This window comes from Paraburkholderia sediminicola (assembly GCF_046026895.1).
GTDB classification, from domain to species: Bacteria; Pseudomonadota; Gammaproteobacteria; order Burkholderiales; family Burkholderiaceae; genus Paraburkholderia; species Paraburkholderia sediminicola_C.
Genome location: NZ_JAQQEU010000053.1, coordinates 1 through 48,647 on the forward strand (window position 1 = coordinate 1; position 48,647 = coordinate 48,647).

Genomic DNA, 48,647 nt, shown 5'->3' on the forward strand with positions numbered 1-48,647 from the left:
CTTATCGCGACAAAACCACTCGACGTGCTGGTGCAGAAGCGGCGCGACAAGGCCGCGGCAAAGCGCTTCTTCCAGAAGGTGTTGCGTTCAAACCCGGTGCCGCTCAAGATCCTCACCGACCAGCTGCGCAGCTATCCGGCGGCGAAGGCTGACATTCCCGAGCTCGCTCATGTGAAGCATGTCTTCGCCAAGCGGCTGCACGTGTGAACAACCGCGCAGAGAACAGCCATCAGCCGACCCGCAGGCGCGAACGCCAGATGTGCGGCTTTCGCGATGCGCGTCGCACGCAGGCGTTTCTCTCATGCTTTGGCCCAATCCGGCAGCACTTCGCGTTGCCCAGACATCAAATGAGCGCGACATGTCATCGTGCCGTACTCAAAGAACGCTTCGCCACCTGGCATAGTTGGACTGTCACTGCCGCAGGCGATACGGCAATCTAATAAGGATAACTACGCTTAGGCGACACACAGGTACGCTACGCCCGTCAACTTGACAGAGCCGTTTCACGTCGCCATGCGGGTGCAGAATCTCGAACAGATGATCAAGGGGTTACCGGACCGCGACGAACGGCTATGTGTCGACACGCTGATCGATGGGCTGCGCAGTGCAAAGTGGCACCTCTGGCACGGCTGCCCCTATCCGGCACTGCAGCGGCTTGAAAGCCTGGGATGGGAAGTCGCCACGGATGGCAGTCCCGAGGAGACCAGGCTGCTGGCCAAACTGGAGGAGTTCATCGGTTACCTCGAGAACAACCAGCGCTTTATCGTGAACTACGGAGACCGCTACTGTCATGGCGAGCCAATCACCTCGAGCTTCGTCGAGTCGGCTGTCAACCAGGTGGTCAGCAAGCGTTTTGTGAAGCGGCAGCAGATGGCGTGGCGACTGGCTCATGCGCAAGGCCTTCTCCAGGTAAGGACGGCCGTCCTGAATGAGCAGTTGCGATCATGCTTCGAGCGATGGTATCCGACGCTCGCGAGCAACGAGCACGCTCACGATATCGCGGCATAGAGCCCCCGCTTTGGCGCGGTCTCCGATTTGGTTCTACTGAGATGGACCCGACGCCTCCCTTCGAGAGACACTGACGGACGTCAACCTGACGTGTGGAGGTTTATCATCGAAATCGACATTCTCGGTATCGATCTCGCGCAACAGGTCTTCCAGCTTCATGGGGCCGATCGCAGCGGACCTTCAATCCTGATAAAGCATCGATAAAACGAGCATACGGATCGATCTTTTCACAACTCGAACCGCCCCTGCGTGCTCACGCCACATCACCTCTCCACAACCCGATTGCGCTAGAGTGAAACCCGCAACCAGTTGAGAGGCTATCGCATGAGTTCAACTGGAATGCGCGCCCCAGCGTCTCTCATTCACGTAGTAGCAATGTGGCCAGGCCACCTGATAGCCCGGCATTGGGCTTTGCCGGCAACTTCGCGAAACCGCCAGCCTGCGCGCGCGCGGTGGCGAGCCGGGTCAACGCCTGCGCCTGACACACTCCGCTCGAGACGCCATCGACAACTGGCACCGGCAGCCGGTCCGCCACGCTGCGCGCCAATCCCGCTAGCGGCGCGCCGGCTAGAATCAGCACGTCGGCGCCATCTTCCGCCACCGCACGATGGCTCAGTTCGATCAGGTGCGCGCCATGATCTTCCTGAATCGTACCGGGATCGCGAAGCGGCCGGTCGAGATGACGGATGCCCGCCAGCCGGCCGAGCATGCCATAACGGTCCACGCATTCGCGATACCAGGCAGTGATGCGTCGCGAAATCGCGATGATGCCGATCCGCTGACCGAGTTGGGCGGCGGTCATCAGCGCCGCTTCGGTCATGCCGACAACCGGCACGTCGAGCACTTCGCGCAACTCAAGCAGGCCTGGGTCGCCGAACGCCGCGACCAGCAGCGCGTCGTATTGGCCCTTGCGCTCGCCGGCGATGTGCGCCACCGCGTGCGCGCCCAGCAGCGCCTCGAAACGGGTTTCAATGTAGGCGACGCCGCTCGCCGCCGTCGCCATCTCGATCTGTGTATCGGCTAAAGCGACACGGCGCGCTTCGGCTTCAATCAGATTGGTGACGCTCGACGAGATGTTCGGGTTGACGATCAGTAGTTTCATCACGGTTCTGGTCAGGTGCAATGGCTCAATTGCTATGTTTAAGAGCGAAGGCGATGCGCGTTCATCCGAAGATGGCGTTCAGATCGACCTCGGTGTCTTCAGGCAACGACAGATCAAGCGTCGCCTCGATATGATCGAGGTGTCCAACCGCTGCCGCGATCGCCGCCTCCAGTTCGCCCTTCTCCATCAGCCCGACGATTTCCGTGTGCTCATGGTTCGGGCAGGCCGGCACGTTCGGGGAATCGAACAGCAAGATGATGAGGCAGGTCAGCGACGCGAGTTCACGCATCAGTTTGGTGAGCGGCGGGCTTCCCACCATCTCGGCCATTAGCAGATGAAATTCACCGGAGAGGCGAATCACCGCATGCTTGTCGCCCTTCTCGCGCGCGGCGCGTTCCTTGGCGACGTGCGCATGGAGTCGCCGGAAACCTTCGGCGCTGCCACGTTCGACCAGGCTGCGGACTAGCGCCGGCTCCAGAATGCGCCGCGCCTGGAAGATATGGCGGGCGTCCTGCACCGACGGGCTAGCGATGAACGCCCCGCGATTCGGGATGGTGGTGACGATGCCTTCGTGCGTGAGCCGCGCCAGCACCTTGCGAATTCGCGTGCGGTTCACCTTGAACACGGTGGCGAGCTTTTCCTCGACGAGTTGGGTGCCCGGAATCAGCCGGTGCTCCATCACGGCGGTCAGGATGCGCTCGTAGATCGTGTCGGACTTGTCTTCCGCATCCAGGATCTGGGCGGCCGGCCGCGCCTTACGCGGGCGGAGGGATGCTTTGTCGGTTAACACGCTAGCTTTCCTCGACTGAGCAACGGTCATTTTGTGTCAATACAATTGTATATTGTGACAAAAATAAATGTAATTGTTCGAATTTGCACCATCAGCGTACACCGGCACCGCTTACGTATCCCAAAGGCACCCGAACGGTGCCAGGTTTGTGCGCGCAGCGGGAGACCGGTCTCGCCGGCCGGCCGGCGATATGGATTGCGTCGTTTTGCCTCACAGTACTCGTAACGCCGACACACGCGGCCACGCGGATTTGAGCCATGTACAAGAATATCGCTCGACGTCACTGGAGAGGGTCTGACAATCGATTGGCACGTCTATTGCTTTGTTTGTCACAAACGTAATTCATTTTGTGACAATAACGGAGATCTTCCGATGCGATTTATCCGCCCGTCTCTCGCCGCCCTGAAGCGCGCCGCCCGCGTGCTGCTCGCGCCCCTCGTCGTTGCCACCGCGCTCACGCCGACGGTCGGCCACGCCAAGGATGCCGAACCGATCAACCTCGGCTACGCCAAGTGCGCGCACTGCACGCCATTGTCGCTGACGCCGCAGTACGCCACCGGCGTCAAACTCACGGCGACCTCGTTCAACACGGGCAACGACGTGCTGACCGCGTTGCTCTCGAAGAGCATCGACGTCGCGCAGGTCACCTATCTGCACTATGCCACGGCGCTCGACAAGGGCTTCAAGGTGGTCGGCATCTCCGGCCAGATCAACGGCGGTTCGCAAGTGCTGCTCGCCAACAACTTGCCGGTGCAGCCGGGCGACTGGGACGGCCTGAAGAGACTCATCATGCAGTACAAGAAGGACGGCAAGCCGTTCCGCGTGGCGGCCTCGCGCGGCAACGCGCAGGACATTCACATGCGCGGCGCGTTCCTCACGCACGGCATCGACATCAACAAGGATGTGCAGTTCGTCAACATTCCGAATCCGGCGGACCACGTACAGGCGTTGCGCCGCGGCGAAGTCGAGCTGATCACTTCGGTCGAGCCGTTCGCCACGCAGATCCGCGAGGTCAAGGCGGCCAAGTTCTTCGCGTTTCCGTATGACCAGGCGGCCGGCAAGCTCACCAACCTGATCGTCACGCGCCCGGATGTGATCGAGAGCAATCCGCAAGGCGTGCTGGAAACCGTGCGCGCGATCGTCAAGGTGGACGACATGATGGCCGCCAACAAGCCGCTCTTCGTCGATACGATCCAGAAAGTGACGGGCCTCGACAAGACCATCGCCGACGGCGCGGCCGACAACCTCTATCCGGACTACAAGATGTATCGCGCCTCCGCTGTGTCGATTGCAAAAATGATGCGCGACCTGAAGTACGTGAATTCGGACGTCAGCGATGCCGTGCAGAAGAACCTCGACTACAGCTTCCTCGAGAAAGTGACCGGCAAACCCAAGACCGAACTCGGTTACTGATCCGGACCGCGCCATGTCAACCCTGCTTTCCTCACGCTTCTACAAGCGGATCGAGCGCGGCATCGTGCCGGTGCTGCTGCTGGCCGGCTGGGAGGCGTTCTCCCGCTCGGGCATCCTGCCGGCCGCGTTGCTGCCGGCGCCGTCGCAGGTCGCGCTCGCCTGGGCCGACTGGATTTTCAGCACCGACGGCAACACGCAGACCTACTCCGGCCACTGGCTCTTCGATATCGCGGCTAGTTCCGGCCGCGTGTTCACGGGCTTTGCGATCGCCACGGTGCTGGGCGTCGCCATTGGCATGGCGATCGGCTGGTCGCGCTCGATCGAATCGCTGCTCGAACCGACACTGCAAACGCTGCGCCCGGTGCCGCCCGTCTCGTGGATTCCGCTCGCGATCATCTGGTTCGGCATCGCCAACAAGCCGGCGATCTTTCTCGTCTTCATGGGGTCGTTCTTCCCGGTGCTGCTCAGCACGATTCACGGCGTGAAGACCTGCGACCGCAACCTGCTGCGCGCCGGCGCGATGACGGGCGGCACGTCATCGATGTTGCTGCGTCACATCGTATTTCCCGCTGCGTTGCCGAGCATCTTCTCAGGGCTGCGCATCGCGATCGGCTCCGCATGGATGCTGACGGTGACGGCCGAGATGGTCGCGGTGAAGAGCGGCGTGGGCTACGTACTGTGGGATTCGTATTACTTCCTGCGCTACGACATCGTGATCGCGTCGATGGTGAGCATCGGTCTGCTCGGTTTCCTGAGCGACTACATGATCAAGTACATCGCCGGGCGCGTTCTGCGCTGGCAACGCGGTTCTACTCTGCAAGCAAGGGAAGGTTGACAGCATGAACCTCATCACAATCGATAGCGTCTCGCGCACGTTCGAAGACACCAAGCGCAAACAGGTGGTCACCGCGCTCGACAACGTGAGCCTCAAGGTCGAGCGCAACGACTTCCTTTGTCTGCTTGGCCCGAGCGGCTGCGGCAAGTCCACGCTGCTGAACATGATCGCTGGTTTCGACCATCCTTCTTCGGGCACGGTGAACGTCGGTGGCTCGATCGTCACCGAGCCGGGCGCGGACCGCGGCGTGGTGTTCCAGCAGGCCAACCTGATGCCGTGGCTGCCGGTGTGGGAGAACGTCGCGTTTCATCTGAAAATGCGCAACGTCGCCAAACCGGAACGCCGCGAGCGCGCGCAGCGCTTCATCGAGATGGTCGGTCTCAAGGGTTTCGAAAATCACTTCCCGAGCGAGCTCTCCGGCGGTATGAACCAGCGCGTGGGCATTGCGCGTGCGCTACTGATGAACCCGGAAGTGATTCTGATGGACGAGCCGTTCGGCGCGCTCGACGAGCAGACCAAGATGGACATGCACGCCGAGCTGATCCGCATCTGGCGCGAGAGTCGCAGCACGATAGTGTTCGTCACGCACGGTATCGACGAATCGCTTGCGCTCGGCACGCATGTCGCGGTGATGTCGGCGCGTCCGGGCCGCATTCGCGAACTGTTGCCGATCGCACTCGACCGGCCTCGCGATCCGACCAGCGCCGAATTCAACGACTACAAGCGCCATATCCTCTCGCTGCTGCGGCCGGAAGCGGTGATGGAGCCGGCCTGAGATGACCACGTTCATCACGGGCAGCAGCGGTTTCGTCGGTCTCGCGCTTGTCGAGCGCCTGCTCGCCGGCGGCGAGACGGTCATCGGCTTCGACCGTAGCGCGCCGCGCGCGCAAGCGTTGCAGGCATTTGCCGCGCTGCCAGGCCGTTTCGTTGCGCTGACCGGCGACGTGCGCGATGGCGACGCGTTGCGCGAGGCAATGCGCACGCATCGGCCGTCGCGGCTCGTCACGCTCGCCGCGATCACCGCGGATGCGCAGCGCGAACGGCAAATGCCGCAGGCCATTTTCGATGTGAACGTCGGCGGGGTGCTCGCCGCCATTGCCGCGGCCGCCGATGCGGGTGTCGAACGCATTCTTCATGGCAGTTCCGGCTCGGCGTACGGACTGAGCGGTAGCGCGCCGCACCCGCTCGTCGAAGACATCACGCCGCTACTGCCCGAAGGCCTCTACGGCATCTCCAAACGCGCCGCCGAAGACGCTGCATTGCGTCTTTCCGCGTTGCACGGCGTGCCGCTCGTGATCGGACGGCTCGGCACGTGCTTCGGCCCGTGGGAAGCCGACTCGGGCGTGCGCGACACCTTGAGCGCGCCGCTGCAGGTGGTCTCGAAAGCGCGCCAGGGCGAAACCGCCGTGCTGCCACGCGCCGGCCGCCGCGACTGGCTCTACGTGCGCGATGCGGCCTCGGCGCTGCTTGCCTTGCTCGAAGCGCCGCACTGGCCTCACTCCGTCTACAACCTCGCCGCGGGTTTCGAGTGGAGCGTCGCCGACCTGTGCGAACGGCTCGCGCGGCGTTATCCCGCGTTCACGTGGCGCATTGCGCAGCACGAAGAGGCGCCGAATATCGATTACTTCGCCGATTACGACCGCGCGTCGATGGACAACACGCGGCTGGTCGCCGATACCGGCTTTGCGCCACTGTTCGATCTGGCCGAAGCGGAAGCCGACTTCCATCACTGGATAACCACGCTGGGCGCGTGAACGCCTGCGCCGCGATTGTACGAGTAACGTCATGACCCTACCCTCACCCTTCCCGGCCGCAAGCCTGAACATGGCCGGCAAGGTATGCATCGTCACTGGCGCCGCGTCGGGCATCGGCCGGGAGATTGCGCGCCAGCTCGCCGTCAGCGGCGCGACGGTCGTGATCGCCGACGTCACGACGGACGTGATCGAAGGCGGCGAGCCGACCGCCGCACTGATCGCGCGCGATGGCGGCCACGCACATTTCGTCGCGACCGACGTATCCGACACGGCACAGGTCGATGCGCTGGTGGCGCACACGGTCGAGCGCTTCGGGCGGCTCGACGCGCAGGTCAACAACGCCTGTGTTCGTCATGCACGGCCGCTGCTGGAATTCGAAGACGCACACTGGCAACGCCTTCTCGACGTCAATCTGACAGGCGTATTCCGCTGCTGCCGCGCGGCCGTCCGGCAGATGATTCAGCAAGCGCCAGAAGGCGACGTGCGCGGGCGGATCGTCAATCTGTCGTCACAGCACGGCATGATCGCCGCGCCAGGCGACCTCGGCTACGGCACGACCAAGGCCGCGATCGACTATATGACGCGCCAGATCGCCACCGATTACGCGCCGCACGGCATCGTCTGCAACGCGGTCGCGCCGGGCAAGATCCTGACCGGCGCCGGCGGCCGTGCGGTCGACCCGGCCGTGCTCGAACGCGCCAACCGGCGCACGCCCTGGCCGCGTCTCGGACGCCCGGACGACGTCGCGCGCGCGGTGCTGTTTCTGTGCAGCGACCTCTCGACTTTCACGACCGGCACCACGCTGATGGTGGACGGCGGCTGGATGGCGGCATGAGCACGCACGACGCGCCCGTCTCGAACGGCCCGCTCGATCTGCTGATCGCGGATGCGACGCTGATTTTCGCCGACGGCTCGGCCCGCGCGGCGCAACTCGGCATTCGTGGCGCGCACATCGCCTATATCGGCGACGCGCGGCCCGCGGCGACGCGCACGCTGTCGCTGCCGGGACGCGTTGTGACGCCGGGATTCGTCAACGCGCACTATCACGCGGGCCTGAACTTTGTGCGTGGCGTGGCGCCGGATTGCGGCTTCGCGCCGTCCTATACGCCGGGGTTGCCGCAAGCGTCGTGGCTCGACGCTGAAGAAGCCCTGGCGCTGTCGCGGCTCGGCGCGCTCGAAGCATTACGCGCCGGCTGCACGACACTTGCGGACAGCTTCGTGCATGCTGAGGCAACCGTCGAAGGTATCGCACAGACCGGCGTGCGGGTGTTCGCCAGCCAGCGGCTCGCGGACGTGGATTTCGCGTCGGTGCTGACTGGCGAACGGCGCTTTGACCGCGCCCGCGGCGAGCGCCAGCTGGAGCGTGCCGACGCGTTCGTCGCGCGTTGGGCCGGTCAGGCGAACGGCCGCATCCAGGCGCACCTCACCGCGCATGCGCCGGACACCTGTTCAGTCGCGCTGCTCGAAGACATCGCCACGCTAGCCCGCCATCACGATTTGCCGATCAGCACGCACCTCGCGCAAAGCATGGATGAAGTCGACTGGGTCCGTCAGCAGCATGGCCGCTCGCCGGTGGAATTGCTCGACGAAACCGGCCTGCTCGACGGCCGGCTGCTCGCAGGCCACTGCATTCATGTCGACGACGCCGACATCGCGCGTCTGGGCCGAAGCGGCACGCACGTGGTGCACATTCCGCTCGGCAACGCGATGTCCGGGCGTATCGCACCGACGCGCGGCCTGCTCGACGCCGGCGCGCCGTTGTGCCTCGCCACCGACACCATGCACGGCGACATGATCGAAGTGATGCGCTGGGCGCTCGCGATGGGCCGTCTGCAAGCCGGCGCGGTGGGCAACGACTGGCAACCGGCGGACGTGTTCGCGATGGCCACGCGCCATGGCGCCGCCGCGCTCGGCTGGGGCGCGCGTCTCGGCGCACTCGAGGTCGGCCGGCTCGCCGATCTGGCAATCTTCGATTTTCGCCAACTGCATCTCACGCCGAGCATCGATCCGCTCGGCAATCTCGTGCACAATGCCACCGGCTCGGACGTGGAAAGTGTCATCGTCGATGGCCGGCTTGTGATCGAGCAAGGCCGCGCGCTATGTGTCGACGAACACCAGATCCGCGCCGACGCTCAACGCGCCGTCGATGCCGTCTGGCGGCGCTGCCCGAATCCGCTTCGCCCTTATCCCTCCGTTTCCACTATCCGTTCATGAGCCGACGCATCCGTCTGGGCATTCTGACGCCCTCATCCAATACTTCTCTCGAACCGCTGACGCAGGCGCTGGTAGCCGGGCTGCCTGAAGTCAGCGTGCATTTCGCGCGTTTTTCCGTCACGCAGATCGCGCTCAGTCCCGACGCGCTCGGCCAGTTCCAGCGCGAACGCATTCTCGATGCCGCGCGCCTGCTCGCCGATGCGCATGTCGACATGATTGGCTGGAGCGGCACGTCCGCCGGCTGGCTTGGCTTCGATCAGGACGAAGCGCTGTGCGCTGCGATCACGGAGACGACGGGCATTCCCGCCAGCACGTCCGTGCTCGCGCTCAATCGCGCGCTGGAGGCGTTCGGCATTCGCCGGCTCGGCCTCGTCTCGCCGTATCTCGCGGACGTGCAGCAGAAGATTGTCGCGAACTACGCCGCGCTCGGCATCGATGCGAGCCACGAAAGCCATCTGGATCTGCAGGAAAACTTCGCCTTTGCGCTGGTCGACGAAACGACGCTCGACCGTCAAGTGGCCGAGGTGGTGGCCGGCGGCGCGCAGGCGGTTACGACCTTCTGCACCAATCTTTACGCCGCGCACCGCGTTGCGCACTGGGAAGCGCAACACGGGGTGCCGGTGTTCGACACCGTCACGACCGTCGTATGGGACATGCTGCGCCACTGCGGCGTCGATACACGCCGCATCGCCGGCTGGGGCCGGCTCGTTCAGGAAATTTGACATGCAAACCTTCGATACCGTCATTCGCAACGCCCGCGTGGTCACGGCCGCGGACATCTTCACCAGCGACATCGGCATTCGCGATGGCCGCATCGTCGCGCTCGGCCTGGATCTCGAAGCCGGCGCGCGCGAAATCGACGCAGCTGGACGGCACGTGACGCCCGGCGGCGTCGACAGCCACGTTCACTTCGATCAGCCCACCGGCGACGGCTCGATCATGGCCGACGACTTCCTCTCCGGCACCACGTCCGCAGCCTGCGGCGGCACCACGACCGTGATTCCGTTCGCGTGCCAGCAGAAAGGCCACACGCTGCGCGAAGCGATCGATGACTACCATCGCCGCGCGGACAGAAAACCAGTGATCGACTACGCGTTCCACCTGATCGTCACTGACCCGACGCCGGAGATTCTGCGCGACGAGTTGCCCGCGTTGATCGCCGAAGGCTACACGTCGTTCAAGATCTACATGACCTACGACGCGCTCAAGCTGAGTGATCGCGAAATGCTCGACACGCTCTCGGTCGCGCGCAGCGAGGGCGCAATGGTGATGATCCATGCGGAGAACGCAGACTGCATCGCGTGGCTGACCGAGCGGCTGCTCGCCGCCGGTCATACCGCGCCACGCTATCACGCGACGTCACGGCCCATGCTGGTGGAACGCGAGGCGACGCATCGGGCGATCGCGTTCGCCGAACTGGTGGACGTGCCGATCCTGATCGTGCACGTGTCGGGCCGTGAAGCGGTCGAGCAGATCCGCTGGGCACAAAGCCACGGTCTCAAGGTGTACGGCGAAACCTGCCCGCAGTATCTCTTTCTGACCGCAGACTCGCTCGGCTGTGACGACAGCTTCGAAGGCGCGAAGTGCATCTGCAGCCCGCCACCGCGCGACAAGGCCAACCAGCAGGTGATCTGGGACGGACTTGAAAACGGCGCGTTCGAAGTGTTCTCGTCCGATCACGCGCCGTTCCGCTACGACGGCCCGGACGGCAAGAAAGCACATGGCGAAGCTGTCTCGTTCGACCAGATCGCCAACGGCATTCCCGGCGTGGAGACTCGCATGGCTTTGCTGTGGTCCGAAGGCGTGCGCACCGGGCGCATCACACCGCAAAGCTTCGTTGCGCTGACCGCGACCAACGCGGCGAAGCTCTACGGTCTCTATCCGCGCAAGGGCAGCATCGCGATTGGCGCGGACGCCGACCTCGTCATCTGGGACGAGAGCCGCACGTTCCATCTGGAAAACGCGAAGCTGCATCACAACGTCGATTACACGCCGTACGAAGGCATGCATCTGAGCGCGTGGCCCGCGTTGACGATGTCGCGCGGCGACGTGGTGTGGGACGGCGAAAAGCCGTGCGGCGATGCCGGACGCGGCGAATTCCTGCCGTGCGCACGGCCCGATCCGGCCAAGCCGCGCCGCCGGAAGACCGAACTGCCGCTGTAGTCTCGTTGAGAGCGTGTGAGGATTCCGGTGCAAATTGAATGCGCGGGCATTACGCTCGGATTTTAACGAGCGTGGACCCGCAATGAGTCATCTGAAAGACATCGACTGGCTGTTCAATGGCCGCTTTCGCAGATCCGCAAGGATGCCCCACCGCTGCAACTGGCTGAAATAACCTATGCATGCCCTTGTCATCACGCCAAATCGTTAAAGCTCACTCGATAATGAACGGAAAAGTCATTGCGGTTCACGTTAATGCCTCACACACATTTTCCAAGCAATCCGTTTGGCAGATCATATTGCTGAAAGGGTTGGGTGTTGAAGGCGATGCTCACTGTGGCGCCACGGTTAAACACCGCTCTCGTGTCGCTCGAGATCCCTCGCAACCCAATCTACGCCAGGTGCACCTCATGCACGGTGAATTATTCGACGAGCTATCGGAAAAGGCGTTTAGCGTCCTACCTGGTGATCTCGGCGAAAACATCACGACGCGTGGCCTTGATCTTCTCTCGTTGCCCGTGGGTACAGAATTACATATCGGCGAGCATTCGGTCGTCACGCTCACTGGCCTGAGAAACCCGTGCGCGCAAATAGAACATTTCCAGGCTGGGCTCATGAAAGCCGTTCTTGGTCGCTCGCCGGAAGGAAAGCTCTTGCGAAAGGCCGGCGTGATGGGTGTTGTGACCACAGCGGGACCAGTAAGCTCGGGCGACGAAATCACCGTCAAGATGCCGCCACCGCCATACCGAGAGCTTGAAATGGTGTAGCTCGTTTCTCTTTCCATGCAACTCAGATTAGCCGCCAGACGGTGTATGCCAAGCTCGCTTCGCTCAGGATTGAGTGAGTATCAAGCAATCCGACGGCAGATGTCGGGTCGCCTGACACTTGCGTTATTGCATTGCCCCAGGCCCTGTCCGGGAAGTTGAGTCGCATGGCATAGCGCTTGCGGATGTCTCCGGGTTACCTCGAACCCGGCGCACATATTCAGGTCTGGGGCCACGGAGTGAAGAACAGATACGGTGTTCTTGAGCGATCTGAGGGAACTGCAGTTGCGTCTCCGTCAGGATGTCACGCTGCATGACAACTAGCGACCTGCCTCGTTAAATTTCGATACTCGAAATCTTTCGATCCGGAATTTGTAATGAAGGAAATTCGCGATTCGGCAACTGCGCATGGCGTCGAGTTGACGATCAAGATGGAGGCGCCTCCTCCCAAGCTTGATGAAGGGCATTACCTTGTAAAGGCCACCGAACGGATCTTGGGGTGTTGTGCATCCGTCTCTGGGCTGGGCACGGAGGCTTCGGAGTGTTCCAAGCTTGCACCCTGCCTGATTTATGGCCCCGGCCATATCTCATGTGCTCACATGCCGACAGAATATATCGAAGAAGAACAATTTTATAATTCAATCGAAACGTTTAGAAATCTCGCACTTCATCTCGTTTAATTTTCAGTGCGTCATTGACTTCCAGGCTGCTTGTCCCAGGCGCGTCTGCCGCACGGAAATGGAGAAATATCCATCCATTTCCGTCGGCAATAGTTGCTCCGTTGAGCGGCGTTGAGCGCGTTCACGGAGCGACGAATGCCGAGTATTCACGCGCGCGCAAACTCTTCATTCGCATAAGTCCGCTATTGACAAGAGAATATTGAAGAAAAATAATCCGTTAAATGTATCGAATTATTTTCGGTGTATTCAAAGCTTATCTTTATTCTTGGCGGCTTCGCGGCGCCGCATTCAAATCTGCCGCGTCGATTGGCGCGGCGCATGGGCTTTCTCCCGATGAGCTCCATCCGATTTCTCAAGACGTTTATTGCGATCGCGCAGTACGGCTCATTTGCTGCCGCGGCTGAACACGTGTCAGTCACTCAGGCCGCTGTCGGCATGCAAATGCGATCCCTCGAGCAGCAGCTCAACATCCCGCTGTTCGACCGTCAGGGGCGTACTGCCGCACTCAGCCGCAATGCGCTGGCTCTGCTGCCGCGCATCGAACAGATCGTCGCCCTTTACGATGGGCTGAGCGACGCCTGGGAGGAAGACGAGATGCTCGTCGGATCGGTGACGCTCGGTTCGGTGGTTTCGGCGATGGCATCGCTCGCCACGCAGATTACCGATTTGAAGACGGCGCACCCGCGCCTGGACCTGCGTCTGGTGACTGGCAAATCGTTGGAGTTGCGCGCGCGTCTCAATGCGCGCGAGATCAACGCGGCCGTTATCGTGCGGTTACAGGAAAGCCTGCCAAAGCCGTTCGATTGGCGCACCTTGTATGAGGAACCGCTTGTGTTGGTAGCTCACCGCGAAACACTTACAGCCCGGGCGGGCAGTGCGGCCGGGCTGTTGCGCGATCGTCCGTTCTTGTCCTTCGATCGCAGCCAGCGCACAGGCATGTTGATAGAGCTGGCGGTGCAGCGCCAGGGCATTGCCGTCAACGAGCTCGTGGAGTTGGACTCGCTCGAGACCATCATCGAACTGGTGCGCCAGGATATCGGCGTCGCCATCGTGCCACTGTTGCGCAATGCGACGTGGCAAAACGATCCCCTGCTGCGCATCATTCCGCTGCCAGTCCCGAGCACCCCGCGCGAGGTGGGCATCCTCGCGCGCACCGACGTGATGCGCCCCTATCTCATGCAGGCGCTCCGCGAGCGCCTGACCATGCCCGCGGTAAGGAGCACTGCCCTCCGCGCCGTGGATGCCTTCGACACGAAGCCGTCACGGTGCCCTCCTTAACAGGACAACGGCCCGCGCCGTGCAGGTGGCACTAGAACACCGTTCGTAATCCTATTCGCACCAAAGACTGGCTGGCGGACGTGGACGCCGTTTGCTGGTTCATGGCCGCGACCGCGGCCTTACCGCGAGAGTCAGTGCCCGATGCGTGCTGATAGACGCCGACCAGGTACACCGAAGTGCGTTTCGAGAAATAATAGGCGGCATTCGCCGCCACCTGGTTGTAGATGGCGCCCGGGTTTGAATCGATGCCGTTGCCTTTCAGGTAGTCGTACGCCATCCCAACCCTAATGGCGTGCCCCAGGTCGTATTGAACGCTGACCTCGGCATCGTTGAACACGGCTGTACCGGAATAGTGGGACGGATTCGGCCCCGAGGTAGTATCCCCAACCCCCTTGAACGCGATATTCGAATACGTGCCGGCGATTGTCGCTTTACCGAAGCGATAGCTGGCGCCCACCGCAATGTCCTGATACGTATGCGCCGACAGGAAGCCACTGAAGGCCGGCGAGGTCGCGTTTGTCGTCGCGGCGGTCAACGTGGTTTGCGAGCTCGTTCCGAAGAAGCTGATATTGGGGTTTCGGGCGTTCACGTAGCCGGCCCCGGCCGCAAACGCCCCGTACACGTAGTGCATGCCGGCCGATATAACCTGGTTGCGCGACGCGTCGCCGCTGACTCCGCCAAGCCCATACAGTGCGCCGAAACGGAAACCGCCGATTGTCGGCGTCACGTACTTGACGGCGTTATTGATCCGGTACGTGTTGTGCAGATTGTCAATGTCGCCCGAATGCGCGGATGAGCTGCCGCCACCTAGCGCGGCAAAGGCGAAGCGTCCCACCTCGTCCACCACGAGGTCGTACTGTCGCCCGAGCGTCACGGTACCCGCGGTGCGCGAGGACAGGCCAACGTACGCTTGCCGGCCGAACAGCAAGCCCCCCTGCGATGCCTTGCCGGTTGTATTGTCAAAGCCGTTTTCGAGGTCGAACACAGTCTTGAGACCATCACCGAGGTCTTCGGTACCGCGAAAGCCGAAGCGGCTGCCGCTGTTGTAACCGCTACTCATTGCGTACTGGTGCTGTCCCCCAGCGTTGGAGACATAGTTGATGCCGGTATCGATAATGCCGTACAACGTTACACTGCTTTGAGCATGTGCGAGCCCCGGTACTACCGAAGCCGCCCCCGCAGCCGAAAGGGCGGCCATCCACATCCTCTTTTTCATTACGTTTCTCCGGTTGAGATTTTCCTGTATTGCGCTTGCTAATGCCGATATACAAATAAATAGTCCTAAATTATTCGAATGGACGAGCCTACCCCTGCGCGATGTATAGGTACGTTGCGCCTGCGGATGACACAGTAGGCTCTGGCCGCTCTTGTCGAGCCCCGCCATTATTGAGGCGCTAAAGCGCTCGTCTTATGATGCTGCGCCAGCCCGGTTCGATCAGCGCTCGCCGGCGCCCCGCAGAGGGGCGCGCACCTTCTTTACCGGATGCTTTTCGGCCCGCGCGTGGCCCCATGTTTTAGCGCATGGGGAGTTACGATTTGAGGGTCATGCCACGCAGACGAATCAACCCGTCTGGATAGGCGACAAACCCTCCGACCTTGTTGCTTAAGGCGAACGGCAAAGGCGGGAAATAGAGGTATGTGATCGGCTGTTCCCTGGCGATGAGCTGGAACACCTGGTCGTATAGCGACTTGCGTTCCACCGGGCCCGAAGCGCTGCGCGCCTGCACTAGCAAGGAGTCGACCTGCGGGTCGCAGAAGTGGCCATAGTTCATGGCACCTTTGCACGACACGAACGGCAGCAGATTGCCGTCGGGGTCGATGCGTCCCGACCACGGCCGCAAGATCACCTGGAACTTGCCACCGATCGCGGCCGCTTGAGCCGCTGAAAAATCGGCGGGAATCAGTTTCAGGCGTATGTTGGCTTCGGCCGCCATCGCCTGAATTACCTGGGCAAGTTGCATGGTCGAGGTGCTATTGCCCAGTAACAACTGGATATCGACACCGTTCGGGTAGCCGGCCGCGGTCAACAGAGCGCGTGCTCGCGCGACATCGCGTTGCGGAATTGTCAGCGCCTTGTCGTAATAGGGGTTTGTCGGCGGGATAGCCTGCACAGCCGGTGCGAACATGCCGGCACCGACCACCTGGTTGATCACGCCGCGGTCCAGAGAGAGGCTGAGCGCCTCACGCACGCGGGCATCGCGCCATGGGCCGGCTGCCGACGGTCCATTATTAAGGTTGTAGGTCATGCCCATGAAGCCAAGACCGTTCGACATGACGAAGTGCAGGCTCGCATCGCGCTTCACTGAATCGACGTCGGATGTGCCGATGCGTTCGGCGATGTCGATCGAGCCCGAGCGCAGGTCGGCAAGCCGTACAGTTCCGTCCGGAACAGGCATGTAGATCACCTGCTGGATCGGATACGCCGCGGCATCCCAGTAGGTAGGCGACTTGTTGAGTACGATGCGGTAGTTCTGTACTCGCTGAGAAAACTGATAAGGGCCGACACAAATCGGGTGTCGCGAGATCTCGTCGTCGTTGGACAGGATTTTCGGCGCGAGCATCATTCCCGCCCGGTCCGACAGCATGCTTAGCAGCGCAGCATCGGGATGGTTCAGAGAGAGCTGAACCGCAGACTCGTCAATCACGCTCACGTGGTCTACCGATGCCAGTTCCAATTTGCGGGCACTGACAGGGGAGGTCAATTCGCGGTCGAAATTGGCCTTCACTGCGGCGGCGTTAAAAGGCTCTCCGTCCTGGAATGAAACATTCTTGCGCAACTTCAGCGTAACGGTTTTTCCGTCGGGACTGACCGTCCATGAAGTGGCCAGCTTAGGCGTCAACTTCAGGTCCGGCGTGATGGAGATCAGCGAATCGCACATGGATGCAAATACCATCCGGTCCACCATTTGCAGACTGCGATGCGGGTCGATCGTGCCGATATCGTCCTCGAGCCCGATGCGCAGAGTTTGCGCCATCGCTGTACCGGCTCCCAGCATTAAGATTCCTGCAACTGCTACCTTCCGCATGATCCTATCCTCTATTCGCTTTACATTGATCGGCGATCTGCCGTCCGGCCTGATACCTTGGAACCATGCACGCGTCATCGATCAGGTGGGGTACCTGATCGATCTGTCAGGATCAAAATCGCACTTCAATATCCCACGGCGCGGCCATCGCGACGACCATCGGTTGCCACTACGTACCCATGATCCGGATTGTCCGAGAGCCGCGAGATGAATTGGCCCGAGCCGAAATCCACGTGCTGGTCTCCGTGCGGCTTCAACGTGTGCCCCATCTCCTGCAGATCCCTCAGCACGCCGGGATTGACCGCACTTTCGACGTCGAGCGTGAAATCTCGATTGAGCTTCCAGCGTGGTGCGTCGCACGCAGCTTGCGGCTGCTGCCCGTAGTCGAGCATCCGTACGAGGGTTTGCACGTGGGCCTGCGGCTGCACCTCGGCACCCACCACGCCGAAGCTCATCACTGGATTGCCGTCGCGCATCAGGAAACCGGGCATGATGGTATGGAACGGCCGCTTGCCGGCCCGCACCACGTTGACCGACTTAGGGTCCATCGAGAAGCCCGCGCCGCGGTTCTGGAAACTGATGCCGGTGGCCGGGACCACCACGCCGGAACCGAAACCGCGATAGTTCGACTGAATCAGCGAGACCATCATGCCGCGTTCGTCCGCGGTACTGATTTGCGTCGTGCCACCTGGCTTCGGCAGGCCGGGCGCCGGCGAGCCTGCACGGTGCGGGTCGATTAACGCGGCACGCGCATCGAGATACGCGTCGTCCAGCATTTCGGCCGGCGAGACCGTCATACAGCGCGGGTCTCCGACAAGCTCGTACACGTCGGAAAACGCGAGCTTCATCGCTTCTATCTGCAAGTGCTGTGACTGTGCCGAATCGACAGGCCATGCTCGCAAGTCGAAGCGCTCGAGAATGCCCAGCGCGATCAGCGCCGCAATGCCCTGGCCGTTGGGCGGTAGTTCATGCACCGTATAGCCGCGGTAATCGCGGCTGATGGTATCGACCCATTCGGCTCGATGCTCGCGCAAATCGGTCAGATCAAGAGCGCCCCCAGTCTCGCGAGCGAAGGCCACCATGCGTTCGGCCAGTTCCCCTTCGTAGAACGCTGCCGCGCCTTCACGGCCGAGCAGCCGCAACGTATAGGCATGGCCGGGCGAGTGGAATTTCTCGCCCATATGCGGCGCGCGCCCGTGCGGCATGAAAGTTTGCGCGAAGCCGGGTTGCTGTTCCAGCACCGGTGCCAACTCAGTCCATTTGCGCGCGACGGCTGGCGCAATCAAATGCCCGCGCTCGGCAATCACGGCAGCGGGTTCGAGGATATCGGCAAGCGGCAGAGTGCCGAAGCGTCGATGCATTTCCGCCCACGCGGATACGACGCCGGGCACGGTGACGGAATCCCACCCGCGCATAGGTTGCTGAGCGAGTCCCGTTGCGTCGGTGCCGTGGCGGGCTCGGAAAAAATCGAGCGACCACGCGCGCGGAGCCACGCCTGTCGCGTTCAGTCCATGCAACGTGTGTCCGTCCCACACTATCGCGTAGGCATCGCCACCAAAACCGCACGATACGGGTTCCACGACGGTCAGCATGGCGGCAGTGGCCAGCGCCGCGTCGACTGCGTTACCCCCGGCGAGCAGCATCTGCAAGCCGGCCTGTGCTGCGAGCGGGTGCGACGTCGCTACGGCGTTGCGCGCGAAGAACGGCTTGGCAGTGGACGGATAGGGGTTGCCCCAGTCAAATTGCATCGCGGTTCACTTCATGATGAATTGGAAACGCAGTATGAAACGCCATTTTTTCCTCAATGACCAAAATTTATTTCCATGGGGATAAAGGTTTTCTTTACGGAACCAGGACGGTGCCGCAGCAATAGCGTTGATGGTGGGTCAGACTTCTATGAGCAGTAATTTGTCAAGGCCCGCTCGCGAATCGTCGACCAACTTCCTCCACATCTCCTTGCGAGAGTGTATGACTGGGTCAAGGGCAGGCGAAGCCTGGCGTAGCGAACCCTTGACACTGGGAAGAGGCAATATGCTGTCGTATGTTGGTGAGCGCGCGCTATTGCGCTCGCCAACATACCAGCCACATTCCACGTCGCCCAGTCATTGCTGCAATCGAATTCACGTCCCTGCCTGAAGCCGGCCGTGGCGCTCGTGAGACGATCCAACGTTTCACAACCTTCAATCCGCTGGCGGTTCGGCAGCCCCATCCTGCATGCGCGCTGCGCCGGAATCTTGTCCGGGTGACATGCTCCATCTAAGAATCGGTTGCGATGGCAACCCAGGGGGCGCACGGGCATGTCCACTTCAACCATGGGAACAACAAGTGATCCGACTGTCGTGGCATCACTATCGCCATGCAATACGATCTCAGACTCGTTTCATCTGTGCGCCCTCAGGAATAACGCCGTCCTTCAGGTAGCGTCATAGTGCAATCACCAGTCGCCGTGCGACAGCGACGATGGCGATGCGCCGCGCGCGGCGGTTCGGCCCCCTGCCCTGCGTGCGCGGGTTGAACCACTGTGTCAGTGCACTGTCGGGCTGGTAGCGCAGCCAGGTCCACGCCATCTCGATCAGCAGCGCGCGCACCCGCCGGTTGCCCTGTTGCTGATCCCCTGGTCGACCTGGCTCTCGCCGCTGTCATAGGGCTGCGGCACCAGCCCGACGCACGCACCCTCCTGGCGGCGGTTGCTGAACTCCCGCCCGAACAGCTCGAGCGCGAGGCGCGACGCGCCCACTTCGCCAATCCCCTTCAAGCGCGCAAGGTCATCGCTTCGCTGGCGCGCGGGTGCCGGCAGGCTCGCCTGGCGCGTCTTCTCCAGCGCCGCGAGTTGCTGCTCCGCCAGCGCGAGCCGTTCGCACTCGCGCAGCAGGCGCTCACGCAGCTCGGGCGGCAACGGCGTGCCATCATGACACCGGACCTGGTCGGGGGCGAGGCGGGCTATGGAGCGCTTCACCAAGCACATGATTGGCGGCCGAGCCCCGCAAGCGGCGGGGCGCCACCTGCGAGGCTCAGGCATCTTGTACGGTACGGCTGTCCGGATCAGAACCCGGCGGCCAGTCCGTCGCGCCGGGTGTCGCTCGCGGCGACATAACCGCGTTCGGGGTCGTTGCGATCGAGCTTCCAGATGTACTGGCCGGAGCCGAAGTCCATATACGGATCCTCGACCGACTTGATCGTATGGCCGAGACCCTCGAGCGCGCGCACCGTGTCCTCATCGAGCGTCGCCTCGACGTCGACCGAGAAGTCGCGATTGACCTTCCAGCGCGGCGCGTCGCATGCGGCCTGCGGCTGCTGGCCGTAGTCGAGCATTCGCACGATGGATTGCAGGTGCCCTTGCGGCTGCATGTCGCCGCCCATCACGCCGAAGCTCATCACCGCTTCCTGCTTGCCGTCCACCTGCTGGGTCAGGAAAGCAGGGATGATCGTATGGAACGGTCGCTTGCCGCCTTCCACCACGTTCGCCGACTTCGGATCCATTGAGAACCCGTAGCCGCGGTTCTGCAGCGAAATGCCGGAGTCCGGCACCACGATGCCCGAGCCGAAACCCATGTAGTTCGACTGGATGAAGCTGACCATCATGCCGCGCTCGTCGGCCACCGACATGTAGATCGTGCCGCCCGCCTTCGGCATGCCGAAGTCGAACTGCGTGGCACGCTTCGGGTCGATCAGCTTCGCGCGCGACTTCAGGTACGCGTCGTCGAGCATCTGTTCGGGCGTGACCTCCATCGAGCGCGGATCGGCGACGTACTGGTAGACGTCGGCAAACGCGAGCTTCATCGCTTCGATCTGCAGGTGCTGCGATTCGATGCCGTCAACCGGCAGCGAGCCCACGTCGAACTGTTCGAGAATGCCGAGCGCGATCAGCGCGGCAATGCCCTGGCCGTTCGGCGGAATCTCGTGCACCGTGTGGCCGCGATAGTCCTTGCTGATCGGTTCGACCCAGTCGACGCGGTAGTTGCGCAGGTCGTCCATCGTGAGCGCGCCGCCGCCCTGGCGCGAGAACGCGGCGATCTGTTCGGCGATCTCGCCTTCGTAGTACGCGCGCGGGCCTTGTTCAGCGAGCTTGCGCAACGTCTTCGCGTGACCGGGAAAGCGCACCAGTTCGCTGACTTCCGGCGCCCGGCCGCGCGGCATGAACGTGTCGGCGAAACCCGGCTGGTTCTTCAGCTCGGGCACGGCCGCCGCCCACTTGTACGCGACGACGCTCGCCACCGCATGCCCGCGCTCGGCAATCTCAATGGCCGGCTCCATCAGGTCCGCGAACGGCAGCGAGCCGAACTTCTGATGCAACGCCTCCCAGCCGGCGATCACGCCCGGCACCGTCACCGCATCCCAGCCGCGCTTGGGGTGCTTCGCGAGACCGTTTTCCTCGCCGTACTTACGCTTGAAGTAATCGACGTTCCATGCCGCCGGCGATACGCCGGAAGCATTCAGGCCATGCAGCTTCTTGCCGTCCCAGACGAGCGCGAACGCGTCGCTGCCAAGGCCGTTAGAGACCGGCTCGACGACCGTGATCGCCGCGGCCGCGGCAATCGCCGCATCGATGGCATTGCCGCCTTTCCACAACATGCGTAAGCCGGCTTGTGCGGCAAGCGGATGGGACGTCGAAACGATGTTGCGCGCGAACACGGGCAAGCGGGGTGTCGGATACGGGTTTTGCCAATTGAAACGTGTCATTGAAAACTCAAACGAAAGTGATGAGAGGGCAGTCGGCCAATTGAAGCGGTGATGGAATCCGGTTACGACTCGCGCGGATCGAGCGCATCACGCAGACCGTCGCCGAGCAGGTTGAAACCGAGCACGGCGAGGAAGATCGCGATGCCCGGGAAAATCGACATCCAAGGCGCCTGACTGACAAAATCCTTCGCGGTGTTGAGCATCGAACCCCACGACGGCGACGGCGGCAGCTGGCCGAGCCCGAGGAACGACAGGCTCGCTTCGGCGATGATCGCGGTCGCGATCGTCAGGCTGGCCTGCACGATGATCGGCGGCAGCACGTTCGGCAGGATGTACCGCACGATGATCCGTGCGTTGCCGAGGCCGATTGCCCGCGCGCCTTCGACGTATTCCTCGGCCTTCACGGTGATCGCCTGGCCGCGCGTCAGCCGGACGAAGCGCGGCATCGCGGAGATGCCGATCGCCGCCATCGCGTTGGTCAGGCTCGGTCCGAGGAACGCAGCTAGCGCGATGGCGAGGATCAGGAACGGAATCGACAGCAACGCATCGGCGATTCGCGAGATCACGCCATCGACGAGCTTGCCGAAATAGCCGGCCAGCAAGCCGAGCGGCACGCCGATCACGACCGCGATGCAGACCGACACGACGCCCGCCAGCAGCGACGCACGCGCGCCCCACAGCAGACGGCTCAGCACGTCGCGGCCGAGTTCGTCGGTGCCGAACCAGTGTGCGGCCGAAGGCGCCTGCCGCACGGTCATGAAGCTGGCCTGCACCGGGTCGTAATGTGACAGCCACGGCGCGAATACCGCCATGAAGACGATGAGCAGCACGAGCGCCGCGCCAAACACGGCGGCGCGATTGCGCATGAATTTTACGACTCCGCGGCGCTTGCGGCGCGGCAGTACGGTCGTCTGCGACGCAGCGGCCGACGCGTGAACGGGGGTGGCGGGAGTAGCCATCAGCTGCGTCTCAGTCGGGGATTGAGGAGGACGTACAACACGTCGGCGCACAGGTTCACGACGATGAAGCACAGCGCGGTGACGAGCACGACACCCTGCACGACCGCATAGTCGCGATTGAACACGGCATCGACGATGAGCTTGCCGAAGCCGGGGATCGTGAATACCTGCTCGGTCAGCACCGCACCCGCGAGCAGTTCGCCGAACAGCAGCGCGAGCACGGTGACGATCGGAACCAGCGCGTTGCGAAAAGCGTGCTTGACGACGACGGTGCCGCGCAGCAGCCCTTTGGCACGCGCGGTCCGAATATAGTCGGTGCGCAGCACGCTCAGCATCGCGCTGCGCGTGTGGCGCATCAATTGCGCGCCGAGCGAGGCGCCGAGCACGAACGCGGGCATCAGCATGGTCTTGATGCTCAGCCAGAAGTCTTCGGTCGGCGACACGTAGCCGGACGACGGCAACAGATGCCAGCGCACCGACACAATGAAGATCAGCATGATCCCGAGCCAGAAGTTCGGGATCGACATGCCGGACAGCGCGAAGACGTTCGCGCCGTAATCCAGCGCGCCGCCGCGGCTTGCGGCGGAGATGACACCCGCCGGAATGCCGATACCGATCGCGAAGATCATCGCCATCGCCGCGAGCTGCAGCGTGACCGGCAGCTTCTGCGCGATCAGCGACGTCACCGGCACATCGGTGCGCAGCGATGCGCCGAGATCGCCGTGCACGACGTCGCGAACCCACAGCGCGTACTGCGTCGGCACCGGCTCGTCGAGGTGGTACTTGACGCGCAGCGACGCGATCAACTGCGGATCCTGATCTTCGCCGGCCATCGCCATTACCGGATCGCCGGGCAGCAGCTTCTGCAGGCCAAAGATCAGCATCGACACGAGAATCAACGTCGGAATGGCGACCAGCACGCGGTTTGCAATGGTCTGCAGCATGATCGGTCAGCCCTTGACACTGACGCCGCGCAGGCGGATCAGGCCGTCGGGATAGGACGTGAAGCCTTGCACCTTCTTCGACAGCTCGAACGGCCACGGCTGGCTATAGACATAGATGATCGGATCGTCGTCGGCGAGCAGCTTCGACGCCGCGTCGTACTCCGTTTTGCGGTCCGCGGCGGTCAGCTTCACGCGCGCGGCGTCGAGCAAGCGGTCGACTTCGGGGTTGCAGTAACGCGCGTAATTGAGGTTGCCGGCGCACGTGTTGAACTGATGCAGGTTGCCGTCCGGATCGACGCGGCCCGACCAGCCGAGGTACATCGCCTCGAAGTCGCCGCTGTGCGCGGCATTGAGCTCGGTCGCATAGTCGGTCGGCCGCAGCTTCAGGTTGAAGCCGGCTTCGCCGACCATCGCCTGCATCATCTGCACGATCTGGCTCGACACCGTGTTGTTCGGGTAAGTGAACTCGATGTCCACGTGCTCGTGGCCCGCCGCCTTCAGCAGCGCCTTCGCCTTCGCGACGTCGCGATGCGGCGTCGGCAGCGAAGCATTGTAGTACGGGCTCGACCTCGGCACCGCCTGATTCGCCGGCGCGAAGATGCCCGCGCCGATCACCTGGTTGATCGCGTCGCGGTCGATCGCGAGGTCGAATGCCTGCCGCACGCGCTTGTCTCTCAGCACCGCGTTGCTGCGCTTGCCGTTGCCGATGTTGAACGTAACGTAGTAGTAGCCGAAGCCGCTGACCGGCGCGAACTTGTAGTTTGCGTCGCTCTTGACCGACGCGACATCGGACGGCGCGAGGCGCTCAAGCATGTCGAGCGAACCCGAGCGCAGGTTCGCGAGGCGCACGGTGCTGTCCGGAATCGGCAGGAAGATCACGCGCTGGACCGGGTATTTGTCGGCGTCCCAGTAGCCGGGGAATTTCTCGAGCACGACGCGATCGTTCTGCACGCGCTGGACGAACTTGTACGGGCCGGAACACACCGGATGCGCGGCGACGCCGGCCGGATCGGCCAGCGTCTTCGGTGCGAGCATCATGCCGGCGCGGTCGGTCAGCGTCGCGAGCAACGCGGCGTCCGGCTGCTTCAACGCGATCGCGACCGTGTAGTCGTCGATCACGTCGACGTGATCGACCGACGCCAGTTCGCTCTTGCGGTTGCTCGTTTGCAGCGTGCGGTCGCGGTCGAGGTTCGCCTTCACGGCCGCCGCGTTGAACGGCTCGTCGTCCTGGAATTTCACCCCTTGACGCAGCTTGAACGTGAGCGTCTTGCCGTCGGCGCTCGTCGTCCACGACGTCGCCAGCATTGGCACGATCTTCAGGTCGGGCGTGATATCGACCAGCGCATTGCACAGCGACGCAAACACGATCCGGTCGACAAGCTGTACGCTGCGTGCGGGGTCGAGCGAACCGATGTCGTCCTGCAAGCCGATCCGTATCGTCTGGCTGCTCTGGGCCATCGCGGCGGTAGCGCTGAGTGCGAGCGCCGCGGCAATCAACATTCTTCGCATGAGGACTTTCCCTTTTTCTTCCAATTCAAAAAACGGTGTGCTGAACGGGCATCGGCGCGTCGGCAACTCAATTCTTCACTCGATTTTCATCTCGACCGCCAGCTCAGTCGCCGCCGGTGGCGACCGCCGCCTGGCGGTCGCGGTAGATCGCGAGCCGCTCGATCAATTTCGGGCTGACGCTCGTGACCAGCGGTGCGCCGCCGCCGGCGTTCTGGATCTCGCGCCAGAAGTGGCATGCCACCTGCCGTCCGTCCTCGAGTCGTTCGCTGATCGGCCGCGCTTGCGCGCAGTGCGGCTTCGCGTGCGGACAGCGCGTATGGAAACGGCAGCCGGAAGGCGGCGCGGTCGGACTCGGCAGATCGCCGGACAACGCCGGCTTCGCAAACCGCTCGTGCGGGCTGCTCGCCGGAATGGCACGCAGCAGCGCTTGCGTGTACGGATGCAGCGGCGCGTCGAACAGTGCATCGACATCGGCCAGCTCGACGATCTCGCCCAGATACATCACGGCGACGCGGTCGCTCATATGGCGGATCACCGCGAGGTCGTGCGCAACCATGATCAGCGTGAGGCCGAGATCCTGTTTCAGTGTCTCGAGCAGATTGATCACCTGCGCCTGCACCGAAACGTCGAGCGCCGACACCGGCTCGTCGCCGACGATCAGCTTCGGCTCGCCGGCCAATGCGCGCGCGATGCCGATCCGTTGTCGCTGGCCGCCAGAGAATTCGTGCGGGTAGCGGTCTGCGTAGGCCGGTTGCAGGCCAACAGTGCGCAGCAGTTGCGCGACGCGCTCGCGGTGCTCGGCGCCATTGCGCGCGAGCCCGTGCAGCGCGATCGGCTCACCGACGATGTGGCCGATCGTCATGCCCGGATTCAGCGACGCGAACGGATCCTGAAAGATGATCTGCATTTCGCGGCGCAGCCGCCGCAGCGGCGCGCCTTGCTGATGCGTGATGTCCTTGCCTTGATAGAAGACGCGGCCGTCTGTCGATTCGATCAAACGGAGCAGCAGGCGCCCTAGGGTGGACTTGCCACAGCCAGATTCGCCGACGATCGCGAACGTCTCGCCGGGCTGGACCGCGAACGACACGTCGTTGACCGCATAGACGGTTGGCGTGCGTGTGAAGAGATGCCGTGTGCCGCCAAAATGCTTCGTCAGTGACCGCGCCTCGATGATTGGCGTCTGCGAATTCGAGCCCGGGTGTGCGTGCGGCGTCGGTGTGGTGGGCGTCGTCATGCGAATTCCTTACGCAATAGCGGCGCGGCGACCTGTTCGACCGGAGCTAGCCAACACGCGACGCGATGCACACCGGCTATCACCTTGTCGGGAGGCGCGGCGTCAATGCAGCGTTGCTCGGCGAACGGACAGCGCGGCGCGAAGCGGCAGCCGTGCGGCATCAACTCGGGCGACGGCACCGAACCGCGGATCGTCGCCAGCGCGCCTTCGCGCTTGCCGACCGACGGAATCGCGCCCATCAGGCCGATCGTGTAGGGATGTTGCGGGTCGTCGAACAGATCGGCGACGGTGCCGTATTCGACGATGCGTCCCGCGTACATCACCGCGACGTGGTCGGCGACTTCCGCGACGACGCCGAGGTCGTGCGTGATCAACACCATCGCGGTGCCGGTCTCGGCTTGCAGATTTTTCACGAGCGACAGCACCTGGGCCTGGATCGTCACGTCGAGCGCGGTAGTCGGCTCGTCGGCGATCAACAGGCGCGGGCGGTTCGCGAGCGCCATCGCGATCATCACGCGTTGGCGCATACCGCCGGAAAGCTGATGCGGGTACGCATCGAGCCGGGTTTCCGGCGCCGGGATCCGCACGAGCCGCAGCATCTCGAGCGCCTGCTCGCGCGCCTGCCCACGCTCGACATCGCGATGCCGCCGGATGCTTTCGCCGATCTGCTCGCCAACCGTGAACGCCGGGTTTAGCGACGTCATCGGCTCCTGAAAGATCATCGACAGCCGGTTGCCGCGAATGTCGGCCAGTTCGCGCTCGGACAGCGCGAACAGGTCCTTGCCTTCGAAGTGCGCGGTGCCGGCGACGCGTTGCGCAGGCGGACTCGCGAGCAGCCCCAACAGTGCGAGCGACGTCACGCTCTTGCCGCAGCCCGATTCACCAACGATGCATAGCGTCTCGCCAGTGCCGACTGAGAACGACACGTCGTGGACGAGATTCGGCGTGTCGGCGGCGCGCGAGAACTTCAACGAAAAGCCGCGGACCTCCAGAACCGGTCGGCGGGCGGCATCGGTCATGCTGGGAAACTCCATATCGTGCTGCTAGTCCTGTTCAAGGCTGTCTTGACGACGATTATGTGGTGCGTAACATCGCGAAAAATATTAATATTTCTTACTCACACTTAAGTTTTTCTTGGGAATGAGCGATGCCGACACTGCGCATGTTGAGAACCTTTCGGGCCGTCGCGCGCACCGGATCATTCGCGGCAGCGGCCGGGAGCGTCGCGCTGACCCAGGCGGCGGTCAGTTTGCAGATGCGCGGGCTCGAAAAGGCGCTCGGCCGCCAGCTGTTCGACCGCAGCGGTCGCCAGATCGCGCTGAGCCGCCAGGGACAAGATATCTGGCCGAAGGTCGAGCAGATTTTCGACCTCCTGGCCGAACTCGAAGCGACGCCGGCGGATTCGATGGTCGGGCCGGTGACCATCGGCGCGGTCGTGTCGGTGATCGGTGCGCTCTCGCTGGTCATCGCGCGTTTGAAGGCCGAGCATCCGCAACTGGATGTGCGGCTGCTGTCGTCGCGCTCCGACGAACTGGCGCGGATGGTCGAGGCGGGTGAGGTCGATATCGCGGCGGTCGTCGCGCGTGCTGACACGACGCTGCCTGACACGCTGAAGTGGACGACGCTATACACGGAGCCGCTGATGCTGATGGTTAGCCGCGAAATCGGAGACAACGATCCGCGGCGAATTCTGCGCAGCCATCCCTTTTTGCGCTTCGACCGGCGGGTCCGCACTGGGCGCGTCGTCGAGCATGCCCTGCAGACAGTCGGCCTGACGGTCAACGAATACCTCGAACTCAACTCGATCGAGACAATCGTCGCGCTGGTGCGCGAAAATGTCGGCGTCACGGTGCTGCCACTTCTGCATCGCGGCAACTGGCAAAACGATCCGTTACTACGCGTGCTGTCGATTTCAGATCCGCCGGTGTTGCGCACGGTCGGCATGATCCAGCGCGCGTCATATGACCGGCCCGGCATCACGCAGGCGATTCTCGATACGCTGCACAGCGACTGAGCGCTTGACCCTTCTATATCCAGGCGGCTTGCGGATCACTGAAGGACTAAGACTCCGGCTACATCACACGGAAGTAAGCGGTCAGCAAAACGTAAAGGTTGATTCAAGCGATCGCGCAATAAGGCAGGCCCACTGGGCGTCCCCCAGCCGAGGGCTTCCCGCACAGTACGCCTGGCATGCGATTCCTCAGTTCTGGCTAGAGCTAGTGTGGGCTGCCAGGGGCCGCGGTCCTTGATCAGCTCGGCAATCTGCGGCGAGCGCAGCGCGGTAATCCAGCCCATGCCCGCCGGGCGCAGCACCTGCTCGATGCGCGCGCTGGTGATCATGCCGCGATCGCCTACCCACACCACCTGTGACAGGCCAAAGCGCTCCTTGAGCTGTTCGACGAGCGCGGCCTGATCGCACTAGACAGCACACGCTATCCGGGGCGAGCGGCTGGTGGTCTGCCGCAATCCGGCGTTGGCCGAGGAGCGCGCCAGAAAGCGCGCTGAGCTGCTGGCGGCCACCGAAGCGGAACTGGCCGCGATTGCCCAGGCCACTGCATGCCCCCGCAATCGCCTGCACGGCCAGGACAGATTGGCTTGCGGGTGGGGCGCGTGATCGAGCGCTACCGGATGGCCAAGCACTTCGAGCTGGACATCACCGAGACGAGCTTTACGTCACCCGCAAGCTGGAACAGATCGATGCCGAAGCCGCGCTTGATGGACTCTATGTCCTGCGAACCAACGTGCCGGTTGAGCGGCTCTCCGATGCCCAGACGGTGCTGGCCTACAAGAGCCTGGCACAGGTCGAGCGAGCCTTCCGCTCGATGAAGACGGTCGATCTGCACGTGCGTCCGGTCTATCACTTCAGCGAGTCGCGTGTGCGCGCGCACGTGTTTTTATGCATGCTGGCCTACTACGTCGAGTGGCATCTACGCGATGCACTCAAACCGCTGTTGCATGACGATGAGGATCTGACAACGCGGCGTGATCAGCGTGTCAATCCGGTGATGCCGACGCCGCGCTCCGAGGGGGCCAACGCCAAAGCCGCGCGCCACCGTACTGACGACGACCTGCCGGTGCACAGCCTGCATACGCTGCTGCAAGACCTCGCCACCTTGACCTACGACATCACTTCCACCCCGGTCAATCCACCGGCGAAGATCGTCATCACAACCCGCCCCACACCATTGCAGAGCAAAGCCTTTGCGTTGCTTTGGCATCGACCCCACCTGTTCCCAGTAGCCGACCCTTCGGTTCGAACATCTCTCAGCGCTTCAACAGGTTAGTCCGGGCTCTGAGTCAAACTTCGGTTTAGCGGGAGTCGTCCATCACATCACAGCCTTTCCAATGCCCTTTTACAAAATCCTGCCGGTGCTTAACGCATAGCCTCTTCCTTATATGAGGCAATGACGAAGCAGGTCTGGTTATGGAGGACGAACCGCGCACAAGTCGCCCGTGCCGCCGCCTCGCTCAGCCCGGTGAGTTGCGCTTGCCAGGTCCGGCGGTGACGCCGTACCGCGCTGACGACCCGAGCGACGCCTGCCTGCCGTTCACGGATTAACAGTGTTACCTGGTGCCGGGCCCCCGCATAGGTGTCGTAGGCGCCGATCTGCGCCGTCCAGGCCGGAGGCATATCGTTGACCGTGCCGACGCTTTGGGCGGCGAAGCGATGGCCCGGCGTCGACGGCTGTTGCAGCGTAACGGAAACGCGCTGTGCCACATAAGGATGCGCCGTGACTGCGTCAGCGACTGGCAGTGCATCATGGTGCGCGGCTAGCAGGTCGGCTGGCTCTACAGCTGACGCGAAACCCGCATCGAGGAGTTTCGCCATGGTGCCATAGGCCGCGCTCCACGACTGTGCATGGAGTTCGACGCCAATCAGAAGGTGTCCGGCGCGCTCCGCCGCGGTCACCACGTTGAAACGCGCGGCGTTCGTGAAGCCGGTCTTCATTCCAATCGCGCCGGGATAGCGCTTGAGCATCCCGTCCAGGTTGGGGATCATCCGTCCTTCGAAGTTGAAACTCTGAACCGAGAACATGTAGCGATACTGCGGATAGGTCAGCAGGATGTGACGGGTCAGGATCGCCATATCGTAGGCATCGACCACTTGCCCCGGATCGGGCAAACCAGACGGATTGCGAAAGCTCGTGTGAAGCATCCCAAGTGCCCGGGCATGATCCGTCATGGCTTGGCCGAACTGCGTGATGCTGCCTCCGCCGAGATACTCGCCAAGCGCAGTTGCCGCGTCATTGGCGGACAGTGTCGTCATGCCCAGTATCGCCTCACGCACAGTAATTTTCTGGTCCGGCAGAAGATCGAGTTTCATCGGCTGAACGCGAGCCGCCGCCTCGCTCACCGGAATCAAGGTATCGAGCGTCAACCGCCCGGCGCTCAATTCCTCGAACGCGAGATCGAGCGTCATCAGCTTGGTCAGGCTGGCCGGGTATCGCTCGATCCGGGCACCTTGCTCGGACAGAACACGTCCGGTCGACATGTCCATCACGATCCAATCGGTGCCGGAAGATGTCGGCGCAACGCGTTCCGCCGCGTGTGCCGTAAACATCGCGCCGAAGGCAACGATGCCGCAGCCTACCGCGAGCACTGAAGCCCATTTTTTCTGGACAGTCGTCCAGGCACTTACTACGTCAAACCTCATCGCCACCTCAAAGTCGCTAAGCCCTGCCCGAACGGACAGGCAAATGACCGTCGATGGTCATTTGGGGCGTAAATATATAGTAGCCTGGGGTCGCGCGCCTAATGGGCGACGCTACGGTTCCTATTTTTTCGAAGGTTGCCCGCGACTGCCCGCGTGGCCGTGAACGATTGCTAGCGCGCGATTAATTTCTCAACAAGCGCTTAGATACTGTGTCACAAAAGGGTTGAATGAAGAGCAGAACGGACATCGTCGCAGACGTTGGGCGATTCAAGCCGCGATACGCCAACGCAGACTCGCAATCGGATCAACCACGTGTCGTTGGGCGCGTTGGGGAGCCTCGCGGCAGGTAGTCTTCGGGAAAGGTAAAGAAGCTGCCGACGGTGAAGCTTTTTACCAGCGCCCTGAATCAGGCGCTGCGCAACCAGAAAGTCGTTGGCTGCGATGCAGAGTGACGCATGATGGCGAAACCCGCGCCAACTACGCCCTTCGAAGTGGCCCAGTCCGAACTCCTGCTTCGGGTCCTGGTAGTCGCGCTCGATGCGCCAACGCATCTTCGCAACATTCATCAGGCGTTGCAGGGACGTCTCGTCTGGAAGTGGTAAGAGTCAATATTTAGCCGGTTCAGGATCGCCCTGCGGCCATTCGCCATGCGGGGAATGCCGGATGGCTTGCCAACTCATTCGCGACCGGCATTGCAAGGCTCCATAACTGTCTCCCATGAGCTCATTCGAGGAGTCAGATCGCGCGGCCTAGGCCAAGTTCTCGTCGCACCACTGGATCGCCCAGCGCTGTGCCGCCTCGATAGCATCTGAGTCGGAGGGATAGTCGCCGAGATCGCCCGACCATTTGACCTCGACGGTGTCGCCGCCGACCGAGGCGCGCTGGTAGATCTTTGTACGGGCGTAGTAATGGCTGCCTTCATCAAGAGGCGACGCGTCGATATGGAAGTCCCCGCCGGCGACATCCGGGTGCGACTCACGACTGTCCGCCGCACCATCCAAAGCAGTCGGCTCCAAAAAAGTCCGTAACCCCGGGCGCGCCGACGAGGGCCGCACGGCGCTGTCGGTTTCTTTTAACCCGGTCGCAAACATGCGGCGTAGCTCAGTGCGACTGCAGCAACAAGGTGCACGGCGTCAGTTGCACTCACTGCACAGCATCTCCAGCGTAACTGGTTTGCCCACGCAGACGCTTCACAATTCGGCCAAACGCGAGCCACTGTTGCCCGATCAATCCGTCGCCATATGAACGGCCTGAGCCATGCGGGGCGGGTAGCTGGTCGCGGATGCCGGTCACCTCAACGGCGGGGTTCCATGAAACGGTGCGGAACATCATGTCCCACCATGGAAACAGCACGCCAAAATTGCAGCCGTAAGCCGTGCCTTCATGGCCGTAGCCCACCGCGTGGTGGCGGCGGTGAAAGATCGGGCTGACGATGATGCGCTCCAGCAGCCAGCCATACGGCAGGCGTGCATTGACGTGCTGGATGCTCTGCATGAAGTTGCTGACCGCGACCAGCACCACGAACTGGTTCGGCTGCACGCCGATAAACAGCGAGATCGCCGCGAAGAACGCTGCCTGGATCATGTCGTCGAGAAAGTGATTGCGGTCATCGGCCCACAGCGACATCTGCTGCTGGCTGTGATGCACAGCATGCAGTTCCCACCACACGCCGAAACGATGCTGCCAGCGGTGATACCAGTAGCCGGCAAAATCGAGCACGACCAGATAGATCAGGAACGACACGACTGGCTGATCCGTCACGCCTGGCCAGAGGCTGTCGATATCGATGTTCCGTATGTCGTAGATCGATATGAGGCTCTGCCAGTGATCGAATAGCGGTTGCAACATGAAAAAGAACGCAATGTTGACGATGCCGAGCTTGGCGATCCACGTATAGATCACGTCCGCGCGCAGTGCCTTGCGATCTTGCCACTGCTCGATGGGACGCAGCGCTTCAAGCGGCCGTAACGCGAGATACATCACGACGATTTCCAGCACGCCGATAATCACCCAGTACAGTGCGTCATAGGTGTCTTCGTCGTAACCCATCAAGCCGAAGCGATAGAAGAACGGCTGCACAACGTCGACATATAGTTGCGTCTGCAGCGCGGACACCATATTGTCGAGTTGTGCGACGATTTCGTGAAACATCAAAAGCCTCGTGTTTTACCAGTTCTGAAAGTGGTGATCTCGCGGCAAGTCGAGAGGACTTGCCCGGCCTAGTCCGGATTGGGCGACACGACCGGCGCGCGGTTGTCGAAAAAGATGCCGTGCGGCGAGCGGCCCACCGCAATCGTGTCGATCAGCTTGCGGGTGGTCAGATCGATGATGCCCACATGCCTCGCGAAACGGAATCCCACCCATAGATAGCGCTTGTCGGCGGTTAGTTCCATATCGTCGGGCCCGGGCATCAAACCGGTGATATCGCCGGCATTGGTGAGCGTGGTGTAGTCGATGATGCTGATAGTGCTGTCGACGCGATTGGAGACCACGACATACTTGCCGTCGTCGAGATTACGGAAGTTGTGGGCGCCACGGCCCGTGTGGATCTTCTTGACGATTTGCTGCCTGTGCCAGTCCACCACCGTCACGTCGTCCTCGCCGGTCATGCCAACCAGCAAGTAGTGGTCGCCAGGAGTCATCCACAGACCTGCGGGTTCATTGCCCACGTGCATTTTCCAAAGCACTTTCTGGGTCGGCAAATCGATCGCTGCGAGTTCCCCGGAATCCTGTAGCGTGACGAATACGGTGCGGTTGTCCGAGGCGAATGTCATGTGGCTAGGAGTCTTGGCCAGTTCGATATGCTTGACCAGCGCCATATTCGTGCCGTCATAGCGATAGATGTCGACGCGGTCCATGCGCAGCGCGGCGGTGACGAACCACTTATGATCCGGAGAGAAGCCCAGTTGATACGGGTCTTCGATGTCCTGCACAGTCCGCTGCACCTTACCCGTGTGCGGGTCGACCAACATCAGGTTGTTCGACACCGAATCAGCAACGATCAGGGAGCGGCCGTCGGGCGTGATCATTAGATGGTGTGGTTCCTTGCCGGTCGGCTCTGTGCCGACAACCTTGTGCGTGGCCTCGTCGATCAGCGTCAGTTGCGCTCCAGCAGAATCGAGCACGATCACGTTGTCGGCGGCATTCGCGCAATTCGTTATGGCCAACATACCCCACAGGGACGCGGCGAGCGCTCCCTTCCTTGTAATGGAAACGATAGAAGATGGCATTCGGATCGTAATCACGCGAAAAAATACTTTGAGGTGAAATGTAATAAAGGCGTCGGACTTTGTCGGTCGCGGTCGAGACCGTCGTCATCTAACGTTTGGATCGTCGCTGCCGATGACACGAAGGCGAGGCCAACTGCAGAAATTGCCGGGCAACCAAGGCAATCGAATCAAATTCGTTTTCTGCGTTCACGAGGCAAGCGGTTGCCCCGTTAATCTCGCTCGACCCGTGAACGTCGCAAGCAAAATACCGGGATTGGCTCTTCCATAATGAGTAGCGGCCTGTCGACTTCGGCTGACGATTGTGCATTCATGGCCGGTTGCATTCTCTAGTCTACAACGACGCAAAGCTGACGTCCGTGCGACGAATGCTTTTGAACGACAGCTTACGGTGACGACGGCTGAATTCGTCCAGTGGGCCAACTTGAGACGCTCAACATCTCCGCCAAGATCGCCGACAGACGCTAAACGAATACTGCGCCAGGTGGCACTATCATTCGGATCCTTAGGTAGTCGATCCGTCCGGCATTCCCGTCAACGCTTGCCGGCGGAATCGATTAACACGTGGAATTACCCAACGAGTACCGGCATGATCACATGTACTCGCTCAACTTGCACTGTCGTCACGCCGTACTTCAGAACCGCTCGGATTTCTGGACTGCCCGTAGCGAATCAGTAGCACGCCTACCGCTATTAGCACGATGGCGCCGGCCGACGCGAGAAGATGCAGTTCGGTATTCGCACCAGCGCGCAGGATCACGTCCCGCGCGATCGAGACAATCGCAATGTAGAGTGGAAAGCGCACCGGTAATTGCCCCGCCTTCAGGTATTGCCCGACCATAGCAAACACTTCGAGGTACAGAAACATCAGCAGCATGTCGGTTAGTGTGACCGCGTCGGCTTTCGCCATCGTCCAGATCAGATGCCCCATCGCCAGCGCGGTTCCGACGCCGATGACCAGCAAGCCGAACAGTTCGGCCATCTCTATCACTTGCTCGAGCCGCTTCCTGATGCGCATTTGCAGCGCGCCTTCATACTTCATATACAGTGCTCCTTGTATAGGGGTGACGTGGTATCGCGATGTAGGCGCTCATCGGCACCAGTTGTGGTCCACCACTCCAATGGCCGCCGCGGTGACCGGACGATGGCGTCCGATCGAGCCGTTAAGAAATGGTTCTAGCGAACAATGCCGATGAAAGCAGCACAATTCGCGCGAGCTACACGTGGATCAAAGAGATGGCGCCAATGAACAGCAGCCTCCAGCACTTCCGGGAACGACACTCCAGACGATACTGAATAGTCAACTTAGCGTGTTGGCATAGCGCATAGATGCGTCACTGCGTCGCGGCAGAGGTGCTGAGCGGCGACAGTTGGAGTGCGCGCCGGGCACTGCGCTGGCCTCCGGCGGCGCGGCGCTGTGGGACCGCCTGGCGAACTACGCAGCCGGTAGCTCATTGTAGTCCTGCTTCGTAGTTCCGCCACGTCGCATCGCCCACCCCGCGCGCCGCATTGCGTTTGACCGCAAGCAACCACTCCCGAAGGCAGTCGATCGTACCAGCAGGGCGCCAGACGGCTTGCTGGGGCGGGTGCGGCGCCCCGTTTACTCGTGGTCAACGCGCGGCAGGTCCGCAAGCATCCGGCCGGGACCGGAATCAGTGGCCAGCGTTTCGATCCCTTCGCGACCCGCCTCATCCACGACGCGCCGGACCTCCGGGCCTGCGACGCGTTGTCCGTCCACCGGAAAGACGGTCACCACGGTATCGCCTTTGGCCAGCGCGTCGACCACCTCAATCACTGGCGATTCGTGCGGCGCAACCTCAAACCGTTCCCCGTTCACAGAAACCTGCCCCCAGAGTACGTGGGTGACTCTTTGCGAATACTGATCAAGCCGGACCGCGGTAATCGCGCGCACTGACATTTGAAGTTCCTCGCTGGGGGGGGAAGTGGTGGGATGAAGGAACGCGCGCTGCTTCTCAGCGGCGGCCGCGGTATGCGCCTAGCGGCAGGTGGGGCTCTGTCGCGCTAAGGCGATCAGGTAAAATTCGGCAACCGAAATTGAGACGATCACTATGGCCATGACGGACAAGACGCCGCGAAAGACATTACCGCCATGGATCGCGAAGGTGCTGAAGCGACTGCACTATCCGCTGGATGTGATCCTGCTGTGTGTGCGGTGGCGATGGCATCGCCCAAAATCTTGCTGAGCAATTCTATTCTATTGTGATGTAAGCAGTCCTTTTCATATCTGAACTGACTCGACTTTCCCTTCTTATCGCGACACAACCCGATTGCAAGTGTCGTAGAGTCGATCGCGGTGATCGGGGCCGGTACGATGGGCAGTGGCATCGCAATCTGCGCACTCGATGCAGGACTTCAGGTGACGCTCGTCGAGCAGGATGCAGGCGCACTCACTGCCGGGCGAGAGAGAAGCCTCAAGCATTACGCACGCAAGCTGAACGCGGATGATGCCGCAGAACGCGAGCGGAGGCTCGTCTGCACGACCGACTGGCAGTCGCTAACACACGCCCCCCGCACGAGTGTGAAGAAGCCCATACGCGCATGGCCGCTTTTGCTCATTCCGAATGGTACTCTCGACCCCGACGCGGTCGACCGCAGTATCGAACCGACCATCTGCGTAGCGCCGGCGGCGAGGCCAAGAACTCTGATTTCTCCGGGTAGACCATGCGGCACACCATATCCCGGATGACCTGCTGCCCAACCCTCGCAGCGGGGCAGCCTCTTAGTATTCGGTCATCCGATCTACGATATTTTGAAGCGGCCGGCCGGTAAGATGTTCCTGCAAATTGGCGAAAAGCAATCGCATCGTTTCCGTCATGTAAGTGCTTGGGTCGTCCGCGCCTACATGTGGATTGATAATCAGGTTCGGGCAGGCCCAAAGCTCCGACGATGAGGGCAACGGCTCTTGCGGCAACACGTCCAATATCGCGCCGCTTAGCCTGCCATTCCTTAGCAAGTCGACGAGCGCGCCGTGATCCAGAACGTCCGCTCGCCCAATATTTAACAATGCTGCCGATTGCTTCGTCGCTTCCAAAACCGACCGACTAACGAGGTTCCGCGTACCGGAAGTCAAGGGCGTAGCGATCACGATGAAGTCAGCTAATTCGACCGCCTCGTGTAGTTGACCCGGCAAATAAACTCGCTCGACGCCAGGTACACTCATGCCCGAACGCCGTACGCCAAAGACTTTCATGCCGAGTGTGTGGCCAGCCGCCACTGCTGCCTGTCCCATGTCACCAAGCCCAATGACCAGGAGCGATTTTCCTCGAATGAGCGGTGTGAAAACCTGCTCCCATTGCGCCCGCTGCTGGTGCCACACTATTTCCGGGAGGCGCGCGTTGAGTGCGAGCAACGACATGATCGTGAATTCGCGCGCCTTCTCTACGTGTACCCCGCTGTTGTTGACTAGTTGGACGTTCGCCGGCAGCCAGTTCAACGGCATGACGTCTTCCACGCCTGCATCGATCAGGTGAATGAATCGTAGATGGGGCGCAGCCGCGGCCAGATCACCGCGCGGAAACCGCGGATCGCAAATGACGCCCGACGATGTAACGAGCACTGTCGCAGTCGATAAGCTGCCCGCAAAGTCTTCCAGGTCGCTACCGACGGTGAACCGCACTTCGCCCGGCAGCGCGGCATTGCCCGAGCGCGCGGCGTCGACGAGTTCAGGCGTAAGCCAGAACGGACGGGGCTTGGAGGTCGTATTTTCTAGGTGGACGTGCATCTATCGTGTTCCTTCTATTGAGCGGTCCGCACCATAAACCTTCCTGGTTGACGGCGCGCGGCCGCGAGAACAGGCAATCGCGTGACGAGCCGTGCTCATTGCGTCAGTCTGTCGTAAATCCACTGCGCGCTCGAAAGCAGGCGGTGGTCCTCGCCCCAGCGGCCGACTAGCTGCAATCCCACTGGGAGCCCGTTGCTGCCACGCGTGAACGGCAAATGCACGCAGGGCAGTCCTAGCAAAGTCCAGCCGCGGCAAAACAGCGGATCGCCGGTTGCGCCGACGCCAACTGGCGCTTCACCTGCAGCACTGGGCGCGAGCAGCACGTCAAACCGGTCGAACAGAGTGTCAATGCGATGCCTTGCGCGTTCGGTACGCACGAGGTTCGCCGCGTGTGCGCCACCGGAAATCACGCTGCCGCTGTCCAGTTGAGCCTGCAATTGAAGGCTAAGCTGATCCCGGTGATGCAGCCGCTCAACGCTTAGTGCACGGAACATTTCGAATGCCATGACTTCCTTTTGCAACGCTACCAGATCCGGCACATCGTCCGGTAGCGCGACGTCTGCAAGCGCTGGCGCAACATGCGTTAGTGCGGCAGTCGCCGTGTCCCACGCACGTTGCGTGTCCGCTTCCGCATAGGCCCACTCAGGCGTCCGGCACAGGCCAATGCGTGGTGCGGCTGATTCGTCCGGACTGGTACTGAGCCGCGCGTCGCCGGTGAGCACAGCACCGAGCAGCGCCACGTCGCGCACACAACGTCCAAAGCCTCCCGGCGTATCGAGCGCCTCCGAGATGCTCTTGATGCCAGCACGGGGAACGCGCCCAGAACTCGGCTTATAGCCGACTACGCCGCAATACGCGGCCGGCCGGATGACCGAGCCGGCCGTCTGAGTACCCAGCGCCAGCGGAAGCATGCTGTCAGCAACCGCCGCTGCGGAGCCGCTCGACGATCCGCCTGGCGTGCGCGTCAAGTCATGTGGGTTACGGGTGGCCCCGGGATAAAAATAGGCGAATTCGGTCGTGACTGTCTTTCCCATCACCAAAGCGCCAGCCTCGCGGCACAGAGCGACGGAAGCCGCGTCTGCCTTCGGACGGTGCGCCCCGTAGACCGGCGAGCCGTAGCTGGTAGGGAAATCGATGGTGTCGAACAGGTCCTTCACACCGATCGGCAGCCCGTGCAGCAGCCCACGCACGGGGCCCTTATCGAGGGCGTTTGCCTGCAATAGCGCGTGAGCGCGATCGAGATGCGCAAAGGCGTGTACTTCGTCGTCGCGTTCCGTGATCCGGTCAAGGCATGCATGCAGCAAATCGACCGCGCGAAGCTCGCGTTTCGCTATCAGGCGTGCAGCTTGCCATGCGTCCAGTTCATTGAGTTTCGAAGAGTTCATGCCTCAAGTTCCCGCACGCTTGGCTGCGATCCTCGGTAAGACATGGCGAAGAAATCCGCGGCTTGTCTTCGATTATTTGTTGATAAGGAGTACGGATAGATCATTTTTTTAGCTGACGATTTTATCATTCGCGTGATAAACGAGTCCGGACCGGCCGCCGGCCTGATTGCCCGAACTCGTCCGGACGGCTGTGAGATTATGTCACCCGTCTATGCCGGCTGCGGAGCGGCGTCCCATATCATCACGCGTACAGGCGTCGGGTTGAAATCATTGCTAGGGTTGTTGATCTGCGGACAATTGGAGAACACACAAAGCAGATCCATCTCTGCAACCAGATCAATGTAGCTTCCCGGTGGCGATATGCCGTCGAGCACGGCGAAATTGCCGGCGTCGTCGATCGGCACGTTCATGAAGAAGTTCACGTTGGGCGCGATGTCCCGCTTGCCCATCCCATACCGCCCGAGCTCCAGCACAAAGTTCTCCCTGCATGCGTGCTGATAGCGGGTTGCTTCGCCAAACCGGACCACGTTGCTCTCGCATGAACAACAACCTGCCAGCGTGTCATGCCGGCCCGAACTGTCTTCGACCACCTGCGCCATCACGGCACCCTGGTTGGATACGAGCCGTGTGCCGAGTCCTATGTAAGCCGATCCCTGTTCGCGCACCGTGTCCTGTGCGCTGTAGCGTTGCGCGGTGTCCGCGGCGCTGTAAAACAGGGCATCGACTGCTTGCTGTCCCTCAACGTCGATAAGGCGCAGTTTCTGTCCGCGACGCAACACGTGGGACCAGGGCGAGCGGGCGGGTATGACCACGTCGAGCACGAGGTCTGTAAAAGCGGACGTTCCCATCATGACCTGCTCCCGCGGCGGATGTGCCGCTCAGTTTGTTCGAATGCACGTTCGACTTCGCTGCAGGCATGGCGACAGGAGTCGCCGGACCCTAGTTGAGGTGTGACAAACTGGATCACATCAACAGGCGCAGGCACTGCTTGCACAGCCGGATCAAACGGATGGCCGGCGTTGGACAACACGACGAGGAGATCCATTTCCGCGCGAACGTCGACAAAATCTTCCGGTGCCCGCCGCTCGGGGTGCCAGACGAACCGGCCGTCGGCGGCGATCGCCAATGGTGCGAAAAAGTTGATGCAGGCCGGCACGTCGCGACGCGCCAAGCCAAGCTTTGCCGCGGCCAGGAAGAAGTTATCGCGGGAGTTCCTCGCCGCCGAGTGCCCGAGTGCCTTCTCCATCGATTCTTTCGTGGTTGGCCCGACGAGCGGGTCGTGGGCGCCGGAGGTGTCTTCCACAATGGAGAACGCTACCCGCCCCATTTCCGTATAAATCACGCGACCCTTGCGCAGCCCGGTGCTCCACTGGACTTTCATCGTGTCCGCGGTATTCACGCGTTCAGAGGGATCCGTTTCGCACCACGCCACCATCGAAACAGCAGAGGTGCCCGCTGTGTTCACAATGCGCAGCGCTTCGCCACGCGCCAGACGTGTGGTCCAGTACCAGCCGCCCGGGACGTGTTCGCGGTGCAGGACGGCATCGTCATGCACTGGTTGATCGCGCACGGTAAGCGGCGGTAGCGTTTGCGCCGACGCGCCTTGCCCTTCGGCACGAAGTGCCTCGTAGCGGGCTCGATGCGCTTCGCGCTCGGCGATTGGGGTATTCGAATGGATAGTCATGCCAGCAGTTCTGTATATGTCATCGCTCGGAATCCTAGCGTAGTGGTTTAGCAGTGCTCGTGGTCAACTGGATGCCAACGAACGGTCGGATGCAGCGGAATAGCGCTGCAGAAATTGGCGTGCGCGCTCCGTGGCCGGAGCGGAGAAGAAAACGTCAGGCGTTGCGCTTTCGACAATCCCGCCTCGATCCATAAAGGCAATGCGGCTTGCGGCGTCCCTTGCAAAAGCCATTTCGTGGGTAACGACGACCATGGTCATACCCTCGCTTGCGAGATCCCGCATGACGGCAAGCACTTCGCCAACGAGTTCGGGATCGAGCGCACTGGTCGGTTCATCGAAGAGCAGCAGTTCCGGTTTCATGGCCAGCGCTCTTGCGATTCCAATCCGTTGCTTTTGACCGCCCGAAAGACGCGCTGGGAACGCGTCTCTCTTCTCATACATTCCAACGCGGCGCAAGAGTGCTTCTGCTTCCTCGTGCACCACGTCTTTAGGGCGGCGCTGCACGTGCACCGGCGCCTCCATCACATTCTGCAAAACGGTTAGATGAGGCCACAGCGCGAAATGCTGAAACACCATGCCGATGCGCATGCGCATCCTCGCGAGATCGCGGTCGCTCATGACGACGCCGGCATTTGAGACGCCGACCTGTTCTCCCTTCAGCAGAATGCGCCCCTGGTCTGGACGCTCAAGCCAGTTAGCGCAGCGCAGCAGCGTCGATTTTCCTGAACCGGATGGTCCTAAGAGGCAGACCGTCTCTCCCGCGGCAACGCTAAAGCTGACGTTGTCGAGCACCTGCAAGGATCCAAAGCTCTTCGAGAGTCCAATAATGTTCAGAACCGCCTGGGAATCGTCCATTTTCGTAGGGTAGTGCATCATATTCATCGGCGCGCCTCCGCCATTCGGCCTAGGACGGATACAAAGGCTTCGACTACCAGGCAGAGCGCCCAATACAGCAACATGGCCGTGATAAAGGCCGCAAATGGGACGAAATACTGCGACTGAATGGCGCTCGCCGCGTTGGTGAGTTCCGGTAGCGCAATGATCGTCAGAAATGCGCTGTCCTTGACGATTTGAATGATCTGATTGCCTATTACCGGCGCCGCGTTCATAGTGAGCGGCGGCATCACGATGCGGTGAAAGAGGCGCAGACCGCTATATCCGAACGCATGGCCCGCTTCGATTGGGTCGCGCGGCAGAGAGAGCCAGGCCGACCCTATAATTTCGGCCATGTAGGCGGAGTGGTAGACAATCAATGCCAGCACCCCTGCGCCCCAGTTGTCGAAACGCAGTCCGAGCGAAGGCAGGCCGTAGTAGACAATGTAGGCAAATAGAAGGAACGGCGTGCAGCGTGCGACGTCTATCAAGAAGCGGACAATATGGCCAGCGACGCGCGCGCGGCGAACAAGGACCGTTGAAACCAGCGCACCGATCAAGAGCGCACTCAATGCCGCCGAGACCGACAAAATGACGGTGTTCGCAAGGCCTGACAAAAGCATATCGCGGTGTAACCAGACAATGCCGAAATCGTGGATCACGCTGATGCCTCCAGGCGAGCCTGCCTGCGCTCAATCCAGCGCTGAACGCTGACGAGCGCGAAGATGATCGGTATGTAAATCGCCAGGGCGACGTAGAACGGCGGCAAGGGCTGATAGGTGTCCGCGCCGATGCGAACCGCAGCCCGTGTGATATCGACCACACCCACAATGGCAAGCACCGGCGTGACCTTGATCAATTGCGACATCTCGTTGACCAGCGCGGGGAGGCTTGTGCGTGCGATCTGCGGGAGCACAATGCGGCGAAGACACATGCTCCGCCGCATTCCCACTGCCCGCGCAGCCTCCAGTTGTTCCCGCGGAAAGGCAAGGAGTGCCGAGCGCCAGATCTCGCAATAGAAAGCTGAGGTATTCATCGTGAGCGCAAGCACTCCGGCGGCAATCGGACCGATTTCAATGCCCATATTGGGCAATCCGTAGAACAGCAGCAGCAGGAGGGTGACTAACGGTGACGCCCGCAGCAGACTCACGTAAACGGCGAGAAAGCGGGCAACGGCCGGTACGCGGCCCCAGCGCAGGAAGGCCATACCGAGTCCAATAGGCAGGCCCAGGGCAATGCCAGCAACCGACAGCAGGAGCGTGGTAAACGCCCCGCTAAAAATCGACAGTACGTCGGAGTAACTCATTCGCGCTCAGTAATCGGGGGTGAACGTCACCGGTAGGTTGAATGATTGACCGAACCATTTCTTCTGCAGGGTCGCCACCGTGCCGTTTGCCTTTTCCTTGGCGATGAACTGGTTGACGTACGCGAGCAGGTCGGCATTGCCCTTTTTCACAGACCACGCCGCCATCGACTGAGCGGCTACAGGTTGTCCCAGCGCGAAGACGCCGGGTTTCTGATTGACGAGCGTCGTGAGGTTGATGATCGTATTCACGACGTAATCAGTGCGGCCCAATGCCAGGTCCTGGTATGCCTCGGGATACGAGGTGTACTGCACGATCTTGCCCATCTTGCCGCCGCTCTTCTCGATCTGTGCCTGCAGTTGAGACAGGTGAGCGAGTTGCGCGCTGCCGGCCTGAACGCCGACTGTTTTGCCGCTCAGGTCCATGATCGACTTGATCGAGTCGTCGTTCTTTCGCTTGACGTAGTAGTCGGTCGCGTCCGCAATCGGGCTCGCGAAGTCGAGCGATTGCATCCGGTCCTTCGTCATTGTTGCCCCAGTGATCGCGATGTCGTATTTACCCGTCGCGACGCCGGCGAGGATGCCGGTGAAGGGCAAAATTTCATGACGGATCTCGAAGGGCGCGTACTTCCGCATCGCATCGACCATTTCATTGTCGAAGCCCGTGGGCTTGCCGTCCTTGACGAACTCAAAGGGCCGGTAGTCGTCTTCGGTGGCCACGACAATGTAGCCGCGCTTTTTGATTTCCTCGAGGGACGCCGCGTGCGCAGTGCCGATGGTTGCCCACGCAACCAGGGGAAGCAACATGGCGGCGAGAGCGCGGCGTCGGGCAGCTAAGGCCTTTGAAAGCTTGGTCATCTTCAGATCCTGAAAGGTTGGCAAAAGTCGAGGCGACGGTTTAGCGCACGAACGAACAGCTAGTTGAAATCACCTGAAGCAAAGACGGCACGCAGGCAGCACATCGGTGCGCACTGAAATCCCGCTCGCCGATAAGAAAAGTATTGAGAATCAAAATTGGAGGGTCCAATATATTGCACACGCATATTTGATACGCGGGACATATCAGTGACCGACATACGACAGCTACGCCAGTTCGTCGCCGTTGCGGAGGAACTGCATTTTCGACGTGCAGCCGAGCGGCTCCACATGACTCAACCTCCTCTTACGCAGGCTATGCACAGCCTTGAGGCGTCTCTCGAGGTGACGTTGTTTGACCGCACCCGGAAAAGCGTGACGTTGACGCCAGGCGGCGAAGCACTACTTGCCTATGCACGGCAACTGATTCGCGCTTCAGACGAATTGCCGAGGATCGTCAAGGCGGCTGCGGAAGGACAGACCGGCCGTCTGCGCGTTGCCTTCGCGTCAACGGTGGCCTATGGCAGGATGCCCGGCTGGGTCAGTGGTTTCCGGCACGCGAACCCGGACGTTCTGCTGGAGCTTCGCGAGGCAACGCTCGATGTGCAGCTCGAGGCGATTGGCGCAGACCAAGTGGATGCCGGCTTTGTCCTGCACGCTATGGGCGCTGCGCCAGTCGGACTTTCGGCGCTAACTTTGCTGGTCGAGCCGTTTCTCGTTGCGCTTCCAGTCAATCACCGGCTTGCGAACCGCCAACCGGTGTCGTTCGCAGACATTGCGTCGGACCCGATTGTTCTCTTTCCCCGCCAAATCATGCCGTCGCTCTTCGATGCACTGCTGTCGTACTACCACGTGAAGGGGATCACCCCTCATATCGCGCAGGAGGCTATCGAGATGCAGACTATCGTGAGCCTCGTCGCGGCGGGGATGGGCATTGCATGGGTGCCCCAGGTCTTCGCGCGTTTCGCCCGCCCCGGCGTGGCGTACCAGCAGGTGGAAGATATGCCGGTTGTGATCGAAACGAGTCTGATCTGGAATAGCTGCGAGAGTCCAATTGTCGACCGATTTGTAAACCATATTAAAAGTTCTCCTAATTTCTGGCCACCTGTCTTCGATCCGATCGTATAGTTGAACGATGATTCCCGGATTGCCTGAAGGATCGGGGATGTCGACGAACATACACCACCGCTCCTTATTCCAAAGCGCGTTTGATCCGGCGTCGCTTGCGGAAGTTAACGGAGGTATCGACGGCACATTTGAAAGTCGCATAGCCGAGTTCACCTCCGCTTTGGGAACGACCTGGTGAAACCAGTGGCTCGGTATTTGCCGTATGCAACGTTTCGACAACCGGGCGCCGGCTTATATGAAAGCGGCGTGAATGCACATTGCGCGTTCCCAACCGGTCGGGTCCGGGCATTAAAATTTCTCGCATGCAGTCATTCGCGGCACTCTTAGCGGTAGTTCTGTGAATGTCCGCCCCGGTAACACGCCGAACAAGATCGTGGGCTGAACGTCCCTTAACTCAGGATACTGTTGAAAAAGTCGCTGACCGTCTTTCTAGCGAGGTTTTCAGGGGTATTCTTACCCTTGACCGGCATCCGCGAGCGGATTGTAGGCCGATCTGAGAGGCCGATTTTTTTGCGAGCAGGTCGCAAAAACTATGCAGCGACTTTTTCAACACTATCTGAGTGAAGCGGCCGTTCTCACGTCCGCCTCAGTAGGCAGTCGGCCGGCCGTTCATGGCCGAACTCTGAATTCCGACGCCGTACTAAAATCGCGCAGGCGATCGTTTTGACACAGCGCGGCGCCACCCCTCATGTGTCGCAGCGCCGCGACTGCGATCAGATCCTAAATGTGTTGCAGCATCCGCCTGAAGGCCCGGAAGAGCAAGCTCATGCAGGATCCACTCGATACGTCAGGACGCAGGACGGGCGCGGCGCAACATACCCCGATGTACATCGTCATAGGCACATATGCGTACCTGCATACGCGCCCAAGTACGGACCGCCAGCGCCGCGCTACCCCTGCGCCGAGCAGGAAGACGACGGCATCGCGATCAGAATCAGGGTTTACCCAAATCCAACAACAATCCTCTCCAGACACAGGCCTTAATCTTAAGCACCTGCATAACTAGACTGTAGTCATTGATTACGAACAGGGCTGTTCGTAGCAGGACAAAGCAAAGTCTGGAGGTAAGTATCATGAAGTCCCTTATTCAAGCCGTTGTCGTTGCCGCTGCCCTTGCTGCTCCGGTTGCCGTATTCGCCCAATCGAATGCGCCTGTCACGCGGGCACAGGTACGTGCCGAACTGGTCCAGCTCGAGCAGGCTGGCTACAACCCGGCCCATGGCGAAGATCCCTATTACCCCGCTGACATCCAAGCTGCTGAAGCCAAGGTGGCTGCGCAAAACGGCGCGGCAAGCGGTTATGGCGGTGTCGTGAGTGGTTCATCGGACGCAGGGCGCCCGGCAGTGTCGAAGGCCGACTGGAACGCGATGTACAGCCACCCGTGATGCATTGATTTCGGATGTACGGGGCAGATGCCAAAAGTATCTGGCCTGAGCAGCCAAGTGCGCATTACCCCTGCGCGCCCCTATTTTGAAGAACTGGCTCGCTATGGCGGCAATGCCCGAGAGCGGGGCCAGTTTCGTATTGCTACCTCCGCCGTCGGGCTCCCGATGGCTTCGCTCAGACCTTCACCGTCTGGGCGCTTTTTCTCGTTCATGACAGCAGAGCCGGACATTAGGGTTTATACTTATCTCCGTCTCCTCCATGTCTCTGTCTCCACGGAATATGGATTCAGCCCGCCCCTCCTTGGCGGGCTTTTTTTCGGTGCACCCTGCTGGGCGTCCAACGAAAAATGCGCCTACTTCGAAGTCAAATAATCCACCGCGGAGTAGTCAGGCGCTGGTATCTACGTAGCGGCCGACCCAGCGCGCGCGCATTCACGAGCAGCGGCTCGATCTCAAGGCAGACGAATTTACGCACGCGAAGCGACGGCGAGGCACACGGGTCAAATGTCGCCGATCGGACCCAAAGCAGCCGACCACCGCGCTACAGACGAAACGTCGCATCTTGAAGCACAACAGCCATTCGATTTTTCCTAGGCAGTCGGCGTGCCCTCAGCGCATAGCCGCAGGCCGCCTTGCGCCGAGGAAGTCGCGCCGACGCAGCGCGATGGCCGAGGCCCGCGATCTTAGACCGTTCCCTGACGCGCCGCGTCCCTTAACGCGCTCCAGGACCGTGTTCTTTCGAAAATCGTATCCCGATGGATCCTGAGATATCGGCATTGTTCCGCGTTGAACCCGCCAACGTCCAGCACCTCCGGCAGACCCCATGCGCGCAGGACCCCGCAGTCTTGGAAGCGGGAAATCAAGAGGGTCCCATCATCCTTGAAAGAGATTCTGCCCTTGTCGAACAGATGGTCAACGTGAGGCGCCAGCAACAGGCCGTTATTGCCCTCCCAGTGCTCATCGCCCTCACAAAGCGTCCAAGGCTTGATGTGACTCGCAATCAGATGCGCAGCGTCCTCGATACCAGTGACGCGACGACGTTGCTCGATGAGTAGCAGGTTCGTGCGATAGCGCCCCTGCCCAATTCGCGCTTTCTGAATCGCTTCACGGTCCTTTGGGGAGAACTTGCTTCGCTCTATAGCCTGGACTTTGGCAGCCGCTGCTTCTTCACGCGCGAGTTCAGCCCGAAGCGCCCACTTGGGGCTGTGCTTGCGCAACTCATACAGAAAATCATCATCCGATCCGCGTTTCGCACCACGCTCCTGAAGTGTGAATCGTACGAATCCCGTCTTGCCATAGACTTCGGAGCTTGAGCAGTTGACGGTTGTATCCCATTCAACGCTGATACGTTTAACGATCTCGGACGATTGCGGATACGGCCCAGAGTCGGCCGTGCAGCGCTCAAGACTCGGCTTTTCCAACACGACGCCAAGTGCGAGGATTCCCACCCCGTCCTCATAAGCAAAGATCGGATCGCCTGGCTCAATCATCCCTAACACCCGATCGTGAGTGTCGTCCTCCTCGGGCGTAACGTAGGCGGCATTCGCAGGCAGCCAGAACTTGAAGAATGCACTTCCTTCTTTGTCGTGCGGATGATCCTTTCGGTATGAACGGATATCGGTATTGACCCAAAAGAGTGGATCCGGACTAGGTTTTGTTTTTGGCATAACGTGATCGGACTTCTGTGGGTGGTGCTGTGTGAGTCGTTGGCGAAAGTGCCAACTAACGGGCGTGCACTTATCTGAGCTCAACTTCCTCAAAGAGTCCATCTGAGCTATTGCGGGTAAAGACTCGAATTCCGCCCAATCCTAACGTGCCTTCGGTTGCCCATGCATACTCGAAGTGGAGATTGTCCTCAATGCCATCGCCGTTGAAGTCTGCTCTCGCAACTTCGATGATCCGCTGGCCCATATAGTTAGATTCACCTGTGATCGAGTTCTGCCGAACGTCCTTGACCACCATGGCGCCTTCCGACAGTTTGTCTTGATACGTTCCACTCAGTTGCTCCTCTGTGAGTTCATCTCAAGCGCATCCTGAAACTCGATCGCTTGCGAGAGGTGG

General features: G+C 61.2%; 42 protein-coding genes and 7 pseudogenes. 19 read left to right on the forward strand and 30 right to left on the reverse strand.

All coding sequences use genetic code 11. The annotated features are described in order from the left end of the window. A pseudogene (locus PQR02_RS28300) lies at positions 1-440 on the forward strand (DDE-type integrase/transposase/recombinase); the annotation flags it as partial. Between the two features lie 61 nt (positions 441-501). After that, a pseudogene (locus PQR02_RS28305) lies at positions 502-1,008 on the forward strand (ISKra4-like element ISBte1 family transposase); the annotation flags it as partial. Between the two features lie 358 nt (positions 1,009-1,366). On the opposite strand, the gene PQR02_RS28310 reads toward PQR02_RS28305, so the two are convergent. Beyond that, positions 1,367-2,110, reverse strand: coding sequence for an aspartate/glutamate racemase family protein (locus PQR02_RS28310; RefSeq protein WP_408239197.1), 744 nt, complete (start codon positions 2,108-2,110; stop codon positions 1,367-1,369). Between the two features lie 61 nt (positions 2,111-2,171). Continuing rightward, positions 2,172-2,900, reverse strand: coding sequence for a GntR family transcriptional regulator (locus tag PQR02_RS28315; RefSeq protein ID WP_408239200.1), 729 nt, complete (start codon positions 2,898-2,900; stop codon positions 2,172-2,174). A gap of 372 nt (positions 2,901-3,272) precedes the next feature. Between PQR02_RS28315 and PQR02_RS28320 the strand changes: the two genes are divergently transcribed. The 11 genes from PQR02_RS28320 to PQR02_RS28370 all read left to right on the forward strand — a co-directional run bounded on the left by PQR02_RS28320 (position 3,273) and on the right by PQR02_RS28370 (position 13,998). Then, positions 3,273-4,313, forward strand: a complete 1,041-nt coding sequence (locus tag PQR02_RS28320; protein ID WP_408239203.1) for an ABC transporter substrate-binding protein — start codon at positions 3,273-3,275, stop codon at positions 4,311-4,313. Between the two features lie 13 nt (positions 4,314-4,326). Further along, positions 4,327-5,148 (forward strand): ABC transporter permease, encoded by an 822-nt coding sequence (locus PQR02_RS28325; RefSeq protein ID WP_408239206.1) that lies wholly within the window; start codon positions 4,327-4,329, stop codon positions 5,146-5,148. Between the two features lie 4 nt (positions 5,149-5,152). Beyond that, the gene (locus PQR02_RS28330; protein WP_408239209.1) at positions 5,153-5,923 is read left to right on the forward strand and encodes an ABC transporter ATP-binding protein; all 771 of its coding nucleotides are present in this window, start codon (positions 5,153-5,155) and stop codon (positions 5,921-5,923) included. Position 5,924: 1 nt separating this feature from the next. Further along, positions 5,925-6,902, forward strand: a complete 978-nt coding sequence (locus tag PQR02_RS28335; protein ID WP_408239212.1) for an NAD-dependent epimerase/dehydratase family protein — start codon at positions 5,925-5,927, stop codon at positions 6,900-6,902. 31 nt (positions 6,903-6,933) lie between these two features. After that, entirely contained in the window at positions 6,934-7,737 is an 804-nt protein-coding gene (locus PQR02_RS28340) for an SDR family NAD(P)-dependent oxidoreductase (protein WP_408239215.1), read from the forward strand. After that, a complete protein-coding gene (locus tag PQR02_RS28345) occupies positions 7,734-9,116 on the forward strand; it encodes an amidohydrolase family protein (protein WP_408239218.1) in 1,383 nt (460 codons plus the stop codon). Before PQR02_RS28340 ends, PQR02_RS28345 begins: the two co-directional genes overlap by 4 nt. Beyond that, positions 9,113-9,838, forward strand: coding sequence for a maleate cis-trans isomerase family protein (locus PQR02_RS28350; RefSeq protein ID WP_408239221.1), 726 nt, complete (start codon positions 9,113-9,115; stop codon positions 9,836-9,838). The genes PQR02_RS28345 and PQR02_RS28350 overlap by 4 nt, the downstream gene beginning before the upstream one ends. A 1-nt stretch (position 9,839) precedes the next feature. Next, positions 9,840-11,279 carry a dihydropyrimidinase gene (hydA, locus tag PQR02_RS28355; protein ID WP_408239223.1) on the forward strand — a complete coding sequence of 480 codons (1,440 nt, stop codon included), beginning with the start codon at positions 9,840-9,842 and terminating at the stop codon, positions 11,277-11,279. A 221-nt stretch (positions 11,280-11,500) separates the two neighbouring features. Next, positions 11,501-12,043, forward strand: a complete 543-nt coding sequence (locus PQR02_RS28360) for an MOSC domain-containing protein (protein WP_408239226.1) — start codon at positions 11,501-11,503, stop codon at positions 12,041-12,043. Positions 12,044-12,417: 374 nt separating this feature from the next. Continuing rightward, a complete protein-coding gene (locus PQR02_RS28365) occupies positions 12,418-12,720 on the forward strand; it encodes a M20/M25/M40 family metallo-hydrolase (protein ID WP_408239229.1) in 303 nt (100 codons plus the stop codon). Between the two features lie 240 nt (positions 12,721-12,960). Beyond that, positions 12,961-13,998 (forward strand): LysR substrate-binding domain-containing protein, encoded by a 1,038-nt coding sequence (locus PQR02_RS28370; protein WP_408239232.1) that lies wholly within the window; start codon positions 12,961-12,963, stop codon positions 13,996-13,998. Between the two features lie 31 nt (positions 13,999-14,029). On the opposite strand, the gene PQR02_RS28375 is transcribed toward PQR02_RS28370, so the two are convergent. From PQR02_RS28375 to PQR02_RS28420, 10 genes and pseudogenes are all read right to left on the reverse strand, one after another. Next, complete coding sequence (locus tag PQR02_RS28375; protein ID WP_408239235.1) at positions 14,030-15,214, reverse strand: porin; 1,185 nt, start codon at positions 15,212-15,214, stop codon at positions 14,030-14,032. Between the two features lie 313 nt (positions 15,215-15,527). Then, on the reverse strand, positions 15,528-17,024 hold the full coding sequence (locus tag PQR02_RS28380; protein ID WP_408239238.1) for an ABC transporter substrate-binding protein: 1,497 nt from the start codon (positions 17,022-17,024) through the stop codon (positions 15,528-15,530). Positions 17,025-17,149: 125 nt separating this feature from the next. Further along, entirely contained in the window at positions 17,150-18,772 is a 1,623-nt protein-coding gene (locus PQR02_RS28385; RefSeq protein WP_408239241.1) for a gamma-glutamyltransferase family protein, read from the reverse strand. Positions 18,773-19,447: 675 nt separating this feature from the next. Continuing rightward, positions 19,448-19,962 (reverse strand): annotated as a pseudogene (locus PQR02_RS28390) (transposase); the annotation flags it as partial. 104 nt (positions 19,963-20,066) lie between these two features. After that, positions 20,067-21,704: a gamma-glutamyltransferase gene (gene ggt / locus PQR02_RS28395; protein WP_408239244.1), complete on the reverse strand. Its 1,638-nt coding sequence runs from the start codon at positions 21,702-21,704 to the stop codon at positions 20,067-20,069. 62 nt (positions 21,705-21,766) lie between these two features. Next, positions 21,767-22,663, reverse strand: a complete 897-nt coding sequence (locus PQR02_RS28400) for an ABC transporter permease (RefSeq protein ID WP_408239247.1) — start codon at positions 22,661-22,663, stop codon at positions 21,767-21,769. Further along, positions 22,663-23,607 (reverse strand): ABC transporter permease, encoded by a 945-nt coding sequence (locus PQR02_RS28405; protein WP_408239250.1) that lies wholly within the window; start codon positions 23,605-23,607, stop codon positions 22,663-22,665. The genes PQR02_RS28400 and PQR02_RS28405 overlap by 1 nt, the downstream gene beginning before the upstream one ends. Before the next feature lie 6 nt (positions 23,608-23,613). Further along, complete coding sequence (locus PQR02_RS28410) at positions 23,614-25,116, reverse strand: ABC transporter substrate-binding protein (protein ID WP_408239253.1); 1,503 nt, start codon at positions 25,114-25,116, stop codon at positions 23,614-23,616. A gap of 103 nt (positions 25,117-25,219) precedes the next feature. Further along, the gene (locus tag PQR02_RS28415; RefSeq protein ID WP_408239256.1) at positions 25,220-26,350 is read right to left on the reverse strand and encodes an ABC transporter ATP-binding protein; all 1,131 of its coding nucleotides are present in this window, start codon (positions 26,348-26,350) and stop codon (positions 25,220-25,222) included. Continuing rightward, positions 26,347-27,369, reverse strand: coding sequence for an ABC transporter ATP-binding protein (locus tag PQR02_RS28420; protein WP_408239259.1), 1,023 nt, complete (start codon positions 27,367-27,369; stop codon positions 26,347-26,349). The genes PQR02_RS28415 and PQR02_RS28420 overlap by 4 nt, the downstream gene beginning before the upstream one ends. Before the next feature lie 128 nt (positions 27,370-27,497). On the opposite strand from PQR02_RS28420, the gene PQR02_RS28425 reads away from it, so the two are divergent. Beyond that, positions 27,498-28,364, forward strand: a complete 867-nt coding sequence (locus PQR02_RS28425; RefSeq protein ID WP_408239262.1) for a LysR substrate-binding domain-containing protein — start codon at positions 27,498-27,500, stop codon at positions 28,362-28,364. A gap of 203 nt (positions 28,365-28,567) precedes the next feature. Here PQR02_RS28425 and PQR02_RS41055 read toward each other — a convergent pair. After that, positions 28,568-28,741: pseudogene (locus PQR02_RS41055) on the reverse strand (IS1634 family transposase); the annotation flags it as partial. Here PQR02_RS41055 and PQR02_RS28435 point away from each other — a divergent pair. Further along, positions 28,742-29,590, forward strand: a pseudogene (locus PQR02_RS28435) (IS1634 family transposase); the annotation flags it as partial. 133 nt (positions 29,591-29,723) lie between these two features. On the opposite strand, the gene PQR02_RS28440 reads toward PQR02_RS28435, so the two are convergent. The 7 genes and pseudogenes from PQR02_RS28440 to PQR02_RS28470 form a co-directional block, all read right to left on the reverse strand. After that, complete coding sequence (locus PQR02_RS28440; protein WP_408239271.1) at positions 29,724-31,004, reverse strand: D-alanyl-D-alanine carboxypeptidase family protein; 1,281 nt, start codon at positions 31,002-31,004, stop codon at positions 29,724-29,726. A 304-nt stretch (positions 31,005-31,308) separates the two neighbouring features. Next, a pseudogene (locus tag PQR02_RS28445) lies at positions 31,309-31,648 on the reverse strand (IS701 family transposase); the annotation flags it as partial. 105 nt (positions 31,649-31,753) lie between these two features. Beyond that, a complete protein-coding gene (locus tag PQR02_RS28450; RefSeq protein WP_408239318.1) occupies positions 31,754-32,005 on the reverse strand; it encodes a hypothetical protein in 252 nt (83 codons plus the stop codon). A 142-nt stretch (positions 32,006-32,147) separates the two neighbouring features. Then, complete coding sequence (locus PQR02_RS28455; protein ID WP_408239273.1) at positions 32,148-33,155, reverse strand: sterol desaturase family protein; 1,008 nt, start codon at positions 33,153-33,155, stop codon at positions 32,148-32,150. 68 nt (positions 33,156-33,223) lie between these two features. Continuing rightward, positions 33,224-34,174: a YVTN family beta-propeller repeat protein gene (locus tag PQR02_RS28460; protein WP_408239276.1), complete on the reverse strand. Its 951-nt coding sequence runs from the start codon at positions 34,172-34,174 to the stop codon at positions 33,224-33,226. 664 nt (positions 34,175-34,838) lie between these two features. Continuing rightward, on the reverse strand, positions 34,839-35,273 hold the full coding sequence (locus PQR02_RS28465; protein ID WP_408239279.1) for a phosphate-starvation-inducible protein PsiE: 435 nt from the start codon (positions 35,271-35,273) through the stop codon (positions 34,839-34,841). A gap of 558 nt (positions 35,274-35,831) precedes the next feature. Continuing rightward, positions 35,832-36,149, reverse strand: a complete 318-nt coding sequence (locus PQR02_RS28470) for a hypothetical protein (protein ID WP_408239282.1) — start codon at positions 36,147-36,149, stop codon at positions 35,832-35,834. A gap of 151 nt (positions 36,150-36,300) precedes the next feature. On the opposite strand from PQR02_RS28470, the pseudogene PQR02_RS28475 reads away from it, so the two are divergent. After that, positions 36,301-36,408 (forward strand): annotated as a pseudogene (locus PQR02_RS28475) (IS6 family transposase); the annotation flags it as partial. Between the two features lie 137 nt (positions 36,409-36,545). Next, on the forward strand, positions 36,546-36,938 hold the full coding sequence (locus PQR02_RS28480; RefSeq protein ID WP_408239284.1) for a 3-hydroxyacyl-CoA dehydrogenase NAD-binding domain-containing protein: 393 nt from the start codon (positions 36,546-36,548) through the stop codon (positions 36,936-36,938). 33 nt (positions 36,939-36,971) lie between these two features. Here PQR02_RS28480 and PQR02_RS28485 read toward each other — a convergent pair whose 3' ends face one another. The 8 genes from PQR02_RS28485 to PQR02_RS28520 form a co-directional block, all read right to left on the reverse strand. Next, positions 36,972-37,973 carry an NAD(P)-dependent oxidoreductase gene (locus PQR02_RS28485; RefSeq protein WP_408239287.1) on the reverse strand — a complete coding sequence of 334 codons (1,002 nt, stop codon included), beginning with the start codon at positions 37,971-37,973 and terminating at the stop codon, positions 36,972-36,974. A gap of 95 nt (positions 37,974-38,068) precedes the next feature. After that, a complete protein-coding gene (locus PQR02_RS28490; RefSeq protein ID WP_408239290.1) occupies positions 38,069-39,358 on the reverse strand; it encodes an amidase in 1,290 nt (429 codons plus the stop codon). Between the two features lie 209 nt (positions 39,359-39,567). Continuing rightward, positions 39,568-40,209: an urea amidolyase associated protein UAAP2 gene (locus PQR02_RS28495; protein WP_216675003.1), complete on the reverse strand. Its 642-nt coding sequence runs from the start codon at positions 40,207-40,209 to the stop codon at positions 39,568-39,570. Then, the gene (locus PQR02_RS28500) at positions 40,206-41,042 is read right to left on the reverse strand and encodes an urea amidolyase associated protein UAAP1 (RefSeq protein ID WP_408239294.1); all 837 of its coding nucleotides are present in this window, start codon (positions 41,040-41,042) and stop codon (positions 40,206-40,208) included. Before PQR02_RS28500 ends, PQR02_RS28495 begins: the two co-directional genes overlap by 4 nt. A 63-nt stretch (positions 41,043-41,105) precedes the next feature. Further along, positions 41,106-41,918, reverse strand: coding sequence for an amino acid ABC transporter ATP-binding protein (locus PQR02_RS28505; protein WP_408239321.1), 813 nt, complete (start codon positions 41,916-41,918; stop codon positions 41,106-41,108). 2 nt (positions 41,919-41,920) lie between these two features. After that, positions 41,921-42,577 (reverse strand): amino acid ABC transporter permease, encoded by a 657-nt coding sequence (locus PQR02_RS28510; RefSeq protein ID WP_408239297.1) that lies wholly within the window; start codon positions 42,575-42,577, stop codon positions 41,921-41,923. Next, the gene (locus PQR02_RS28515; RefSeq protein WP_408239300.1) at positions 42,574-43,221 is read right to left on the reverse strand and encodes an amino acid ABC transporter permease; all 648 of its coding nucleotides are present in this window, start codon (positions 43,219-43,221) and stop codon (positions 42,574-42,576) included. Before PQR02_RS28515 ends, PQR02_RS28510 begins: the two co-directional genes overlap by 4 nt. Before the next feature lie 6 nt (positions 43,222-43,227). After that, complete coding sequence (locus PQR02_RS28520) at positions 43,228-44,076, reverse strand: transporter substrate-binding domain-containing protein (protein WP_408239303.1); 849 nt, start codon at positions 44,074-44,076, stop codon at positions 43,228-43,230. Between the two features lie 207 nt (positions 44,077-44,283). Here PQR02_RS28520 and PQR02_RS28525 point away from each other — a divergent pair, with 207 nt between their 5' ends. Together PQR02_RS28525 and PQR02_RS28530 are read left to right on the forward strand one after the other, a co-directional pair. After that, a complete protein-coding gene (locus PQR02_RS28525) occupies positions 44,284-45,201 on the forward strand; it encodes a LysR family transcriptional regulator (protein WP_408239306.1) in 918 nt (305 codons plus the stop codon). A gap of 1,073 nt (positions 45,202-46,274) precedes the next feature. Next, complete coding sequence (locus PQR02_RS28530) at positions 46,275-46,586, forward strand: DUF4148 domain-containing protein (protein WP_408239309.1); 312 nt, start codon at positions 46,275-46,277, stop codon at positions 46,584-46,586. A 683-nt stretch (positions 46,587-47,269) separates the two neighbouring features. On the opposite strand, the gene PQR02_RS28535 is transcribed toward PQR02_RS28530, so the two are convergent. Both PQR02_RS28535 and PQR02_RS28540 read right to left on the reverse strand, forming a co-directional pair. After that, positions 47,270-48,253: an HNH endonuclease gene (locus tag PQR02_RS28535; RefSeq protein WP_408239312.1), complete on the reverse strand. Its 984-nt coding sequence runs from the start codon at positions 48,251-48,253 to the stop codon at positions 47,270-47,272. A 70-nt stretch (positions 48,254-48,323) separates the two neighbouring features. After that, the gene (locus tag PQR02_RS28540) at positions 48,324-48,548 is read right to left on the reverse strand and encodes a hypothetical protein (protein WP_408239315.1); all 225 of its coding nucleotides are present in this window, start codon (positions 48,546-48,548) and stop codon (positions 48,324-48,326) included. Positions 48,549-48,647: the final 99 nt, after the last annotated feature.

What these genes read in the sequence shown, in the direction of transcription:
- PQR02_RS28385 (WP_408239241.1), bottom strand. Translation starts at nt 18,772, where the DNA reads ATGCAATTTGACTGGGGCAACCCCTATCCGTCCACTGCCAAGCCGTTC.
- PQR02_RS28490 (WP_408239290.1), bottom strand. Translation starts at nt 39,358, where the DNA reads ATGAACTCTTCGAAACTCAATGAACTGGACGCATGGCAAGCTGCACGC.
- PQR02_RS28440 (WP_408239271.1), bottom strand. Translation starts at nt 31,004, where the DNA reads ATGAGGTTTGACGTAGTAAGTGCCTGGACGACTGTCCAGAAAAAATGG.
- PQR02_RS28310 (WP_408239197.1), bottom strand. Translation starts at nt 2,110, where the DNA reads ATGAAACTACTGATCGTCAACCCGAACATCTCGTCGAGCGTCACCAAT.
- PQR02_RS28350 (WP_408239221.1), top strand. Translation starts at nt 9,113, where the DNA reads ATGAGCCGACGCATCCGTCTGGGCATTCTGACGCCCTCATCCAATACT.
- PQR02_RS28495 (WP_216675003.1), bottom strand. Translation starts at nt 40,209, where the DNA reads ATGATGGGAACGTCCGCTTTTACAGACCTCGTGCTCGACGTGGTCATA.
- PQR02_RS28460 (WP_408239276.1), bottom strand. Translation starts at nt 34,174, where the DNA reads ATGTTGGCCATAACGAATTGCGCGAATGCCGCCGACAACGTGATCGTG.
- PQR02_RS28465 (WP_408239279.1), bottom strand. Translation starts at nt 35,273, where the DNA reads ATGAAGTATGAAGGCGCGCTGCAAATGCGCATCAGGAAGCGGCTCGAG.
- PQR02_RS28500 (WP_408239294.1), bottom strand. Translation starts at nt 41,042, where the DNA reads ATGACTATCCATTCGAATACCCCAATCGCCGAGCGCGAAGCGCATCGA.
- PQR02_RS28320 (WP_408239203.1), top strand. Translation starts at nt 3,273, where the DNA reads ATGCGATTTATCCGCCCGTCTCTCGCCGCCCTGAAGCGCGCCGCCCGC.
- PQR02_RS28340 (WP_408239215.1), top strand. Translation starts at nt 6,934, where the DNA reads ATGACCCTACCCTCACCCTTCCCGGCCGCAAGCCTGAACATGGCCGGC.
- hydA (WP_408239223.1), top strand. Translation starts at nt 9,840, where the DNA reads ATGCAAACCTTCGATACCGTCATTCGCAACGCCCGCGTGGTCACGGCC.
- PQR02_RS28365 (WP_408239229.1), top strand. Translation starts at nt 12,418, where the DNA reads ATGAAGGAAATTCGCGATTCGGCAACTGCGCATGGCGTCGAGTTGACG.
- PQR02_RS28530 (WP_408239309.1), top strand. Translation starts at nt 46,275, where the DNA reads ATGAAGTCCCTTATTCAAGCCGTTGTCGTTGCCGCTGCCCTTGCTGCT.
- PQR02_RS28455 (WP_408239273.1), bottom strand. Translation starts at nt 33,155, where the DNA reads ATGTTTCACGAAATCGTCGCACAACTCGACAATATGGTGTCCGCGCTG.
- PQR02_RS28535 (WP_408239312.1), bottom strand. Translation starts at nt 48,253, where the DNA reads ATGCCAAAAACAAAACCTAGTCCGGATCCACTCTTTTGGGTCAATACC.
- PQR02_RS28330 (WP_408239209.1), top strand. Translation starts at nt 5,153, where the DNA reads ATGAACCTCATCACAATCGATAGCGTCTCGCGCACGTTCGAAGACACC.
- PQR02_RS28410 (WP_408239253.1), bottom strand. Translation starts at nt 25,116, where the DNA reads ATGCGAAGAATGTTGATTGCCGCGGCGCTCGCACTCAGCGCTACCGCC.
- PQR02_RS28425 (WP_408239262.1), top strand. Translation starts at nt 27,498, where the DNA reads ATGCCGACACTGCGCATGTTGAGAACCTTTCGGGCCGTCGCGCGCACC.
- PQR02_RS28380 (WP_408239238.1), bottom strand. Translation starts at nt 17,024, where the DNA reads ATGCGGAAGGTAGCAGTTGCAGGAATCTTAATGCTGGGAGCCGGTACA.
- PQR02_RS28520 (WP_408239303.1), bottom strand. Translation starts at nt 44,076, where the DNA reads ATGACCAAGCTTTCAAAGGCCTTAGCTGCCCGACGCCGCGCTCTCGCC.
- PQR02_RS28485 (WP_408239287.1), bottom strand. Translation starts at nt 37,973, where the DNA reads ATGCACGTCCACCTAGAAAATACGACCTCCAAGCCCCGTCCGTTCTGG.
- PQR02_RS28400 (WP_408239247.1), bottom strand. Translation starts at nt 22,663, where the DNA reads ATGGCTACTCCCGCCACCCCCGTTCACGCGTCGGCCGCTGCGTCGCAG.
- PQR02_RS28335 (WP_408239212.1), top strand. Translation starts at nt 5,925, where the DNA reads ATGACCACGTTCATCACGGGCAGCAGCGGTTTCGTCGGTCTCGCGCTT.
- PQR02_RS28375 (WP_408239235.1), bottom strand. Translation starts at nt 15,214, where the DNA reads ATGAAAAAGAGGATGTGGATGGCCGCCCTTTCGGCTGCGGGGGCGGCT.
- PQR02_RS28420 (WP_408239259.1), bottom strand. Translation starts at nt 27,369, where the DNA reads ATGACCGATGCCGCCCGCCGACCGGTTCTGGAGGTCCGCGGCTTTTCG.
- PQR02_RS28360 (WP_408239226.1), top strand. Translation starts at nt 11,501, where the DNA reads ATGAACGGAAAAGTCATTGCGGTTCACGTTAATGCCTCACACACATTT.
- PQR02_RS28515 (WP_408239300.1), bottom strand. Translation starts at nt 43,221, where the DNA reads ATGAGTTACTCCGACGTACTGTCGATTTTTAGCGGGGCGTTTACCACG.
- PQR02_RS28470 (WP_408239282.1), bottom strand. Translation starts at nt 36,149, where the DNA reads ATGTCAGTGCGCGCGATTACCGCGGTCCGGCTTGATCAGTATTCGCAA.
- PQR02_RS28325 (WP_408239206.1), top strand. Translation starts at nt 4,327, where the DNA reads ATGTCAACCCTGCTTTCCTCACGCTTCTACAAGCGGATCGAGCGCGGC.
- PQR02_RS28540 (WP_408239315.1), bottom strand. Translation starts at nt 48,548, where the DNA reads ATGGTGGTCAAGGACGTTCGGCAGAACTCGATCACAGGTGAATCTAAC.
- PQR02_RS28415 (WP_408239256.1), bottom strand. Translation starts at nt 26,350, where the DNA reads ATGACGACGCCCACCACACCGACGCCGCACGCACACCCGGGCTCGAAT.
- PQR02_RS28505 (WP_408239321.1), bottom strand. Translation starts at nt 41,918, where the DNA reads ATGATGCACTACCCTACGAAAATGGACGATTCCCAGGCGGTTCTGAAC.
- ggt (WP_408239244.1), bottom strand. Translation starts at nt 21,704, where the DNA reads ATGACACGTTTCAATTGGCAAAACCCGTATCCGACACCCCGCTTGCCC.
- PQR02_RS28405 (WP_408239250.1), bottom strand. Translation starts at nt 23,607, where the DNA reads ATGCTGCAGACCATTGCAAACCGCGTGCTGGTCGCCATTCCGACGTTG.
- PQR02_RS28345 (WP_408239218.1), top strand. Translation starts at nt 7,734, where the DNA reads ATGAGCACGCACGACGCGCCCGTCTCGAACGGCCCGCTCGATCTGCTG.